This window comes from Thermodesulfovibrionales bacterium, assembly GCA_035622735.1.
Classification (GTDB): Bacteria; Nitrospirota; Thermodesulfovibrionia; order Thermodesulfovibrionales; family UBA9159; genus DASPUT01.
Genome location: DASPUT010000206.1, coordinates 1 through 47,976 on the forward strand (window position 1 = coordinate 1; position 47,976 = coordinate 47,976).

Sequence of the window (47,976 nt, forward strand, 5' to 3'; positions counted from 1 at the left end):
CAAGCAGGGACTGACGCATCCTTCCTGATAGGTCGATGCCGGAGCGAGCTCGTACAACGTGGCATGATCGGCATCCTGCCCGACACCGATTAAACTCAGCGATGAATCATGACTGTACCGGAAATCCGCCAAGTAAGAAACGCCGTCAAATAGTATCGTCGGGCAATGAAGCGTCAGATCGGGAGAGAGCAAGGCAGGACGGCAATCGGCATAGGGTCCCGTATCCGTTATCGCGCCATAGTTTGTCAGTTGAATTTCCTGGGTATTTGGTATGACCTCGAAATCAGCCCAGTAAGACTGGCCTTGAAAGCTCACAATGGGGAGATGGAATTGCAGATCGCTCGATAGCGTCGCGGCGCAATTTCCATTCGAAGGGTCTTGAACGACCGCGAGGGCATCGCATGAGAGAAAGATGGATAGGCAAAAGAAGAGCAGGACAATAATGACGCGAATGAATCTTTTCGACCTCATGATCCTTCTCCTCTATAGGAGATTGTATCTTTTCGGAATGTGGAAATCAATGAGAGGAAGCGGCCTTACGTGGACCCCGATCTCTGCATCGGCTGCGGCATCTGCGAGACGAATTGTCCGATAAGAGATAAGGCTGCGGTCAGCGTCGCATCTATAGGCGAGACCCGTTCGACAACAAATCGGATTCTTCTGAAATCCTGAGACGAAACTTACCCGCGACCAGTGATCTTTCAGGCCGCATTTTGAATAATCGTAGTTTTAGGATTTGTGTATCGATTCAACCCGAGAATGGAACCTAAGCGCCGTAACGAGCAGAGGTGAGGCAACAGCCGGGACTTTGAAGCAATGCCCCTAATTTTCCGGTCTAACTCACTTTAGCTCCATCCCTTTTTTTTCTGCTTGATAATAGCTCTTCATAAACAGTCTCAGCTTTAATGGATAATCGTCTATCAATGCTGAGTGACTCGTCTATAAACTTGGTAGCAAGCTTTATCGCCTCTCTTCTTTTATTGGCCTGCAACAAATTAGAGAGTCGATCATATATACCAGCTGTAGGGCGGTCTTTGGATGAATAACATATAGCCCTCTTCAAGGAGCTTGGTTCAATTTTAAGTACGCCGCTTCGCACATCTCTACTGAGAAGACATCCGGAGCGCCGCTGAAAGCCCCTCTATCCGAATTGTGTCTGAAATGCCATCAGAACAGGAAAAGTCCGAACGAACACAAGGTCGACATTGTTCCCCTCAAACCGATTACCGGATTGCCCTTAAGCAGAGAAGGTAAAATAACCTGCATCACCTGCCATGATCCCCATGGAAAGAGCGGTTACCCGATGCTGCGGGCCGAGCCCTCAGAGCTTTGTCTAAAGTGTAATTTCAAGTAATGCCTATCCGCAGCGATCTGCGTTACCCGCACTCTTCTATAAACCAATCGATAAGCCGGCGGGCTATTGACCCTTTCATGGGTATCGCGGGAAGATCGTCGGCGTCAAACCACCGGGCATCCTTGATTTCGAGATCATCCGGGGTGATCGCGCCGCCCCCATATTCAGCGGTAAATCCGACCATCAACGTATTCGGAAAGGGCCAGTGCTGGCTTCCGAAGTAGCGGATATTCTTGACGTCTATCCCCACTTCCTCCTTGACCTCCCTTTTCACGCACTCTTCAAAAGTCTCGCCGTATTCCACAAATCCCGCCAATACGCTGTAAAAGTCAGAATGAAACCTGTGGGATCGGGCAAGGAGTATCTGCCGGCCCTTTGTGACCGCCACTATCGTGGCAGGAGATACTGTCGGATAATGGACGAGGCCGCATTGCGTGCAGACCCTCGCCCGTTCCTCATCTTTCGGTTCAGTCTGACCCCCGCACCTCCCGCAAAATTGGTGAGTCCTGTCCCAATGGAGGATTTGAAAAGCCCTTGCAGCGACCGAAAAGATCTCCTCTCCGAGAAGTCCGAGGAGCGGTCTCAGTTCCTGAAAGCTGATCCCTTCGAGATTCATGATATCTTCATCGACTTCACCAGAGTAGCAGGGAAGACTGCCGAATGTTCCGAGGTAGCTCGTTCTTGAGAGATTCTGTTTTACGGGGATCAAGTCAGAATATGACGGTATGCGGAGATCAATCGCGGTAGCTTTTACCAATAGTCTGTCGCCGCAAAAGACGAACCACCAGTCTGTATCAGATCGCCCCGATTTCGGCAAGAACGCTGGTTCGAAGGGCACGAGAAATTCCTCACGATGATGCTGCGTTTAGAGAATATTATAGCAGTTTAAGGGAAGCGATTTGGGACCACCTCTTTATTGTCATTGCGGAAAAATTCCGGGAACGAAACCTCACTCCATGGCTATAATAAGAAATAATACAGGTCCAGGCGGGGAAGAAATGATCGAGCCGATTCTATTGGTCGAAGATGACAGGAAGATCGCGAGGGTAGTAAAAATCTATCTCGAGGGCGCGGGATACCGGGTGGTCCACGTCGAAAAGGGCAGGGACGCCATAGATGCCGCGACGAAAGAGAGGCCCCTCCTCGTCCTCCTGGACCTCATGCTGCCAGACATCACGGGTGAGGAGACCTGCCAGGAATTGAAGGAACTCGGCGATTTCCCGATTATCATGATGACTTCCAAATCCGCCGAGGAAGAGAGGGTGGCCGGTTTCGCACTCGGTGCCGACGATTATGTGGTGAAGCCTTTCAGCCCGCGTGAACTGGTATACAGGGTCAAGGCAGTCTTGAAGCGCGCAGGGAAAGGGGAACTCGAATCAGGGCCGATCAGTTACAACGAAGGCAGACTCATAATCGACGGCCAGCGGTACGCGGTCGAAAAAAGGGCTAACCCCGTAGATCTGACGCCGACCGAATTCAAGGTGCTCCATGCGCTCGCATCTCATCCCGGCAAGGTCTTCACCAGAGAAGAATTGGTCGAGAAGGCGCTCGGTTATGAGTTTGAGGGATATGAAAGAAGCATAGACGCGCATATAAAGAATATCAGGCAAAAGCTGGAAGACGACCCGAAAAGGCCCTCATTCATAATCACCATTTACGGTGTCGGATATCGGTTTTCAGGGAAGAGGGATGCTTAAGAGCCTCTGGATAAAATTCCTGCTCTTGCTCTTTGCGGTCTGCCTCATCGCGATCTCTACCGCCTTTCTCCTTCGTGAGTTTATGATATCCGATTTCCGGGAATATCTCGAAGGGGAGAGAGAAGACCGGGCATACTTAATCACGGCATCTCTCGAGAGCGGTTTCGATAAACATTCGGGATGGGACAGAGAGGCTGTGGTTGAGAATACGGTCTGGGCCCTCATGCTCGGCTTCGATATCGAGCTTTACGATGAAAAGGGAACTTTGGTGATGGACACGGATCAGGCGGTGGAAGGCCTCTCTCCGCTCGTCAAAAAAAGAATAGCGGGCATTTTAGAGTCAAGAGCCGATTCCGTGACATCCGATTACGTCACCTACTCCCTCTTCCTGGGTGGCAGGGACATCGGACAGGTGAAGCTCAGGTTTCTTAATCCTCATAAGGAGAAGGTCTTCGTGAGGAGGTCGGACCGGTTTCTTCTCCTCTCCATCATTATCCTGGGCGGGTTTGCGATCCTGGTGAGTATTCTGTTTTCAAAAAGATTGACCGATCCCATAAAAGGGCTCACGAAGGCGGCAGTCGATTTGGGAGAAGGAGATCTGAAGCGGAGGGTCGTGATCTCCGGCGGAGACGAAATAGGCAGGCTCTCCGGAGCGTTCAATCGAATGGCGCAGGCGCTGGAGACGCATGAGTCTCTCAGGAGAAAGCTGACAGCGAATGTCGCTCACGAGCTCAGGACCCCCATCGGCGCGATGAGGGGTGAACTCGAGGCGATGATGGACGGCTATATCCCGGCAGATAGAGAAAACCTGCAGTCTCTCTACGCGGAGATAGGAAGACTTCGCAAACTCCTTGACGGATTAGAGGAACTTTCGCTTGCAGAGGCGAGCAGCCTCACCCTCGAGCGGCAATCGTTCGAACTTGGACCCTTTCTCGCCGGCATCATCGGCAGGCTCTCAGCGACCTCTGAAGAGAGGCGCATCTCCCTCGAACTCTCCTGCGGGGAAGGACTTTACATCCAGGCAGATCCTAACCGGCTGAGCCAGATTGTCATCAACCTCGTCAGCAACGCGATAAAGGCATGCGGGCCGGGAGGCAGGGTAGTGGTCGCAGCCGACCGGCAGGGGAACAGTGTCCGGATTCGTGTCACTGACAATGGCAGCGGCATAAAAGAAAAAGATCTCCCTTTCATCTTCGAGCGCTTTTACAAAACTTCCGGAGACGGGCTTGGGCTCGGTCTTGCCATCGTAAAGGAACTCGTGGAGGCCCACGGGGGGAAGGTCACCGTCTCAAGCGAGTACGGTAAAGGGTCAGAGTTTACTGTCCTTATTCCGTTTGGTTAAATCCACCGGGGTTGCAGCCGATTTTTTCGAATTTAAGAATTAATGCCTTAATATATAGAACGCGGAGCTTCACCCCGCACCCGAGGCGCTTTTCTCTGATGCGAGAGAAAAGTGCCCAAAAGAGCGCACCCCGGAGAAAATTTCACTTCCGTGCCGGCCGGCATCAGCTAAATTTTCGAACTCGGCTCCCGAGGGGAGTCACAGACATGCGAAAATTTTTCACGCTTCTGCCCGACCTAAATTTTCAAAGGGGGCCCTAAAATTCAAAGCCGAAGTCTGAGATGCGTTCCCCTTCGAAAACTCAGGCGAGCACGGTTGCCCGCAGGGTTAAACATTTTCCCATGTCCGAGCACCGATGTTAGGGGCGAGTTGGAAAATGTACCGAGGACAACCGGCGCAGCCGTTAAGAGTTTTCGTCGGGGCGGATTTCTTTGGGTTACCTTTCTTATCCGCTAAGAAAGGTAACTGGAGTCCGGGGCGAAACCCCGGGAATCTCTTTCAGAAAAGTACGTTGGGAGCGGGGCGAAGCACCGGGAAGTTCTTTCAGAAGAGCGGGCGGATAAGGGACGGAGCCCCCTAGGTATTGCTTTCCCATCCTCTTAGAACGGTAAACCGAGGTCCGGGGCGAAGCCCCGCCGAAATTCACAATCTTTCATAAAGCCTTCATTGCCGGCTCATATTCTTTTGTTAGTCTTAATCAAGAAGAGCAAAAGAAGCCTGATATAAGGCAAAGGAGGAGAAAGATGAAGACGATGTTACCGACAGCATTAATCGCGGTCCTCGCCATCGGGTTTCTGATGGCAGCCAGTCCGGGCAAGGCGGAGGCCTGGTACGGAGGGCCGGCCTTCAATTTTTCGGTGGTTGTGCCGCCTTTCGGCTTTTCGGTGGGGACTCCCGCTCCCTATTATGCCCCTGCTCCTGCGTACGCGGCACCGGCCTATCCTGTTTACGGCGGTGCCTATTATTGGCCGTATTACGGGTATTATGGACCGTATTACCGGCATGGCTATTGGGGTCATAGAGGCTACTGGGGAGGCCACGGCCATGTAAGAAGGTACTAAGGGGTAAGAACGACTTTCGATCGGGCGGTCTGAAAGGCCGCCCTCCGCAGGCTGACCCGGCAAAAGGTATAATGTACATGACCATAACGAAAATGTGCACACAACTAAAGAGAACCTTGCCGATAGTCGCTGCTCTAATCGCAGTGCTGCTATTCCTTCTCGATGCAGGTTCCCTTTACGCGTTTAAAGGTCACGGCGGACCTTCCGGTACTCTCTTGGCCTTCAATGGTAACAGCAGCCACCCGGGCAAAGGCGGACCTTCCGGACCTCCCCCCCAGGGGCATGGTCAGGGCCATGATCGCGCTGATCCCGGCCTGAAAAATCCTAAATCCGCCTCCCGCCCCGGGTACTATCGTGGCGACCAAGTCCCGGGGAATGATCAAGGCATGCGCGGCCCGCGGCTTTATCGCGGTCAGCCTTATTCTCCTTACGGCGGACCACCGAAAGGCAACTACGGCGAAAGACGGGCGATACAGTCTAAGGGAGATGCACAGAGAATGCTCAATGATTACTATATGAGAGGAAATATGAGGATCGGTCCGATCAAGGAGAACAGGTTCTATTACGAAGCCGATGTCCTGGACAGGAATAACAGATTCATGGACAGAGTCATCATCGACAAAAGATCGGGAAGGATCCGGTCCATTTACTGATAAAGGGGAGAGAAAGTCTTTATTCTTATCTTGGCGATCGACTTCCAAAATCAGAAATCAGGACGTTCCGTGCTCGACATTGTGCCCCTCAAGCCGATTACCGATTTGCCGTTAAGCAAAGAGGGCAAGATAACCTGTATCACCTGCCATGCTCCCCATGATAAAAGCGGTTTCCCGATGCTGCTGAGAGCCGCTCCCTCCGGTCTCCGCCTGAAGTGTCATTTCAAATAGGGCATATTCGGCTCCATACAAAGTCGAGAAACGAAGTTTCTATATCCGCACTTTCCCTTATCTTCCATCGGCTATAATAGATGCAGGAATCTGCGGACGCCGAATTCAAGTTTAGACGGGCTGCATCGATCTGAGTGTACATGAAACAAACCGAATCGAGCCAGGAACTCCACCACGAGATTTTCGGTTCAATTCTTGACAGAACCGAGATGACGCCCTTTCTCCTGCTGCCGGCGAGAGATTACAGAACAGCCCTTTCCCAGGCGAGCAAGATGATGGGCAATCGCGGTTTCGACATCCTCGATGACGCCGAACTTCAAGAGAGTGAAAAGAAGCGGGCAAGCCGGTATATCGAGTCTGTCTACCGGTACTTTCTCGACTGGCTCTTTCCTTTTGTGAGAAGGCAGTTGGAGGGCCTTGCCGCCCTGCAATCGACTAATGCCCAGTTGTATCGCGACTGTCTGCGCGCCATCGATGACATCGAGTCGGTCCTCATCAGCACTGAGTTCCGGCGCATCGTCAGCGAAGACCCTCGACATCTCTTCCTCCTCGCCTCATCGCGGAGATATCCGTATGTTTTCCATGGCTATGGGAGCAGGGATTTAGACGTCCCGGCCGTGTGGCAGGAGACCGCCTGCTCTCTGCTCAAAATGGGCCATCTCATCAAGTCGGTGGAAGAAGACAGCCAGGATATCAACGATTATGCCCAGCTCGGCTTTTTTCTCGAGGCCCAAGGGCAGAGCCTTGACGACCTGTACCGGTACGGCTGGGACAACCCGAAACATATCCCCGACAACGAGTCTGCCCAGAGGGCCTTCGTCAAAGTTTCGACATTCTTCCTCAAATTGAAGGAATCGGTGACGTTCGATGAAGACAAGGGCTGCCTCGTCTTCAACAGCGGTGACGGGGTATCAGTCGATATTGCCGAGGTCAAGGCCAGGCTCAAGAGCCCCGAGAGCATGTTCACCAAACTCGGTAAGGATGTCGAGGGGGAGGCCTTTGATATCCGGGACATCCTGGCAATCACCTTTATCCTGAAGAGCAGGGACGACACCCTAAAGCTCTTTCATGCGCTCCAGAAAAGAGGCGTGATTCTGCAGGAAAACACCGCCTCTCATTCGATCACCCAGACCCTCTTCGATAACCCCGAGAGCATGCGGGAAGCGGTGAGACTGCTCATGGTCAGCCTTGCGCAGAGCGCAGGCAGCAACGAAACGCCGGCGGAGGAAGAGCTGGTTGCCAACGCCAAAACGTTCTACGAGGCCCTCGGTGCAAACGCTGTTCGAAACCTCCACTCTTCTCTCGGACATCGGAAGTTCCAGTGCAAGATCGCCTTCTCTCTGCCGATCCACTACACAGCGGATACAAACGAAATCATGATCCCCGGCACGGCAGTCCACATAATGCGGGACCGGGTGCTCAAGAAAACCCAGCAGCACACGTTGGGCGTAGAGCTGCGCATCTCCGACGAGCAGAGCTGGCGCGCTTCCGAACTCAAGGGAGACTCCCACCACGATGCTTACAAATTCCGCCAGCTCGTCTCGGTGATGAGCAGGGTCTTTGCCGATAGGTTTCGCTTGCCCAAAGAAAGCCTTCCGCAGTTGAGAAGAGACCAAGGAACTCTCTTCTCTTGAAAGAGGGGACCCCTAAAAGCATCGCTCCTTCATAGGAAAATTTATACTACCAATTTCTCTCGAAATGAAAGACCCGGAAGAGATGGCCGCGGTGCGGTGTCTCAGGTGTACAGACAATCTCAAATCATAATGCTCACTCGAAAGAAAAATATACCGCTCCCGTAAAGTCAATACGCAGACCATTTGTCAGCAGGTTTAACGGGGAGAAGATTCAGGTTGCCATGTAGCGGTTGAAGAACCACTGTTTCACTTGTTCCACGATCAGAAGGTAGAGTAGTACCATGCCTGTCAAAACAAGAAAGAACAAGGCAGGGAGCGGTTCAAAGCCGAGATAGCCGGCCAAGGGGGTAGAGGGAAGAGCGATGGCCAACGCTACCACGATGAGGGACGACGCGGTCAATAATGGATGGGGACGGCTTCTGAAGGGATTCTTATGAGTACGGATGACAAAGATAACAAGCACTTGAGTAGCCAGGGACTCTATGAACCAGCCGGTATGAAAGAGTTTTTCACCAGCGTGAAAGACACCCAGCATCACGAAGAAAGTGAGGAAATCAAAGAGGGAACTGACAGGGCCGATAGTTAACATGAACTTACGGACGAAGCCTATGTCCCACTTGCGGGGACGGATCAGGTATTCCTCATCAACGTTGTCTAAGGGAATAGGAACTTCAGAGAAATCGTAAAGCATATTGTTGAGTAATATCTGGACCGGGAGCATGGGAATGAAGGGAAGGAAGAGAGAGCCTCCCGCCATGCTGAACATGTTTCCGAAATTGGAACTGGTTCCCATCATTATGTATTTCATGACATTGCCGAACGTGCGTCGTCCCTCAATTACCCCTTCATACAAAACTCCCAGGTCGTGTTCCAATAGGATCATCTCGGCCGCATCTTTCGCAACATCTACTGCGCTGTCCACTGAGATGCCGATATCTGCGGAATGAAGTGACGGGGCGTCATTGATACCGTCACCAAGGTAGCCTATCGCGTGCCCCCTCTTCTTCAGGGCGAGAATGACCCGGTTTTTCTGTATCGGGGTGACGCGGCAAAACAGGTTCGCCCTCTCCACCTGTATTGAGAGGGCTTGATCATCCATCTCATGAATCTCTGAGCCTGTGAGAATCCCGCTAATAGGCAATCCCAATTCGTTGCAGATATGCTCCGTAACCAGCTCATTGTCGCCGGTCACGATCTTGACAGAAATGCCGCTGGCGGCAATTTTCTGTAATGCCTCCTTTGCGCTTTCTTTGGGAGGATCAAGGAACGCGGCGAAACCGGCAAACACAAGCCTCTCTTCATCGCCGACAACCGCGTGAGGATGATCCGCTTCCACTTCCCTCCAGGCCACCCCTAATACGCGAAAGCCTTCACGCCCCAGCGTTTCAAAAAGTTCCTGGATTGAGGAGAGCGTTGTGTTATCCAAAGGGGACGGCGACGCACTATCTCTCTCACAGCTGGTGCAGAGACGCACAATATCCTCCGGGGCTCCCTTGACTACGAGGAGCCTTGTTCGGCCATTGTCAACAAGCACGGAAACCCGGCGCCGTTCGAAGTCAAAGGGAACCTCATCGATTTTGCGCCAGCCCGATATGTCAATTTCAACATGCTCGAGAATCGCATCATCCAAGGGACTTTTCAGTCCCGTTTCAAAAAAACTGTTCAGGTAGGCGAGCTCCAGCACGCGCTTACTGTCCCGCCCGCGACAGTCCACATGGCGTTCCAGGCGAATGCGTGCCTCGGTCAGCGTACCTGTCTTGTCGGTGCAGAGGACGTCCATGCTTCCCAGATTCTGAATTGCGGCAAGCCGTTTCACAATCACCTTCTTCGCTGCCATACGCTGGGCACCACGGGCAAGGGTTACCGAGACAACCATAGGGAGAAGTTCGGGAGTGAGGCCCACAGCGAGGGCCACCGCAAAGAGAAACGATTCGAGCCATGGCCTGTGGAAGAATGCATTGACGAGAAGAACAAACAACACAAGAAGCACGGTAAAACGCATGATCAGCAAGCCAAAATTGCGTGTGCCCTGCTCAAACGCAGTCGGAGGGGGCTTGGCAACCAGGGTATCGGCAATATCTCCCAACACAGTATTCGCTCCGGTACGACAAATCAGCACTTTTGCGCTGCCGCTGATTACTGAAGTCCCCAGGAGCACGGTATTGTTCGCAGCAAGGATATCTGACTCCCCTGCCAGGTCACCGGGTGTCTTCTCAACCGGATACGGTTCTCCGGTGAGAAGGGCCTGGTTTACAAAAAAGTCCTTTGACTCAAGGATGCGTCCGTCACCCGGAACCAAATCACCGGCCGCGAGAAGGACGATATCTCCGGGTACCAACTCTGCCACGGGGACCTCGCGGGATTGGCCATCGCGTAATACCTGTACATGTACGGCTACGGATTTGCGCAATCGGTCGGCTGCTTGTCCCGCTCTATGCTCCTGAAAAAAATCGAGCGTCACGCTGATGAGTACAATAACGGTGATAATGAGGAAACTGGTAACGTCGCCGGTTAGGGCTAATACGATACTGGCAACCAGGAGAATAATGACCAGGGGGTTACGAAACTTCTCTAAGAACTGGAAAAGAAGCATCCTCTTTTTCACCGGATGCAGTAGATTAGGACCGAAATCGGCAAGACGTGCAGAGGCTTCACTCCCCGACAGCCCGGCAGGAGTTGAATCAAGTTCTCTCAGGAGGGTGGTTACGTCCTTCTGCCAGAACGCAGATCCTTTGTTTGAAGAATGAGGAAACATTGTTCCGCCTCTTAAGATAACGGCAAAGCCATCACGCCCGCGAGATTTTGTCGGCCATTATGACACAATAATTAATATTGTCCGACCGTTATCTGTCCCATTATATCAGGTTCCTAAGGTGTGAACTGTGTCGCAGGTGAGACCATGCTACGGCACTCTCAAACTTTCTCAGCACATCTTCCCCGAGCGTGTGCCTGCCCTGTCAAGAACCCTCGCCCTGCCATGCGGATCGGATTAATAATCTTTGATGTTCACTTCATAGTGTTCCATGGAAGGCGGTGCAGTAAAAAAGTCTGTGAATCTGGAGACCCATTTCTGATAGAAGCCGCTCCTCTCGGTTGCGGTCATGTCGGCTTCTGTCTCCCAAAGACCTATTGACATGCCTTGTCCCGTATCAGGGTTTGTTAGGAGGAGCCCACCCTTGAAACCCTTTTGCTTGTGGGCCTCGGGGACGACAAAATTCTTGAAGAGGTGTATCGCCTCTTCACGCTTGCCTGACTTGATGTTGAAAACCGCGACTCTTGCATTCATGAGATACCCTCCTTTTCTGTAATAGATTCCCAAAAAGTCGTTAGACTCAAAGGCACGATAAGAACTTAACAGCAAACCCTCAGCTTGTCAATTCTTCCTGTTGATGGGAGGGGGATTAACAGTGTTGAAGGTAGATACTCTGGAAACCGATGCGCGTGGCTGGATGTCAGAACCGATAGTTTATCGGTGGAGAACTGTGAAGGTTATCTTCTCTCCTTTTGATCCTTTCCTGTCTTGCCTCTATCAAGACGTCGATGCACTGAGTGAGTTGGTCTCAGATATGATTCCCCAGCCACGCTGAGGCCGCCATCAAGAAAAGTATTTCCGATATTTCGGTCATCGCACCGAAATTGTCACCGGTGAGCCCACCGAACTTCCTGAGACAAAAATGTCCGGAGAGGAGGCTGAAGATATAGAGGCCGAACAAGATGGTCCCCGCAAACGCCACGCTTTTCGCGCCGTAGGCCGCAAAGAGATATAATCTTCCCACGAGGAGATATAGGGCGACTACTACAAACGTCGAGAGAAACACATGGAGCGGCCTCACATTATCCAGGAAGATCCGGCCGAGCCCATCTTTGCGGGCAGGGATACCGTGACTCATCGCGGGCACCGTCACCCATTTCGAAAATGCAGGCATCAGAAATACCAAGCATAGTGCAGCGTTGAGGGGGACCGAATGAAACAATGCGTTCAGGAGGACATATTTCATGAGCAGCGTCGCTGCCATCGTGATGGCCCCGATCGCGCCAATGGTGCTGCCCTTCATCACCGTCAACCTCTTCTCAACATCTATCGCCTGATCACCGGTGGCTTTGACCGCGAGCGCATCAAAGGTGTCGATGAGCCCGTCCATGTCGAATCCGCCACTTGTGAGGAGCCCGGCGATAATGACGATTCCGCTCACGACGTCAGGCCCGAATATCTGGAGAGCCGCGAGCCCTGTAATTGCGATAAGGAGTCCTTGAATCGCGCCGGCCAACGGGAAGAATATCGTCGCTCCAGCAAGATCCATATCAGAAACCTCGCCCCTCACCTTTACCGGCAGTATCGTGAGAAACTGTAATGCGAGCAGCATCTGCTTCATTTAATGCAGGATCTCATCGGAGACACCGGCCTCAGCAAAGGTCGCCATCTCACGGTATATCTTCAGCCCCGCTTCTATGATCGTCATCGCAAGCGCCGCGCCCGTTCCCTCTCCAAGCCTCAGATCGAGGTCAAGGATCGGCCTCAGTCCCATCTTTGCGAGCATCGCCTTATGCCCTCTCTCTACAGAGTTATGGGCAGCGAACAGGTAGTCCTTCGTCTTCGGTTCGAGACAGTATGCGAGAAGTGCTCCTGCGGTTGATATAAAACCGTCTATCACCACCGGGATGCGGTTCGATGCGGCACCGAGCACCAAACCGGCGATGCCGCCGATCTCGGCGCCCCCCACTTTCGAAAGGACATCAAGGGCATCAGTCGAATCGGGCTTGTTCAACCGAACCGCGCCTTCAATCACCTCGATCTTTCTCCGCAAAGATTCATCGGATATGCCTGTCCCCTTACCCGTAACTTCGGAAACGGGCCTGCCGGTCAGCACAGAGGCGATAGCACTCGAAGGTGTTGTATTTCCTATCCCCATGTCGCCGGTGCCGAAGATCTGATATCCCTCTTTCGCGTAGCTGTCCGCAAGCTCTATCCCGATTTCGAGGCACCGTAACGCCTCCTGTCTCGTCATTGCCGGACCTTTCAGAAAATTCTTCGTCCCCCTCACGGCCTTCATCTTCGTGAGGCCTTCGGCCTCGGCAAAGTCATGATCAACACCGATGTCCACGACGACGATCTCGGCCCCTGCGTGACGGGCAAGGACATTGATGCCGGCTCCGCCCCTGAGGAAGTTGAACACCATCTGAGCGGTAACTTCCTTCGGATAGGCGGATACCCCTTCCTGTACCACCCCGTGGTCTCCGGCGAATGTGAAGACAACCTTCTTTTCGAGGATTGGGTTCCTGTTCCGGGTGATCGCGACGAGCCTCCTTGCAAACTCCTCGAGCCTACCGAGACTTCCCGGCGGCTTGGTGAGATTGTCAAGCCGCTTCTGCGCCTCTTCGTACATCGCCCTGTCCACCGGCCTGATGTTCTTCACTCTTTCGGTTACAACATCCATCGTATTCTCTCCCCGTTATTTATTGACTGATGTTTCATCGCCGTGACGAAACGGCCCTTCTCCGACGCCTTCTACCCCTTATCCGAGCCCGCCATGTCCCTCTCGAACATGCCGCGGAGAATATCGTTGGCACAGAACTTTCCGCACATGGTGCATGAATGTTCATCGCCGTTGCCTCGCCTGTCCTTTATTTCCTTCGCTCTCTCGGCGTCTATTGCAAGCGAGAATTGGGTGGACCACTGCATGTCCCGTCTCGCCTTCGACATCACTTTGTCCTTCTGCATGTTCTTATGCTTTATCATGTCGCCCACGTGCGCGGCAATTCTCGAAGCGATGACCCCTTCACGCACATCTTCGGGGAAAGGCAGGCCGAGGTGCTCGGATGGCGTCACATAGCATATGAAATCAGCACCGTAGGACGAAGAGAGCGCTGCCCCGATGGCAGCCGTAATATGGTCATAACCGGGCGCGATGTCGGTCGTGATCGGCCCGAGCATGTAAAAAGGAGACTCGCCGCTCATCTTTTTCTCCATAATGATATTCGCCTCTATCTCGTTGATCGGGATATGCCCGGGGCCTTCGACCATCGTCTGGCACCCGGTCTCTCTGCCGGTCTCGGCAAGTTCGCAATTTATGAGAAGCTCCTGGATCTGGACCCTGTCGGTCGCATCGTGGATCGCGCCTGCCCGGAAACCGTTGCCGAGGCTCAGGACCGTATCATGCTTTTTCAGTATCGCGGCTACCCTGTCGAAATGCTCATAGAGAGGGTTCTCCCTATTGTTATGCTCCATCCACGCGACCATGTAAGAGCCGCCCTTTGATACGAGCCCGCCGTAACGGTAGTGCTGCTTCCTGAGCATCTCGACAGTCCTTCTGTTAATGCCGCAGTGGATCGCCATGAAGGCCACACCCTCTTCGCACTGTTTCTCAGTGATCTCGAAGAGGAGCTCCGCCGGCATATTGACTGCCGCACCGTATTTCTCTATCGCAATCGCAAAGGCCTCATAGAGGGGGACCGTTCCGACGGGAAGGCTTATCGCCTCCATGACCGCCCTCCTGATGCCGGTAATGTCACCGCCGACACTCAGGTCCATGAGTGTGTCAGCCCCGTATTTTTCGGCCACCAGCGCCTTTTCGACTTCCATCCGGATGTCGGCGATGTCGGTGGATGTGCCTATCGATGCGTTTACCTTTGTCCTGAGCCCCTTGCCGATGCCGACGTTCTTCTGCCTTCTGTTCCTGTTGGCAGGGATGACGATCTTTCCGGACGCCACACGGCTCCTCACCGTTTCCACATCCACCCCCTCGGCCGTTCCAACTGTCCTGATCTCTTCTGTCACTTCTCCCTTTGCAGCTCTTTCGAGTTGTGTCATGTTCTCCTCCTTCCGAAATGTACCCGTCACGCGCGGGTCAAAAGAAAATCCTTCACCGTTTTATTCAGCCTCTATCCCTAACGATAAGGGTTCATACCGATACCGTCTTTACTAACCCGGTGATCTTCCTTCCCGTATCCTGAACGACAGACGCTATCCCAGCCGCGTCCATCCCCTCCCCCGATTCGAGGGTCCGAAGGCTTTCATCAAATATATTCACCAGCAACTGATTTACCTCTCGATACTTTTCCCGCATGCCAGGCGACTCGATGACCTTTCCGTTCCAGATCTCCTCCATGCAGGTAAAAAGAATATTCGTGATCTGTCTCATGATATCGGCAAGCACTGCCACTTCCGGTGATCTGAAATAGGCCGTGCCTTCATAAGGGGAAGCCTGCACTGTCTCAAGACGGTCGTCGCGCCTGAGATTTTGGTAGGCCTCGGTTCCCTCCAGGATAATCTGGTGGTGGTAGAGCACATTCGCGGTGACAGCCAGATTCTTCAGCAGGTCGTTTCTCCTGAGGAATTCAAAATTAGTGCGGATATCTGCCAATGAAGAGTCGGGCTCAAACATAATGAAGCCCACATTCGGCTCGATCCCGTGTCTCCTGAGTATCTTGAGCGCCTGCTCGTTCTGGGCCACGGTCGTCATCTTTCTCATCCTCCTCAGTGACTCGTCCCTGCCGCTCTCAAGACCGATGAGGATATGACGAAGCCCTGCCTCGACCAGCGGTCCGATCACGCCATCATGGATATCGTTCACGCGGGCCTCGATGCCGAAGCGGATATTTCGCGGCCGCAGAAGGGAAGCGATGCGCAAAGCCCTCTCCTGGCCTCTCTGACCGGGACCGAAGAAATTCGGGTCTGTAAAATAGAAATCCCTCGCTCCCTTCTCGGACATTATCGCGTCTATCTCCTTGACAATATTTTCAGGGCTCCTCCAGCGCCAGGGCGCTCCTTGACCATAAAAGGAATTTATATAGCAGAAGGTGCACCTCCCGTAGCATCCCCTGCTCCCAAGGAGGTTCACCTCGTCCAGACGATAAAGGGCCTCCGTCCGAACCGGGAAGGGCAGGAGATCGAGGTCATCAACCGGCCTCCGCTTCAGACACTTGATGCCGCCTGATCCATCCCGGAAGGCGAGTCCCGGAACGGGAGGCACGTGAGCGCCCCGCGACAGATGTTCAGCCAGACCCGCAAAGGGCATCTCGGGCTCACCGGTGATGACCGAATCTACCGCCCGGCATCTTCTCAGAATATCCTCGAATGCGATCGTCGGATAGAACCCAAAGGCGGTTATCGTGAGGGCCGGTCTTTCGCTCTTCACCCGTTCGAGAAAATCGAAGAGCGCCAGGTCGGTTTTCCAGTGGTAAACCATATGCACTCCCAGGATATCCGGCCTGAATGCAGCTGTGATGCTCCTAATCTCTTCATAGGAAAGTCTGTCAAGGTATCCCTCGATTATCTCGACCTCATGCCCCCTGCTGATCAACATCCCCGCGGCATAGCCGGTGAGAAGGCACGAGGACAGAGGCGTGTTTGCGATGTCATTGCACCGCTCTGGCGCAACGCTCCTCGGATGTTCAAGGAAAAGTATCCTCACCGGACCTCCTGCCAGATGAATGTGTTATTGCAGAAATGGAGCGTCTCGAGCCTGTACCGCAGCGTATCGAAGGGCGCCGGGTTGTAATAGGTCGGATAGAGAAGGTCGGTCCCGTTGCCGATGACCCCTTCGCTTCTCGCCCTCTTTTCTATGGCCGTTCCCGGCAAGATGCGTATGTTATTAAGAACGACCGTCCCGAGGTTCTTCCGTACGCGGTGCAGATCATAGAGCCGCTCGATCATACGCGCCCCCTTTTGAGCCGTCGTCTCGGTCTCGCCGGGCACATTCGCCATGAAGTGGTATACACTTATCACATCGGTTTTAGAGGCGATCCTCGCCGCTTTGAATATGTCTTCTTCATCAAGTCTCTTCCCGAGCGCGACGAGGGATTCCTGACAGAGACCGTCCGGAGAAAACGAAAAACACTCGCATCCCGCCTTCTCGAAGAGCGAGGCGTTCCTGTCGTTGAACTGATCCTCTCTCATGAAGCCGTCCCATCTCACCTTCAGCTTCCTGCGAAGGATCTCGCCGCAAATCTCTTCGAGATGGCCCCGCGGGATATTCACCACGGGGTCTGTGAAATGGAAACTCTCTATACCGTACTCTTTGTGAAGGAACTCCATTTCATCCACAACCGATGCAGGGGGCCGGCACCTGACCCTTTTCCCCTGAAGTTTGGGGTAGACACAATAGGAGCATTCATAGGGACATCCGCGTTTTGTTTCAATGCCGACGGCAGGGACGTAGGTGTTTATATTGAGATAGCGGGAAGGATCGAGTACGCTCCTATCGGGGGGGACGTATCGGGACATGTCGAGATCGCGGGAAGGGAGAGCGATGCTTATTCTCCCGTCTTTTCGAGTGCAGAGACCCTTCAACGAAGGCGGATTATCGAGAGAACGAAGAAGGCGTGGGAAAGTCAGCTCCGCTTCTCCGATGAGGCCGTAGCGTATTTCAGGCAGGTCGCGCATCAGCCGCTCCGGGAAAAGAGCAAATCCCGTCCCGCCCGCGACGATACATGCCTTCGGCAGGATTGATGAGACGAGGCGGACGGTCGCGACGAAATGCGGGATAAGGGAGGCCGTTTTATTGCCCAGTGGATCGATGTTTCTCAGGGATAACCCAACGACGTCCGGGCAGAAGGTGAGAAGTCTTTCTTTGAGCAGCGTGAAGGGGTCCTGGTGGAGGTTCATATCGATGATATCCACCTCCCGACCGGAATCGATGAGACGGCTCGCGAGAGATACAATACCGATAGGGTAAACCTTTTCGGATGAAACGCTCTCGACCGAAGGAGTCTGGACCATGAGCACACGCATGTCTTTTACTCCAAGAGGAGAAGACCGTAATATTTCACGAAGTCTCCTCTTCTTTCCAATGTCCTGAGTCTGCCTCCCGCATTCCTGACCGTTTCGAAGACATCTATTCCAGCGGCCTCCATGGAAGGCCTCGCCTCTTTTGTGTTGCGGCATGTCCCGTCCGTAGTGCAGGAACTGCAGAGGGAGCATGGACCCGCCCAAAAGGCAAAGGCCTTATAAAAACCAGCCTTGAATGCCTCTTTTTCCGCCTCCAGTACCCTCAGCTGGAACTCCCTTGTCGGAGGCTCACCTTCCAACAAGATGGCATGACGGTAATCGGCGAGAATCTTTCTCGTCTTTTCAGGAGGAACAGAAAAGGGGGGGCAATGGGGCTTTCCGTAATGTCCACAACCATACCGGCAGCGGGAATCGGTCCAATCGGCAACATGGATGCTTCCGACAGAGATTACCTTCGCACCGCGGAACCCAAGATCCCCGAGCCTCGCGGTGAGACGGGTTTTCGGGTCAAGACGAAGTTCCGTCAGCCTCTCACTGGTTCTCGAAGCTATGATGAGAGCGGTATCTGTGCCGAGCGGTATGAGACCCGTCGTGTAGAGTCTCAGGGCTTCCAACTCTTCTTTCATCGGCAGACATGAAAAGACCCTTCCGTTATAGGTATTAATAAACATGTTCAGGTCGAAGAGGGCCGCCTTTTCAGGGTAATGCTCAAGAAAGAAGTCATGGATCACAAGGAACCCTTGCTGGTTAAGGCAACGTGAGGCAGAGGCTAGTATATGGGGGAGTTCTTTTTCGGAATAGGCATGAATGATGTTCGAGAGTACGACAAGGTCGTATCGCTCCGCATCTTCCGGCCATGGTTCGAGGATATTTGCGGCGGTGAAAGACGACCTCTCGCCCAACCCTCGTTCTTGTATCAACTCCCTTGTATAATCGAGAACCTCCGGAATATCAATAAGGGTGGCCTTCAGGAAAGGCATCTGGCTGAGAAATCCTACTGCTATGGCACCGGACCCGGCCCCGATATCGAGCATCTTTCCGTCAAAGGAAAGGCCTTCAAAGAGGGGAAGAATCTCCTTCACCTTTGTCCGAGCGATACAGTCCATGGCGTTGATGTATCGTCGTATCCCCTCTGCTCTTTCACTGTCATCCGAGGAGTCATTCCCGGCCCGACCGCCCGACCTCAGGCAATCTTTCAGTCCGGTCCACTTCGAAAAGAGCTCCTTGCGCCATAGGATGGAATTGCCCTGATACTTCTCCTTGCCGATTACGAGGTATTCACTCGCTATCTTCGAGTTGTAATACTGTGAACCGTCACGGATCACAAGCTTGAGGGCGCAAAGGGCACCGAGGAATCTCTCCAGTCCTCCGGGATCAAAATCGAAAGCATCAGAAAGTTCGTGAAGGCCGTTGCTTCCCGAATCGAGACGCGTAAAGACCCTGGTTTCGACGGCGGTGAAGAGGACCTCTGAAAACCAATACCCTGTGGCGAGATCTTCAAGATACTGGGGACCTCTGTCCTGAGGGTCCGGATTCAGGTGCGGGAGCCCGTGATCCCTCAATAATGAAAGATCCTTAGAGCTCTTGCCCGGAAGATTGCGTCCTGCGTCTTTCATCCTTTAACCTCCTGTCCTCGGGAAGCACCCTGCAAAGCACAAAAAAAAGCACGGACATAAAACAGTGGTCCATGCTGTTCGTTCTTTCAGGGCTACGGTACAGGCAGGTCTTCTGGCTTCCGGATCTTCCTACTCACCGGCCTTCCCGTCCCGATAGTTCGGGACAGTGACATCTTCGGCTTTCGTACCCGGTTACAGCGGCGGGCCCGCTCCCGATTCGGCCTTTGCAGCCCCACGGGATTCCCTATTACGCACAAAGCACCTGTAACGCTCCTATTGTATATCCATCAATCACCTTTTTGTCAACCTCTATTTTTCTAATTGTGAATATCACCATCAACAGAACGGGCCGTTATTTATTTTCGGAAATCGGTTGTATCACTCAAATGTCAGTGGTGTCGAGAATCAGGTGAAGCACCGCACGGTGCTGAGTAGCTACGGGCCTTGAAGATCCTGAATCGTCACCAAGACGGAAGACCCCTTCAAATAAATCGGATGAGTCTCTTATCAGGGGTCGGCTTCTAAACTTATCAATCGGGCCGTTCCGTGCTCGGCCTGTCTCCGGGGCCCGGCAGGGCCTTCTTCGCACTGCCCCTCGATTCGCCTTCGATGATTGAATCTATGTCCGGATAGGCGTAGATGGTGAGGGCCTTGTTGTCCGGCAGCCCGCCCGTATCGACTGAAGGCCCATACACGCTGTGGACCTGCCTTCCCAGGAGCCTCAGGAGCGTCGTCATCTCTGCCCGGTGATGGGCGGTATGCGCTATCCTCCTCACCATGATCCAGGCCCTTGACCTCTTCACATCGAAGAAAGAGGCCTCGTCTTCCCACCAGGCATCTTCCCTTTCCCTGAGCAAGAGCAGCCGCTTTCCCGAATCCTCTGCGTACCGTTTTATAAATTCGAGGCGAGTCTCCTTCGCCGGCAGGGGAGGGGCGCCGACATCTATGCCGAACATGTTGGAGAACCATTTGTTTTCACTGAGGCACTGATGGACCATATGCTCGAGGGGATTCCTGTCCCTCTTGAGGAGCGGATCGGGACGGACCGCGAGGTCCTCGTCCCTGAACATGCTCCAGACGTTCAGGGTCTTGAGCCGCTCGATGTCATAGGTATCGACGAGAAAATCATACCTCATGTTATTTCTCCTTCCTTATGCTTCATACTCCTGTGTCATACCGGAATAAGGGCGGGGCAGTCCTCGGCATACTCTATTTTTGTCCCTACGTCGCCATTATAAGACCGAGGAAGAGGCCTGTCAACGCAGCCACCTCCATCTAGATTGCTGGTGCCGGCCGAATCCTGAGGTATAATGAGGACAAGGGGGAGTGACTGTGCAGGAGAAGAGTAAGCCATCGGTAGTCGCGATAGCGGGTTTTCTTGTCGCCCTGATGGCGGGCCTCGCTGCCCTCTTAGCCGGCCCCTGCACGAGCTTTGGGCTCTGGAACTTCCGGACCGGCATCACGGTGCTCAAGTGGGCCGCTTACGGAGGGGCCGCGGGGGCTGTCTTGTCGCTCATCGGGCTCATGGCGTCTCTCCGCATCGTCATACTTCGGGGTTTCTTCTGGGCACTCATCGGGGTTGTCATCGGCTCTCTCCTCATGGGTATCATGCTGCACTGGAAAGAGGCGGCAGAGGTCCTGCCGAGGATTCACGACGTCACTACCGACACGAAAAACCCGCCGGAGTTCGTCCAGATCCTGAGGCTCCGGAAGAGCGACGAAAACTCCCCTGTTTATGAAGGCGGGGAAGTGGCGGCCCGGCAGCGGAAGGCATATCCCGAAATCGTGCCCCTCAATCTCCCCCTTCCTCCTGATCAGGCCTTCGAGAAGGCCCTCGCTACGGCAAGGAATCTCGGATGGCAGATCATTGATGCTGACGAGAATGCTGGGCGTATCGAGGCGGTCGCGACTACCCTAATATTCGGATTCAAGGACGACATCGTGATCAGGGTAAGGCCCCGGGATTCGGGCAGTTTGATCGATATCCGGTCTGAATCCCGCGTCGGCGTCAGCGACCTCGGCAAGAACGCGGAGCGGATAGGGAAGTTCCTCAAAGCGATGAGGAAATGATCGCTGCCTATTTTTCTTTCCCTCGAAGGTACCGCACGATATGTCTTACAAGATGCCAGAGAGCAAAGAGAAGGACAAGGGCCAAAAGTATCGCGAGCCAACCCATATGCATGACATCGCCGATGTGCCATTCCATGGAGCCCTTGGCGCAACCGGCCAGAAGCATTACATGAATAACCAATAACACGTAAGCCATCCGCACCCTCCTCAAGAGTTTCTTAATTCTCCTTTGTCCATTTATAGCCATCATTTCCAGACTGATCCTCTATTATCAATGATTTCGGCCTCCCTTGAAGACATCACCATAGGGTTTATCTGTCGGGTCATACTCAACCACAGTATATCACGATCAAAAGATCCGCTGCCCAGAAAGAACGTTTCCTTCTAAAATTTCCTGCGACTCTTCAAAGGAGTTACACAAAAGACGAGATTGGCCCGGCAAGCCATGAGATTTCAACGAAAAAGGAGATTATTTGCGCTTATTTTTCTGAAATCTCGCCCATATGGACCCGGAAGGTATAGATTCGCTATTGCTAATATGCGCAATATGTTATAGCATGAAATCAAGATAGTTAGAAATGTAATGTGAATCATTGCATGTGATGAAAACAGGAGAAAGGCGGTGTAAATCATGTACGGCAAGACAGACATAAGAGTGGTGTTGACGATAGCAGTGGCAGCCCTTTTTGTCTTGGCTTTTGCATACCAGGCATCCACGCTCTGGGCTTTCGAAGATGAGAGGGCCCCGATTACGGGTGGAGGCGGGACACTGTCCTACACCGGAGAGATTGTCGGAATTGATAACAGCTATTTATCGGTGCGGGCAGCCCCGAACGATGAACTCAACTTCAGGTGGGATAAGGACGTTCCGCGTACGATGTGCAATGCGGAGCCTGCCGACCTCCATATCGGAGATCATGTAACCGTATCCTATTTTGAGCTGGGTACAGGCGGCTACATGGCGAGCGATGTAATTTCGTTGCCTTCCGACATGGACCGCTGCTGAACAGATGTTGAAGCCTAAAAAAGGGAGCATAAGCTCCCTTTTTTTTGTGACCGCCCATCTAAATCCGTCCGGCCCGGAGTATAATAAACAATGAGTCAGGAGGATGAACTGAAGGCCTTCTGCCGGTTGAGAGGCGCAGCCCTTGCCGGGATCGCCGACCTGACGCCCGCATCTGCGGTGTATGCGTCCGGGTCTGCTCCCATGGCAAATCAGGAAGGGTATATCGTGATTGATGAGCTCTCACTTTATTGGACCGACCCTGCGGCTCATTGAACGCAAAAGGAAGGGTTGGTCTCTCAGAAGAATTCAGAATACGGGGAGGAGAAGATGACGAAATTCAGTTGCAATCTCTGCGGTGCCGTATGGCAGAAGGAAGGCAAGACAAACTGCTGGAGCGCCGATCCTGCCGAGGCTCCTGCCAAGCCGGCCCATTGCCCTTCGAGAACGCATATGGAGAAGATCAACGAAAGCTTCGATATCTATAAGGGCAATGGCGTGGATGCGAAGATCGCGCGCGTCGCCACCCGCGTCGAAGGCCTCTGCTACGAGCCCGTCCCCGGCAGCAATGCAGTCCATGCCCGCTGGACCCGCGTTGAGGACACGATCGCCTTTGCCAAACTGATGGGGTATCGGAAGATAGGGATCGCCACCTGCATCGGCCTGCTGGATGAGACGAACCGTCTCTCCCTTATCCTGAAGGCTCAGGGGTTCGAGCCGCTCTCTGTCTGCTGCAAAAGCGGCAGCAAAGACAAGCTCGATCTCGGCGTTGAAGAGAAGGACAAGGTGCGGCCCGGGACCTTCGAGCCGGCGTGCAATCCGATCGCCCAGGCGAGGCTCTTGAATGAAGAGGGGACAGACATGAACATCATCGTCGGCCTCTGTGTCGGCCACGACATGCTCTTCAGCAAACACTCTGCCGCTCCGGTCACGACTCTCGTCGTCAAAGACAGGGTGACAGGCCACAACCCGGCGAGCGTGCTCTACGGCCAGAACTTCTACTACCGCCGACTCCAGACCGAACAGGTTGAGACTACCCACAGAAAGAGACGCGCTTAGTTTGATACGTCTCTCAAATCGAGGTGACAACCATGTGCAGGAACATCAAGACGCTCTTCAACTTCGACCCGCCCGTGACGGATGATGAGGTGCGCGCAGCCTCACTGCAATTCGTGAAGAAAATCAGTGGTCTCAGCAGGCCATCGAAAATCAATGAAGCCGCGTTCCTTGCGGCTGTTGATGAGGTAGCAAAAGTATCGAGAGATCTTCTCGCCTCGCTCGAGACGAATGCGCCTCCGAGGAACCGCGAGGAAGAGGCTGCCAAGGCGCGGGCACGCGCTGCCCGGCGGCTCCGGATATAGCGGGACGTGCTTCAAACTCTGTGTCGCCCCGGAAGTATCGCGGTTCTGAATCGTTTGAGGAGCGCCGATAGCCGCTAAATGCAGAGAAGGTAGTTATACAACGACGGGTGTTTTATGGGGTCAAGTTCTTCCTTGAAATGAATTCCGACGAAATAGATATCCTTAATCTGTCTGACGAAACAGGTATTCCCTGATACCGAAACGGTTGCCATCGAACCTTCAAGGGAAACGAAATAGATATCGATCGAAAAGGAGACGCCCTCCTCTATCGGGTTATCGGCATACACCCCCATTCCCGACAGAGAAATATCGGCTATCATCGTCTGAACCGGTTGAACGTCTCTCTTTCCTTTCGGCTTGAGTGTGGCGGTACCCGTTAAGGCAACTCTCCGGTGCCTCCGTTTCTCATGGGCGAGTCCGGAGGCATTGTCATCTTCCCGCACAATTCCGTAGAAATTGGGCGACGGCGGAGTGCCCCTCTTCTCCCGTGAGACTTCTACTTCGCGGTGTTCAGGCTTTTCCCTGCGGTTGTGCGCCACGAGCGACTTTACCACTTCCCATCCGATCTTATTCATTTCAGCCAGCTTCGTGATTTCCTCGATAGCTGTCCTGTTATCGTATGGATCGGGACGGTAAGGTCTCGGAGAGATCAGGGCATCGTACACATCGCATATTACTATTATCTCGACCGCGAGGTCCGTAAGCCGTATACCGCGCGGCACCCCTGAGCCGTCCCTCCTCTCATGATGATCCCTCGCGATGATCGCCGCAAGGTTTCTTGGATCTTTCTGGAAGTAGCTGAGGAGAACATAGCCAGCGACAGAATGGTGATCCATCATGCGCCTCTCGGTCCTCGTGAGCGGGGTGACTTTCTTCAAGACATGCATCGGTACACAGATCTTGCCGATATCGTGAGTGGGCCCGGTTGAAGCTTCATACATCCACCCGAGGGAATCGGGCAGCAGATCCCTGGCGATCAAGGTTGAGAGAGCGAAGACCATGAGAACGTGACAATAGGTGTGGTAATCGTCCTTCTTGAAATAACCGAGTGAGTCTAAGACGGGCGTGACAAGGCGAACCTTCTCAAGCATGCCCATGACCGATTCGATCTTCTCTCGGCCGGAAAAAATAAAATCATACGGGGGCCTCTCCATCTGATGGAGCAAGTCCTTTTTTACGCTCCCGTATTTGAACAGCGGATGGGTTCGATAGGACGTCGCTTTGCTGGAAGATATCAAATCATCCAGGGTCTCCATGGAAAGGATGGCACCGGCAGGCAGCAACAGCCGCTTATCACCCGTGTGAACAGGGTACTGAAGCCTCAGGGTATCCATTGAGCGTCTCTCTTCTTACGCCGCATATCGCACTGCGTGTCACGTCGTCATATAGGCGGAAGATTCCTTCATGCCGAATCTCCAATCGGGCAGGCCTTTCAAGGAAGAGACATCATGACGACAAATGCGATTGTTCGGCCCCCCGACACTTGAAAAATAATAGCAACCTGAAATTGATTAGTCAAGGGACGAAAATGCAGAGAACGAGATCGCCCTCCTTCCTTTTCTTTTTGTACACGAGCAAGAACTGATATGATTTTGCTGCTTCTCTGTGAAAGGGTGAACCTGTTTCGGAAAGTCATGCCCCTGAAATCTGATATAATGGGGCTGCGGGCGACAATAATCACTTCTTTTCTTTAGCCTTGCGGGGAGAGCATCCCGCGCAGGAGAGGAGGAATACCATGAAAAGATCTGCTCTGATTCTCATCGCAGCCTTTCTTCTGACATTCCGGGCCGTGACAGTGCACGGAGCGACAGTAAGCCTCACGAACAATCACAATAACTTCGGTACGGGAGATCCTGTCGTGACTACTATCGAGGTGACCCATTCCGGTAGTCCGGTCGCGGTAGACGCCTATCTGGTTCTCGTGTTTCCTGACCAGACACTGGTATTTTTCGAATACACGAACGGCTTGGTACCCCATGCGGCCACCGCTGATCCCTCGACGTGGACGAGGCTCGCATCAAACGTTACCCTCACGAATGGGTTTGACACGGGTCCCGTTCCTATTTTCACCTATATGGTGACCGGGAACGAGCAGCCGGGAATTTATCAGTGGATATTTGCCGTCGCAACCGCCGGAACTCTGAACGCGCTCGACGAAAAGACCGTATCTTTCTTCGTTGGTCACCGTCCGGTCGGACCCCTGTTGGGGACCTGGAATGTTACAACGTCGATTCCGTCCTTAGGGGCATCAGGGACGGGGTCGTTTCAGATTTTTGACAGCTCTCCGGGCATATTGTCTTTTTCCGCGAACGGTTTTAGCGCGGGGTATACGTCATCCTTCAGCGCGACGGGGGTCCTGACCCCGCAGGGCGGAATCTCCTTTACTATGACCGGAGATATCTTCGGCACGCAGGCGCAGGGGAGCGGCTTTGTGGATCCGAACGGCAATATCAGCGGTACGATAGACGTGACGGTGGTCGGACCTTTTATTCAGGCGATAACCGGTATCGGTGGCACCCTGTCAGACGGTGTTGTCAATACTTCTGAGATTGTGCACTACACCGATGGAACAAGCGGCGTGGAATATCTGACGGCGGTACACCAATAGGAGGAGACGCAGAGTTAATGAGAACTGTACGCGCCCGGCCTTCCGACAGCCCCTGCCGTTACATTCCGGGCAGGTCGCTCAGCCGCTCCTTCTTTCTGTAGACGGTCCCCTGAAAGAGGGAAATGACATCGCCTTTCTCGTCCTGCACCTTGATGAGGTACGTCGCGAGCTTCGGATTTATCGAGACTTCCTCGGCTTCCGCGAATATTACGCCGCTTCTCACCGCCTTGAAAAAAGACACGCTCGCGTTGATAGCGACCGCGAGCGTTCCATGAGAGTTTGAAGCGACGGCAAAGACGGTGTCCGCGAGGGCAAACGTAGCACCGCCATGTAGGATCCCCGCGCTATTGAGATGGTGAGAGGCGATCTCCATCTTTGCGCGCGCCCTCCCTTCCGAGTACTCGACTACCTCTATACCGAGATGTCGCGCAAGCAGATCATTCGCGATAAACTTTTCTATATCCTTCATCCTCTGTGGCCTCCCCGGCATGCTGCTCGCGGATTCGAAACGATCCGCTCCCGACAGAAGTTTAAATCATTCGGGCCTGAGATGTGAAGATGACGGTCCACCGCCCGCCGCGGCCAAACCCGAGATCCCCGATTGTACGGCACGTTGTCATATCCTCCATAGGACATTGGAAGTCTCGAAGAAAATAGCCTCCGCGACTTTCAATCCTTTATAATCTCCTAAGAAGACTCCTGCTTTGCCTTAGATTGATTCAGAGAAAAATTCGAGGTGAACGATGGTCATCAGGAATGAGGACGTCAGGGAATTGGTCGCGGAGATTCCGGAAGGACACAACCATATGCGCGTTACGATAGTCCTTCAGGACGGAACGGAATTTATCCTCCAGGAGGCTACGACGGCGAATTTGGTGAGGGCCTATGTCACGGTCAAGACGCATCCGTTGAAGAACCGGGTAAGGCTCCGGAATTCCCGCCTGCCCGAGAGAAAAGAGGGATACGCCGAATGGCAACTCCTCGAGTCGGATTCATGAACAGCCGCTCTGTCATCATCCTGCTCGGGCCGACCTGCGTCGGGAAGACAGGCGCATCGATCCTCCTCGCCCGGTCCCTCGATACCGAGATAATCAGCGCCGACTCGATGCAGGTCTACCGCCACATGGACATCGGCACGGCCAAGCCTGACCGCCGGGAAAGGGCGCTCGTCCGGCACCACATGATAGATATCGTCGAGCCTTCGGAATCTTTCAGCGCGGGCAGGTATGTCGAGGCGGTCAAGGGGATCATAGACAGCCTTCATGTCAAAAAAAGGATTCCCGTCGTAGTCGGCGGCACCGGTCTCTACATAAAGGCGATGACCCGGGGTATCTTCGGGGGGCCCTCTGCGGACTGGAATCTCCGGGAGGAGCTCCTTTCCCGGGAAGAAAAGAAGAGAGGCTCCCTCTACGCTCATCTTAAGGAAATCGACCCAGCCGCGGCATCGAAAATCATGCCCTCGGATATGAGGAGAATCATCAGGGCCCTGGAGGTCTGTCTCACGGCGCGGGCGAAGATCTCGGAGATCCGGGAAAAAGGCACGATGCCGCTTCCCTATGACTTCATCAAGGTAGGGTTAACGCGGGAAAGGGGAGAGCTCTATGGCCTGATTGAAGAGAGGGTGGATGCGATGCTCGGCCGGGGGCTCGTCGGGGAGGTGAGAAACCTCCTCGCGATGAACCCAGGAAAGACCGCTTTGCAGGCGATAGGGTACAAGGAGATAGGCGCGTATCTCCGCGGTGAATATTCCCTCGATGAAACTGTCGGCCTCATCAAGAAGAGGACGAGGAATTACGCAAAGCGCCAGGTTACCTGGTTCAGGACTGAAGAGGGCATCAGGTGGATCGACGTGACCGGGCTTTCGACCTCGGAAGAGATCTTCCGGGCTATTGCAATATTGCTGAAAATACTTTAACGTAAAGAGAAAAGCGGTATGCCCGACGATGCACCCGGGGTGCCGGGAAGGAGATGACTATGCCGAATAACCTGCAGGACAATTACCTGAATCAGCTCAGGAAGGATAAGACTCCTGTGGTCGTCTATCTCACGAACGGGGTAAGGCTGAAGGGTGTCATCAGGGGATTCGACAGTTTCGTCATCGTGCTGAAAGAGACGACGCAGCAATTAATCTATAAACATGCCATTTCTACGATCGTGCCGGAGAAAGACGTTGACCTGCGGTTTGAAGAGGCCGGTGGCTGACCCTTCCCCATGGCCCGGGAAAACCCCCTTCCGACCGTCGACATCATCATAGAGTTGGATGGCGGCGTTCTTCTGATACGAAGGAAAAATCCTCCCCTCGGCTGGGCGCTCCCCGGCGGTTTTGTCGATTGTGGCGAAAGCCTCGAGGCAGCTGCCCTGCGGGAAGCGAAGGAAGAGACGGGTCTGGATATAGAACTCCTCCGTCAGTTCCATACCTACTCCGACCCGGAGAGGGACAGGAGGCACCATACGATTACTACGGTATACATCGCGAAGGCCGGTGGGAAGCCCCGGGCCGGTGATGACGCGGTCGAGGCGAGGGTCTTCAGGCGGGACAGCCTGCCTGATCCGATAGTCTTTGACCACAGGAAGATACTCGAAGATTATTACCTGAGGAGGTATTAGATGCTCAAGGCGATGCGTAAACACGCAAAATTTTTCTACGTACTCTTCTTTATCGTGATCCTTTCCTTCATCTTCTGGGGCGTCGGAACAGTCGATAAATCTACGAGCGTTCCCGTAGCCTCCGTGGAAAAAGAGAAGATCAGTCTCGAGGATTACTGGAAGGCCTACGACCAGACGAGGCAGATGTACCGTGAACTCCTCAAGGAGAAGTTCACCGAGGAGACGGAAAAACAGATGAACCTGAAACAGAGGGTCCTCGATTCCCTCATCGACGAGAAGGTGCTTCTCCTCGCCGCAAAAAAGGAAGGCATCAAGGTGAGAGATGCGGAGTTGCAGGACGCCATCATGAACGACCCGCTCTTCATGCGGGACGGCAGATTCAACAGAGACATCTATGAAAGGACGCTCCAGCTGAACAGGATGACCCCCGAAATCTACGAGCCGATGAAGCGGAGGGAATTGCTCCTCACGAAGATGCGGCGTCTCATCGGAGAATCCGTGGACGTGACTGACCTAGACACGAAACAGGCGCCCCCGGCCGCCCAGCAGTCGCTTGTCTTTGAAATGAGGGAAAATGCGGTGCGGTCTTACATCGACGGCATGAAGAAGCAGATGAAGATCACGGTGAATCAGCAGCTCATCAGTTAAGGTCTGCCGCCTTCAGCGATGAAGGAGGTCCGAGGAAAGGCGTCTCACCCTAAGGCCTCCCGTACCCTCATAACGAGAGCCGGGACCTCTCCGTTCCCCACGGTTCTCGGGTCGATGATGAGCGAGCCCTCTTTGATCCTCGCGATGACGGGAGGCTCGCCGTTTCGCAGCCTCTCTTCCATTTCATGAACCGGGATATGTTCGGACCTGAGCGAGACCACGTAGGTCTTGAACCCCTTTTCCGGTAAAGAGCCCCCGCCTGCCTGGGATGAATCTTCAAGGATATCTATGACCGCGCCTCTGATCGTCCGCCTGAGGAGTGCGGCGATCTTCTTCGCCCTCCCCTTTATCTCCTCGGGGTCTTCGAGGATCATCTTCAGCGTCGGTATGTACTCTCGCGCGCGCTCCTCATCGGTATACTCCATGAGGGTAGCCTCAAGTGCGGCAAGGGTGAGTTTATCGATCCTCACCGCTCTCGTGAGGGGATTCCTCTGTATCCGTTCGATGAGCTCCCGCCTGCCGACGATCACCCCGGACTGAGGCCCGCCGAGGAGTTTGTCTCCGCTGAAGGTGACGAGATCCGCCCCGCTCTTCACGATCTCCTGGACCGTTGGTTCCGAATGTATCCCGTGGGGTCTGAGGTCTATGAGACAACCGCTGCCAAGGTCATACATGACGGGCAGTCCGCGGCCGCGGCCGAAGGCGACGAGCCTCTCTATCGGTACGTCCTCCGTAAATCCGATGATCCGGTAATTCGACTGATGGACCTTGAGGACGAGGGCCGTAGCGTCCGTCACCGTCTTCTCGTAGTCGTGGAGATGGGTCTTATTCGTCGTTCCGACTTCTCTCAGCATCGCCCCGCTCGATGCCATCACATCGGGGATCCTGAAAGAACCTCCTATCTCGACTAATTCGCCGCGGGAGACGATCACCTCTCTCCCCCTGGCAAGGGTGCTCAGACAGAGGAGGACCGCTGCGGCGTTGTTGTTCACGGCAAAGCCGTCTTCGGCGCCGGTAATCTCCCTCAGGAGTCTCCTGATGTGGGCGTATCGCTTGCCCCTCCTCCCGGCCGCGAGATCGTATTCGAGGTTCGAATAGCCGACAGCCACGTTCTTTACATGTTCCATGACCCGATCGGAGAGAACGGACCGGCCGAGGTTCGTATGGATGACTATTCCCGTCGCATTGATGACGGATCTGAGGCTGTACGCGGTCAGGCTTTTCACCTTCGTCTCGATGTCCGGCACCATGCCTTGAAGGGAAGTCTCCGCGGTCAGGCCTTCGAGGATCTCCCTCCTCCTCAGGTCGAGCACCTCCCTGATCGCCTGAAGTACATACCTTCGCGGATGGGTTTCCAGCCACTCCGCCCCGGACGGGCTCCTGAGGACCTCGTCAACAGAGGGGAGATTTGCCAAGAGCTCCTGCCTACCGGTCATGCCTCTTCGCTCCTACGCCGGGGTTCCCTCATTGAGGATATATTTCACGCTCGCCTTGAGGTCGCTGCGAAGGGAATTATAAACGGAGCAGTATTTCTCCTGAGAGAGGGCGATCGCCCTTTCGACATTCTTCGGCTTGATATTTTCCCCCGATATATGGAGGATCATCTCGACCGCCTTGAAGTACTGGGGCGGCGTCGGGTTTCTCTCGCCCATGATCTCGATCTTGAAATTGGTGATCGTCGCCTTCATCTTCTGGAGGAACATCACCATGTCGATGCCCATGCACCCTGCGAGACTGAGGAGGAGGCTCTCTGTCGGAGCGCACCCCCACTGGATCTCGGCATCGAAATCGATCTCGTACCCCCTCTGCGTCCTGCCCTGAAAGATGAGCTCCCTTTCCCACGTCAGGGTCCCCTTCGTTATCGGCGCCACCTTCTCCTTATACCCTGTCAATGATTCCTTCAGCTCGTCCTTTTCCTTTTCCAAATCCTCGCCTCCCGAAAAAGCATTCTCGTTGTGAAAATCTTATACCAACTCCATCGAAAGTGCAAACCCTCCTCGCCTTGCACCGTTTTCCTCCGTGCGGGTTTCACCGATCGCTTCAATTTTATCTCTCCCCGTGTCTCCCGGTCAATGAGACCTTGATAGACTCTTCGGTTTCGCATACAATACCTCATGCGTTACGTGATACTCGGCACCGCAGGACACATCGATCATGGAAAGAGCTCCCTCGTGAAGGCGCTCACCGGCATCGACCCTGACCGCCTGAAAGAGGAAAAGGAGCGGGGGATCACGATCGACCTCGGATTTGCCGACCTCACCTACCCCGACGGCCTTACCGTCGGGATCGTTGACGTGCCCGGACACGAGAGACTGGTGAGGAACATGCTTGCCGGCGCAGGAGGAATCGACCTCGTGCTCCTCGTCATCGCCGCCGACGAAGGGATCATGCCCCAGAGCCGTGAACACCTCGCCATCTGCAACCTCCTGAAAATCAAATCGGGTCTCATCGCGATCACGAAGGCGGACCTAGTGGAAAAGGACTGGCTCGACCTCGTTGCCGACGAGGTGAGGGATTTTGTGAAGGGCACATTCCTTGACGGAGCGGAGGTCATCCCGGTATCATCGAGAACCGGTATTAACCTCGACCTCCTCAGGGAGAGGATCCATCATGCCGCCCTCACCGTAGAGCCGAAACCGGTGAAAGAGATCTCCCGGCTTCCGATAGACAGGGTCTTCACGATGAAGGGTTTCGGTACGGTCGTGACAGGGACCCTCTTTTCGGGGACCCTTTCCGTTGACGAACCGGTTGAGATACTCCCCTCGGGCCTGACGAGCAAGGTGAGGGGTCTTCATAGCCACGGGAAAGCGATGACGAGCGTTTACGCGGGCCAGCGTGTGGCGATAAACCTCCAGGGCGTAGACAAGGACGCCTTAAAGCGCGGAGACGTTGTCGTCACCCCGAAAAAAGTCAGCCCGACGAGGCTTATCGACGCGCGCATCGAGCTCCTACCGGATTCCCCGGCGGTGAAGAGCAAGGGTCTTGTCCACCTCCATATGGCGACGTCCGAAACGATCGCGCGGGTGGTCCTCTACGACCAGGAGGAGCTGAAACCGGGGGACTCCTCTTACTGCCAGCTCCGCCTCGACGAGCCGGTCGTCACTTTTTCGGGCGACAGGTTTGTTGTCCGGCGTTTTTCCCCGGTCATTACCATAGGAGGCGGAACGGTACTCGATCCTTCCCCGGCAAGGAGAAGAAGGAAGGAAGGGACGGAGGACCTTGAAGTCATCGAGCGCGGGTCCCTCGCCGATAAGATAGCGATGAAGGTAAAGAAGTCGGGGCTCAAGGGTGCCGATGCCGCGACGATCATCGGCTGGATAAAGGCGGAGATACCCGCCATCGAGGGTGCGATAAGCCTCCTGAAAAAGGAGTCGGTACTCGTGAAGCTCGACAGCAAGCTCTTCCATCGCATCATCTATAATGCCCTCTCGGAGAAGATCACCGGCGCACTCTCGGAGTTCCATAAGGCAAATCCCCTCAGTCCCGGGATGCCGAAGGAGGAGCTGCGGGCCCAGGCGAGGGTGAACCAGGATATCTGGAGCAGTCTGCTCGCCTCTCTCGAGACAATAGCCCTCGATAAGGATGTCGTGCGTCTCAGGAACTTCAGGGTTGCATCTTCCGATGCCGATGTCTCATCTCAGAAAGTTCTCAGGATTCTCGAAAAGGACCGTTTCCAGCCATCGGACAAGGAGGAACTGGCAGCGGCCCTTTCCCTTTCCCCGAAGGTGGTTGCCGACGTCCTGAAATTGCTGAGCACGGAAGGAAAACTCGTAAGGATCCATGACTCACTCTATCTCCCGGCGACGCTCTATGCAGAGATGCTCTCGCTGCTCAAGGCATTCTTTTCGAAACAGCCGACGATGACGATCGCGGAATTCAGAGACATCCTCGGCACCACGCGAAAGTACGCCCTGCCTTTCCTTGAATACCTGGACTCTCACAAGATTACTCTCCGGGTGGGGGACGTGAGAAAGCTTCTCCTGAAGTAGGGTGAGATGGTGGGCAGTCGCAGAATCGAACTGCGGACACGAGGCTTTTCAGGCCTCTGCTCTACCGACTGAGCTAACTGCCCGTGCAGATAACTATAATATCTGAGACCCTTCATTGTCAATTCACGCGGGGAGCGGAGCTTGAAATTACCTGGAGTTTGTTTTATCATTCCTTCGTTCCTCATGTTCCTTTTTCCCGTTTCCGACGTTCCTTCTCGCCTTCACGCCGCGCGGAGGGACGGGGTTTGAAGTTCGAGGTGATATGAAAAGGAAGATAGAGCTCTCTGCGCCGGCTGCGCTTTCGGGTCTGCTGCTCATATTCAGTTTTCCCACTTTCGACCTCTACCCCCTCGCCTGGATAGCGCTCGTACCGCTCCTCGTCTCCCTCTGGAATAAGAAACCGTTCGAGGCCTTTGCCTGCGGGGTCGTCACCGGCATCATCTCCTTCTTCGGAACCCTCTATTGGATTTATCACTCCATTACCTATTATGGCTCCGTCCCCCTCCCCGCAAGCCTCAGCATCGTCTTTCTCCTGAGCCTTTACCTCAGCCTATACCCCGGCCTTTTCGCCCTTCTCTTCTCCGTGAAGGTGCGGTCCACAAAGCTCCCGGCCCTCGTGCTTGCACCGGTCTTCTGGGTCTGTCTTGAGTTCATCCGGTCTTATGCCTTTACCGGTTTCCCCTGGTCGAGTATCGGATACTCACAGTATACGTTCCTCTACGGGATCCAGTTTGCGGATATCACGGGGATATACGGGGTTTCTTTCCTCGTCGTTGCGGTGAACGGGGCGATCGCAGACATCTTCCTGTCGCGGAAGCGGATGCAGGAAATGCCCCTCTTCCCTGCGAGACAGGCCCTCGTCAGTTCGGTCATCATATTTGTTGTCATCCTCTCGGTGTTTTCCTATGGTTCCTGGAGAATGCATGAACATCATCCGGGCAGCCTGATTCGGGTCGGTATCGTCCAGGGAAATATCGACCAGAGCATGAAATGGGATCCCGCGTATCAGAACGAGGTAATCGACATCTATAAGAAGCTCTCGAGAGAGGCCGCCGCCTCTTCGCCATCCTTACTCATCTGGCCTGAAACAGCACTTCCCTTCTTCTTTGGCGAAGAGCCCCGTTCTCATGACCTCGTTGTCTTCCAGCGTCAATTGGACACGTACCTCCTCTTCGGAAGCGTCATGGTGAAGGCCCCCCCGTCGGAAAAAGGCCCGCCCCTCTTGACGAACAGTGCCATACTCCTCGACAAGAATGGAACTGTATCGTATATTTATGATAAAATACATTTGGTCCCCTTTGGAGAGTATGTACCTCTGAGGGGCGTTCTTTTTTTCCTGAACAAGCTCGTTGCCGGGATCGGAGATTATGTCCCGGGGGACAGTCTCATAAAGGCTCATACGGTCTTCGGCTCCTTCGGCACGTTTATCTGTTATGAGATAATATTTCCGGGACTCATCAGGAAGTTCTACGCGCGGTCCGGTGATTTTATCGTCACGATCACGAACGACGCCTGGTTCGGAAGGACGGCAGGCCCGTATCAGCACTTCAGCATGGCTGTGTTCAGGGCGATCGAGAACCGAAAGCCGGTTGTGAGGGCTGCGAACACGGGGGTCTCGGGTTTTATCGACAGCAAGGGCAGGATATTGAAGACCTCAGCCGTCTTCACGCGGCAAATTGAAACGATGGATATACGGACAGACGGCACGAGGAGTTTTTATTCGCGGTATGGGGATATCTTTTCCTATCTCTGTATCGTGTCGGCACTAATTTTCTTAATTCTGCTCTAAAGGGAGGGCTTATGTTGCGCATCGATGAGTTGAAACAGGATATTGTAGGGCTCAGGACGAAGACGGAAGCACTCCGAGGTTATCTTTGATGTAGCCGGCCTTAAGAATGAAATTGAAGGTCTTCAGGGAGAACTCGCCTCCGAGTCCTCCTGGACCTCTCCGCAGAAGCTCCACGATCTCCAGAAGAAAAAATCGAAGATCGAGGATATCGTCTTACCCTTCGAAGTCCTCGACAACAAACTTTCTTACATAGAGGCATCCCTCGATATTCTCCTCGAGGAGGAGGGTGAGGTATTCCTTCAGGAGATCGAGCGCGACATAAAGGCGATCTCTCTATCCATAGAGGAGATAGAAATGAGACATCTCCTCTCGGAGGAGTTGGACAGGAACAACGCCATCATCGCCATTCACCCCGGCGCCGGCGGGACAGAGAGTCAGGACTGGGCGCAGATGCTCATGAGGATGTATCTCCGCTGGGCGGAACGGCACGGGTTTGAAACACAGGTAGTCGATACGCAGCCGGGAGAAGAGGCGGGGATAAAGAGCGCAACGATTACGGTGTCGGGCCCTTATGCCTACGGGTATTTGAAGGCCGAGGCCGGGGTTCACCGGCTCGTGAGGATATCCCCTTTTGATGCCAACAAGAGGAGGCACACTTCTTTCTCCGCCATTTTCGTTTATCCCGAGATTGAAGAGGACGTAGACGTCGAAGTTCAGGATGACGATATAAGGATCGATACTTATAGAGCGTCGGGAGCCGGCGGACAGCATGTGAACAAGACTTCATCGGCGATCAGGATAACCCATATCCCGACGGGAATCGTCGTTACGTGTCAGAATGAGAGGTCACAACACAAGAATAAGGCCATGGCCTTCAAAATACTCAAGGCTAAATTGTATGATCTCCGTGTTAGGGACCAGGAAAAAAAGATAGAGGGGATCGTCGGGGATAAGAGGGATATCGCCTGGGGGAGTCAGATACGTTCCTACACGCTGCAGCCGTATCGCCTTGTGAAAGATCACAGGACCGGCGTAGAGGTGGGTAATGTAGATGCTGTTCTTGACGGGGATATCGACATTTTCATAGATGCCTATCTGAGAGAAAAGAGCAAGGTCGCATAGGCCTCTTTCTTCTATATTATATTCTTTTATATAGGTGTAGTAGAAAGGACTGTTGGCAAGTTAGCATGGCGGGGGCAACGGTATGGACAGACCCTTTTACGGCCTTTTTCCCTGTTGGTATTTTGTAAGATTCTGTTAGGGGTGTTGAGAAATTTTCCGCGCCTCATCATGGCCGGGAAATCCCTGACATTCCGCTGTCGCTCACTAACAATTTTCTTGCCATGGCTGTGTGAATAAGGTATAGTATAAGGCCCGCGAAAAGGAAGTTATTAACACGTGTTAGTAATTTGTTAGTAAGAATCCAAGACTATTAGAGAAATCACCGTAACGGCTGGCATATGCCTTTAGAAGAAATCTGGAACAACTGCCTTTCCTTCATCGAAAAGAAGATCGGTGCAAACGTCTTTGAGCTCTGGTTCAAGCCGATGAAACTCGCTCAACTCAAGGAACAGACCGCGGTGCTCGAGATCCCGAACAGATTTTTCAAGGAGTGGATAGAGGATTACTACCCGTTACTTGTCAGCGAAGCGCTCGAGAGTGTGGCAGGCCATCCGGTGACGGTGAAGTTCAGGATAGCCGAAAAGGTCGATGCCGAAATCAAGAAGATGGACGCCCGACTCGAAGGCCGGAAGCAGAGGCTCGCGAGTAAGGGCATCTATCTCAACCCGAAGTACACCTTCGAAAATTTTATTACCGGTGCCAGCAACCAGTTTGCCCACGCAGCTGCGATGGCTATCGCCGAATCGCCCGGCACTTCCTATAATCCCCTTTTCGTTTATGGGGGGGTCGGCCTCGGCAAAACCCACCTCATTACGGCCATCGGTAACAGAATTGCGGACAGGAGGCGAGATTTTAACATTCTCTATGTCTCTTCGGAACAGTTCACGAACGAGGTCGTCGCCGCGGTGAGACACGGGAAGGCCGATGAACTCAAGGGAAAATACCGAAACCTCGACCTCCTGCTCATCGATGACATTCAGTTTATCGAGAACAAGAACGCGACGCAGGAGGAACTGTTCCACACGATTAACGCTCTCTATGAGAAGCAAAGGCAGATAGTGCTGTCAAGCGACAGGCCCCCGAAGGAGATAAAGGCGATAACCGACAGATTGCGCTCGCGGTTCGGTATGGGCCTCATCGCCGACATACAGCCGCCGGAAGTTGAACTGAGGATGGCGATTATCCAGAAGAAGGCCGAGACGGAGCGGATACAACTCGCGGAGAACGTGATAACTTTTCTCGCCGGAAAGATAAAGTCCAACATCAGGGAACTGGAAGGCTGCCTGATCCGGCTCGGTGCCCATGCCTCGCTGACGGGTTCTCCCATCGATGTTGCTATGGCACGGACGGTGCTCAGGGACATCATAATCGAAGACGAGCGGCCGGTCACCGTGGAACAGATACAGAAGGTCGTCGCCGAATGCTTCGGGATCAAGTGCCAGGAAATGAAGTCGAAGAAGAGGACGAAGGAGATAGCGATACCGCGGCAGGTGGCGATGTATATCAGCAAACAGTGTACCGACGCTTCGCTCAGCGACATCGGAAAGAACTTCGGCGGTAAGGACCACGCAACCGTCATCTATTCGTGCAAGCAGATAGAGGAGCGAAGGGGACAGGACGAAGACTTCAACCGCTTGATTGAAAGCCTAATCAACAAGATAAAGTCATAAGGAGGCTCTTACATGAAACTGAGTATTTCGAGGGATGAACTCCAGGATAAACTGTCCGATATCCAGAACATTGTGGAGAAGAGAAATACGATGCCTATTCTCGGACATTTTCTTCTCGACGCCGGGAAAAAGGGCACCTCTATCGTGGCCACGGACCTTCAGGTGGCGATACGAGAGCCGCTCAGCGCAACGGTCCATGCCGAGGGTAAGATCTGCATGCCGGCCAGAAAGCTCTTCGAGATCGTGAAAGAGGCCGACGGGGACGTTACCATAGAGTCTGAGGATGAACAGTGGGCCAAGATCCTCTACGGAAAATCGAGGTTCAGACTCGCCTGCCTTGCCTCAGGAGAATTTCCGGCGTGGCCGGGCATGGAGAGCACGGAGGAGATACGATTCGATACGGCATCCCTTGACGAGATGATTGAAAAGACCCTCTATTCTGCCGGCGAGACCGATACACGGTACACGCTCAACGGTCTCCTGTTTCACATAAAGGCGGGGGAAAAGGCCGTGACGGTCGTGGGTACCGACGGCCATAGGCTCGCCCTGATAACAAAGGATCTCGACAAAGCGGTAAAAGAAGAGAAGAAGGTAATCCTGCCGAGAAAGGCAGCCGCTGAGGTGAGGAAATTTTTCGGAGATGCAGAGAGCGTTTCCGCGGTCTTCGGAAAGAACCATATCCTTTTCAGCGTGGGAGAAGTCCGTTTTCTCGCGAGACTCATCGAGGGCAGCTATCCGGACTACGAAAAAGTGGTACCCCGTTCGAATGAAAAGATAATAAACGTGGACAGGGAACTCTTCCTGAAGGCGCTGAGGAGGGTTTCGGTAATATCAAAGGAGCGGAGCAGCGCGATCAGAATGGATCTTGCCGACGGCTCTCTCACCGTATCGTCTTCGAATCCAGACCTGGGCGAGGCAAAGGACGAGGTCGAAATCTCCTATAACGGTGACCCACTTTCCCTCGGCTTCAACGCCCGGTATCTCATGGACAGTCTGAACGTGATGGCGACGGCGGGCGTTGTTTTTGCGATTCAGGACCCTCTCAGCCCGACGCTCCTGAAGGAAGACGGTAATGATGCATACCGCTGCGTCATCATGCCTATGAGAATATAAGGCCCTTCGGTAAGAATAGAGAAGAGGAGACATGGAAGATAAAGAGAGAGACGAGACGTACGGCGCAGAAGATATAAAGATACTGAAGGGTCTCAGTGCCGTGAGGAAACGGCCGGCCATGTATATCGGCTCGACGGGACCGGAAGGCCTGCAGCACCTCGTATACGAGGCGGTGGACAACAGCGTCGACGAGGCCCTCGCCGGGTTTGCGAAGAACATCGATGTGGTGCTCCATCACGACGGCAGTTGCACGGTCATAGACGACGGCAGGGGCATCCCGACCGCCCCGCACCCCGGAGACCCTGAAGGGAGATCGGCCGCGGAGGTCGTCCTCACGGAGCTCCACGCGGGCGGCAAATTCGAATCGAAGGCATACAAGATATCGGGCGGACTGCACGGGGTTGGCATCTCGGTCGTCAATGCCCTTTCGGAGTGGCTCGAAGTCGAGATAAAACAGAACGGTCAGGTCTTTCAGCAGAGGTTCGAGCGGGGAGCCCCGACAATGCCGCTGACCGTTGTCGGAAAGACGAAAGGGCGAGGCACGAAGGTCACCTTTAAGCCTGACCCTGAAATATTCGAAGAGACGACGGACTTCAGTTACGACGTGCTTTCCCAGAGGCTGAGGGAACTCGCCTTTCTCAACAGCGGACTGAAGATCACGGTCCTTGACGAAAGGGCTGATAAGAAGCAGGAGTTTCTCTATAGGGGCGGCATCGTCTCCTTTGTCGAACATCTCAACAAGAACAAGACCCCGCTCCATCCCAAGCCGATATACATTTCAGGCGAGAAGGACGGCATCCTCGCGGAGGTCGCCCTCCAGTATAACGACAGCTATGCGGAGACGATATTCACCTTTGCCAACAATATCAACACGAAAGAGGGCGGCACTCATCTCATCGGGTTCAAGTCCGCGCTCACGAGGACGGCAAACAATTACGCCTCCTCTGCCGGGATAATCAAGAACGGTAAAGACAGCCTTTCCGGCGATGATATCAGGGAGGGGCTGACCGCTGTCATCAGCGTGAAACTGTCTAACCCCCAGTTTGAGGGCCAGACAAAGATGAAGCTCGGCAACAGTGAGGTGAAGGGCATTGTTGAGTCTATCGTCAATGACACCCTCTCGACCTATTTTGAGGAAAATCCCTCGACGGTGAAGAAGATAATCGAAAAGGCGATACAGGCTGCCCGCGCAAGAGAGGCCGCCCGGAAGGCGAGAGAGCTTACGAGGAGAAAAGGCGCCCTTGAGGACACCGGCCTGCCGGGGAAGCTCGCGGACTGCTCTGAAAAGGACCCTGCGTTGAGTGAATTGTTCATCGTCGAGGGAGACTCTGCCGGTGGTTCGGCCAAGCAGGGCCGAGAGAGGAGGAGCCAGGCGATACTTCCCCTGAGGGGGAAGATCCTCAACGTTGAGAAGGCGAGGTTCGACAAGATGCTCGGCTCGGAAGAGATACGGATCCTCATCACCGCCCTCGGCACGGGGATCGGTGCCGACGACTTCGATATCGCGAAGATCAGATACCATAAGGTCATCCTCATGACCGACGCAGATGTGGACGGAGCGCACATCAGGACGCTCCTGCTCACCTTCTTCTACCGGCAGATGCCGCAGGTGATCGAAAACGGCTATCTCTACATAGCCCAGCCCCCGCTCTTCAAGGTGAAGAAGGGAAGGACCGAGAAATACATCCAGAACGAAGCGGAGATGCAGAACATGCTCCTCGAGCTCGCTGCCGAGGATTTAACGATACCGGTGAAGGGACAGGACCTGAAGGGCAAGGCGCTCATCCCCTTTCTGAAGCGTCTCACGAGTTACGAGAAGCTGATAGAGTGGTTCGAGAGGAGACGTAGGGATACCGGCGTACTCAGGCTCCTGCTCGATGAAGGGCTCAACAAGGCGATCCTGAAAGAGAGGAAGGGACTTGCAGGGCTGCTCGAAAAAATCCGGGTGAAGTTTCCCGATCTTCATTTAGGTGAATTCACCGAGGACGAGGAGCATGAGGGCTTCCGCGTCGAGTTGAAAAGGGGGAATTATAAGCTCCTGCTCGACACGAACCTCCTCTTATCACCCGAGTTCAGGGAACTCGAAACGCTCCACGGGTATATCAGGGAGATGGGGAAGACTCCCTACCGGATAGTCACGAAAGAGGGACCGAAGGAGATGGCTTCGACAGCAGAACTCCACGGTTACGTTTTTGAGGTCGCCCGCAAGGGGCTTTCCATTCAGAGGTATAAGGGGCTCGGGGAGATGAACCCCCAGCAGTTGTGGGAGACGACAATGGATCACGACAAGAGGACCCTTCTCCAGGTGAGTATCGAAGACAGCGTCCAGGCCGACGAGATGTTCACCATCCTCATGGGCGACCAGGTCGAACCGCGGAAAGATTTCATCGTCAAACATGCCCTCGAGGCGAGGAATATAGATATTTAGAATAGATATTATAGAGAGAGAAGCGAGGGAATTCGATGGCAAAGGCACTGATAAACATAGAAGAAGAGATGAAGGTGAGCTACCTCGATTACGCGATGAGCGTAATCATCGGAAGGGCGCTTCCCGAGGTCCGTGACGGGCTCAAGCCTGTCCAGAGAAGGATCCTCTACGCCATGTTCCGCGAGGGACTTCTCCCCAACAGGAAGTATTCAAAGAGCGCCGGTGTCGTGGGCGAGGTCTTGAAGAAGTACCATCCGCACGGTGATTCCGCGGTCTATGACGCGATGGTAAGGCTTGCGCAGGACTTCAATATGCGCCACATGCTCGTGGACGGGCAGGGGAACTTCGGATCCATAGACGGCGATCCTGCTGCTGCCTACCGGTATACCGAGGCGCGGCTCGCAAAAATCGCTGAAGAGCTGCTTGCCGACATAGACAAAGAGACCGTCGACTTTATCCCCAACTTCGATGAGACGACGGAAGAGCCGAAGGTGCTTCCATCGAGGATACCTAATCTCATCATCAACGGTGCTGCCGGCATCGCAGTCGGCATGGCAACGAATATCCCGCCGCACAACCTCGGTGAGGTCGTCGACGGCCTCGTGATGCTGCTCGGAAATCCGGATACGACCGCTGAGGAACTTATGACCGCGATAAAGGGTCCCGATTTTCCGACGGGGGGCATCATACACGGTACCGCTGGAATAAGAGATGCCTACGCGAACGGCAGAGGGCTCATCAAGGTGAGGGCAAAGGCGAGGATCGAGCGTGAACACAGGGGCGGAGAAAACATCATCATCTCGGAACTCCCCTATCAGGTGAACAAGGCGCGGCTCATCGAAAAGATCGCGGAGCTTGTGAGGGAAAAGAAGATAGAGGGCATATCCGACATACGCGATGAGTCGGACAGGGACGGCATCAGGGTAGTCCTCGAACTGAAACGAGGCGAGATGGCAGAGGTTATTCTCAACAACCTCTACAAACATACCCAGATGGAGACGACCTTCGGCATCATCATGCTCTCCCTCGTGAACGGGCAGCCCAACGTCCTCAGCCTGAAGAAGATGCTCAGTTACTTCCTCCAGCACAGGCGCGACGTGGTCCTCAAGAGGACTCGGTTTGAACTGAGGAAGGCAGAGGAAAGAGCCCATATCCTCGAAGGCCTGAAGATAGCCCTTGACCATCTCGACGCGATCATCGCTCTCATAAGGGCGTCAAAGAGCCCTGAAGAGGCGAAAGTGGGATTGATGTCCAATTATCCGCTCTCGGAAATACAGGCCCAGGCCATCCTCGATATGAAACTCCAGAGGCTCACCGGGCTCGAGCGTGAAAAGATTCTCGCAGAATACAGAGAGACCCTTAAGGAGATTGAGAGGCTGCGGTCGATCCTCGGGAGCGAAGCCCTCGTTTCGAAGATTATCAAGGACGAGCTTCTCGAGGTGAAGGCGAAGTACGGGGATGAACGGCGGACAGAGATAACGGAGGAGACGAAGGAGATAACCATCGAGGACCTCATAACGGAAGAGGAGATGGTCATCACCTTCTCCCATCAGGGGTATATCAAGAGAAACCCCCTGAGCGCCTACCGCAGCCAGAGGCGCGGGGGCAAGGGTCTTATGGGTATGGAGACGAAGGAGGAGGACTTTGTCGAGCAGCTCTTCATCGGCTCGACGCACGACTATATGCTCTTCTTCAGCAACCTCGGAAGGCTTTATTGGCTGAAGGTTTATCAGATCCCCGAAGCAGGGCGAGCCGCGAAGGGAAAGGCCCTCATCAACCTCCTTTCCCTTTCGGAGGGCGAGCGCATTGCGACCGCGTTGCCGGTGCGTGATTTCAAAGAGGGCTATCTCGTTACGTTCACGAAGAACGGCATCGTAAAGAAGACACTGCTCGATGAATACAGCAATCCGAGAGGCAAGGGGATTATCGCCGTAACGCTCGAGGAGGGCGATGAACTCATTACGGTAAGAAAGACAGACGGCAAGAGCGATTGTATCATCGGAACGAGGCAGGGTCTCGCGATCAGATTCAATGAGGAAGATGTCAGGCCGATGGGCAGGGCGGCTAAGGGTGTCATCGGCATACGGCTCCAAAAAGGGGACGAGGTCGTTTCGGCAGAGGTGGTGGAGGCGAATACATCCCTCCTTACCGCCACGGAGAAGGGGATCGGCAAGCGGACCCCGTTAGAGGAATATCCCGTGCAGGGGCGGGGAGGGAGAGGCGTTATTTCGATTAAACTGACGGAAAAGGGCGGGAAAGGTGTCGGCCTCATGCAGGTGAGAGACGAAGATGAGGTGGTCATGATAGCCAACACCGGCAAGCTCATCAGGACCGTCGCGGGGAACATATCCGTCCACGGCAGAAATACCCAGGGAGTCAAACTCATGGATGTGGAGGCCGAGGACAGGATCGTCAGCATCGGGAGAGTAGCAGAAAGAGACTGAGTCGTTCACGGACAACGCATTATCTTTTCCGTAGAAGGGGGTACGACAGAGATATGAAGAATAACCTTATCCGGTTCCTCACGGCGTCCGCTCTGGCGGCCATGATCTTCGTCGCGTGCGGTTGTGCCGGGGGAAAGGCTCTCAGGACACAACCGATTCAGGATGATGGTGAGATTGCAGGTCTCTTTACCCTCACCCTTTACAGCGACATGCAATATGCGAGCCTCAGGACCCTGGCCTTTCTCGGCCTGGAAGGATCGGGATATTCCCTATCGCCCTATGTGCCGTCTTTTGACTTAAACGTGCTGAATAATGTCCCTGGTCAGGAAGCCCTCCGGGAGGCGCTTGCTTTTATCAGTAGTAAGAACCCGAATTACGAAAACCCCGCAATCAGCAGGATCCTCGATCCAACGGGAAAGGTCATAGGATACGAGGTCAGGCCGCTCTATAATCCCGTTGCTTATGGTCTCAGCAATGTTCTCTCGACCGGATATTTTCTCTTGCCCAGTGGGACCGTACGGATCATAATCAATCTTAACGAGGAAGTGAAAAACCAATTCGAAGACTCGGCCGGCCGATAACGTAAAGGCGGGAGCATAATCACTTCTACGGCGGACTTCGTCAGAGGGTGCAGGGCGGGTCGCTTCAGTAAAGCAAGAATCTAGAGCTTCTTGTTCACACCTAAGACCTTTCTCACTGCATAGGTCAATTCATCCTCGTTCGGCGGTTTGTTAATGAACGCGGCTGCGCCGAGGTCCAGACATCGCTGACGGATGGCTTTCTGGATGTGTGCGGTAATCACGATGACAGGAATACCTGATTTGAGCTCACGGAGACCCTCGAGGATTTTCAGACCGTCTAAATCGGGTATCACGAGATCAAGGAGAATACAGTCCGGCGTCTCTGTTGTCGCCAGTTGCAACCCCTTAAGGCCGTCTTCGGCTTCCGATACCGTGTACCCTTCCCGTTCCAAAATCTCCCGGATCGACCGGCGCGTATGGAGAGAGTCTTCTATGACCAAGATGGAGGACATAGCATGCCCGTTTACGAAAACCACGGGAAGCTTCTTATAACTTTCCCTTCGTAGTCGGCAGGCCCTTGAAAGCAGGGTCGAGGGAGACGGCCTCGCGCAATGCCTTTCCGAAGGCCTTAAAGATCGCCTCCAGGATGTGATGGAGATCTCTTCCATGGGTGACGATGACATGAAGGTTCATCATCGCATGGTTCGACAAAGACCTGAAGAAATCTTCGAAGAGGGAGACTTCGAGTCCCCTCAACGAACCACGGGGCTGTTTTGCCTTATAGACCATAAAGGGCCGCCCACTGAGATCGATAACGACCTGCGCGAGGCTCTCGTCCATCGGAATTGTCGCATTTCCGTATCGCCTGATTCCCCCTTTGTCACCGAGGGCCTTTTTCAATGCCTCTCCGAAGACGATACCGAGGTCCTCCATGAGATGGTGATAGTCGATCTCGATATCACCCGTTGCCCTGACATCGAGGTCTATCCTGCTGTGGAAGGAAAGCAGGCTGAGCATATGATCGAGAAAGGGAATGGACGTGTTTACCCTGTACACTCCTTTTCCGTCCAGGTTCATGCTCAAGGATATATCGGTCTCTTTTGTCTTTCTCTCAACCTTTGCCTTTCTCATGTAGCGCCTCCTTAACCGCTTTCAGAAAAATGGTGTTCTCCGCAGGCGTTCCCACGGTTACCCTGAGACAGCCTTCGATTGCGTTATTGAGATTTCTGACGAGGACCCCGCGGCGCAACAGTCCATGATAGAGGGCCTCGGGATCCCCGGTCCGAAAGAGGATGAAGTTTGCCTCCGACGGAAAGGGGGTGATGGACTTTATCTTTCCCATCTCATTGCTGAGCCGCCTTCTTTCAGAGACTATCGTGTTGATAGAGGAGTTCAGTATCCTGTTATCCTTCAGCGCCTTCGCGCCAATCGCCTGGGAAAGCGCGTTGACATTAAAGGGGAGCCTCACCTTGTTGACCTCTCCGATTATCTCGGCATCGGCTATCAGGAACCCGAGACGCAGCGCCGCGAGGCCTATCTTGCTCAGCGTCCTCATGATGACGAGATTTCTGTAATCCTTTAGCAGCGGCAGAAAGCCTTTCTTCGACGAAAAGGGCTGGTACGCTTCATCGACGACGACGATGCCCTTTGACGCCTCGACGATCTTCAGCATCTTTTCGGCGGAAAAACAGTTCCCCGTCGGATTGTTCGGAGAACTGAGGAATATGAGCTTCGGTTTTTCTCTCCGCACCGCCTTTACCGTTCGTTCCAAATCGATGTCGAATTCCCTGTCGAGGGGTATCGGAAGGGGTTTCTCTCCGAGCGCCCGGGCGATGATGCCGTACATCGAGAATGTCGGAACCGGATAAAGCACGGGTCCTCCGAAGGTCGCGATGAGATAGTAGATGAGTTCGTCCGAGCCGTTCCCCTGAAGAATGGTATCGGGAGATACGCCGAATCTCTTCCCGATGAGCCTTCTCAGTTCCTTTGCCTCAGGATCAGGATAACGGTTGGTCTTAACCTTCTTGAGGATATTCAAGAGGCCCCTGTCAAAGGCATAGGGGCTTTCATTGGCGTCGAGCTTCACCTTACAGGAGATCTCCTTTGCCTCATAGGCGCGGAGCGTGCGGACAGACGGCTTCACGAGCTTCTGTATATTAATTTCTTTCAAGTCTCTCCCGTATCGTGTTCCCGTGGGCTCCCAGCCCCTCGATCTCGGATAACGTCATGACGGGCCTCGCCAGCTTCATGAATCCCTCCCGCGAAAAACTGAGGAGGCTTGAGCGTTTCACGAAATCATACACCCCGAGCGGAGAGGAAAACCGGGCGGTCCCCCCTGTCGGGAGGGTGTGGTTCGGCCCTGCCACGTAATCTCCAAGTGGTTCGGGAGTCCATGGGCCGAGGAATATCGCTCCGGCATTCTTGATTAAGGGGAGGAGGCCGAAGGGCCTGTCCATCATGACCTCCAGGTGCTCCGGTGCGATCTCATTTGCAAGCCTGACGGCCTCACGGATATTCTTTGTGATGATGATCGCGCCGAACCCGGAAATGGATTTTTTCGCTATTGTCTTCCTCTTTAATCTTGTAAGCTGGGCAATGAGCTCTTTCCGGACAGCCTCTGCGAGGGCAGGTGAATCCGTAATCAGGATCGAAGATGCCAGCTCGTCATGCTCCGCCTGGCTCAGAAGGTCGGCTGCCGCGAAGGCCGGATTTGCCGTCTCATCAGCTATGATGAGGACCTCGCTCGGGCCGGCTATCATGTCGATGTCGACCTCTCCGAAGACCATTCTCTTTGCGGTCGCCACGAACACATTGCCGGGCCCAACAATCTTATCGACCCTCCTTATGGTCCCTGTCCCGTAAGCCATCGCTCCGATCGCCTGAGCGCCGCCGATGCGGTAGACCTCAGTCACTCCCGTCATCTTAATCGCGGCCATGACGTACGGATTGACCGTATTCTTCGGCGTCGGGGCACAGAGGACGATTTCCTTCACCCCCGCAACGAGGGCCGGTATGACATTCATGAGCACCGTGGAAGGATATGAAGCCTTGCCGCCGGGGACATAGACACCGACCCTTTCGAGGGGTCTGATTATCTGGCCGAGGATTGTTTCGCCCTCCGAATAGGACCAGGATTCTTCTCTCTGCATTTCATGGAACGCCCGTATCCTCTCGGCCGCTAAAGCCAGGGACCTGACGACCTTTTTGTCGGCCCTGTCGGCATGTTTCGCTATCTCGGCCGGCTTCATCCTTAGGTCTTTTATCTTCAGGGAATCAAATTTTTCGGTG

The 47,976-nt window shown here is 53.9% G+C and carries 45 protein-coding genes, 1 tRNA gene and 1 riboswitch; of the genes, 24 read left to right on the forward strand and 22 right to left on the reverse strand.

Features of this window, described 5'->3' with window-relative positions:
- On the reverse strand, positions 1-471 hold a 471-nt coding region (locus tag VEI96_10895; GenBank protein ID HXX58498.1), incomplete at its 3' end, for a hypothetical protein.
- Positions 472-1,376: 905 nt separating this feature from the next.
- Positions 1,377-2,192 carry an NAD(+) diphosphatase gene (gene nudC / locus VEI96_10900; protein ID HXX58499.1) on the reverse strand — a complete coding sequence of 272 codons (816 nt, stop codon included), beginning with the start codon at positions 2,190-2,192 and terminating at the stop codon, positions 1,377-1,379.
- A 160-nt stretch (positions 2,193-2,352) separates the two neighbouring features.
- On the opposite strand from nudC, the gene VEI96_10905 reads away from it, so the two are divergent.
- From VEI96_10905 to VEI96_10915, 3 genes are all read left to right on the forward strand, one after another.
- Entirely contained in the window at positions 2,353-3,051 is a 699-nt protein-coding gene (locus VEI96_10905) for a response regulator transcription factor (GenBank protein HXX58500.1), read from the forward strand.
- Positions 3,044-4,393 (forward strand): HAMP domain-containing sensor histidine kinase, encoded by a 1,350-nt coding sequence (locus VEI96_10910; GenBank protein ID HXX58501.1) that lies wholly within the window; start codon positions 3,044-3,046, stop codon positions 4,391-4,393. The genes VEI96_10905 and VEI96_10910 overlap by 8 nt, the downstream gene beginning before the upstream one ends.
- Positions 4,394-5,136: 743 nt before the next feature.
- Positions 5,137-5,454: a hypothetical protein gene (locus tag VEI96_10915; GenBank protein HXX58502.1), complete on the forward strand. Its 318-nt coding sequence runs from the start codon at positions 5,137-5,139 to the stop codon at positions 5,452-5,454.
- Between the two features lie 149 nt (positions 5,455-5,603).
- On the opposite strand, the gene VEI96_10920 is transcribed toward VEI96_10915, so the two are convergent.
- Positions 5,604-5,837, reverse strand: coding sequence for a hypothetical protein (locus VEI96_10920; protein HXX58503.1), 234 nt, complete (start codon positions 5,835-5,837; stop codon positions 5,604-5,606).
- Positions 5,838-5,840: 3 nt separating this feature from the next.
- On the opposite strand from VEI96_10920, the gene VEI96_10925 reads away from it, so the two are divergent.
- Positions 5,841-6,107 (forward strand): hypothetical protein, encoded by a 267-nt coding sequence (locus VEI96_10925; protein ID HXX58504.1) that lies wholly within the window; start codon positions 5,841-5,843, stop codon positions 6,105-6,107.
- 371 nt (positions 6,108-6,478) lie between these two features.
- Positions 6,479-7,972: a hypothetical protein gene (locus tag VEI96_10930; GenBank protein HXX58505.1), complete on the forward strand. Its 1,494-nt coding sequence runs from the start codon at positions 6,479-6,481 to the stop codon at positions 7,970-7,972.
- A gap of 211 nt (positions 7,973-8,183) precedes the next feature.
- Here VEI96_10930 and mgtA read toward each other — a convergent pair whose 3' ends face one another.
- The 9 genes from mgtA to VEI96_10975 form a co-directional block, all read right to left on the reverse strand.
- The gene (mgtA, locus tag VEI96_10935) at positions 8,184-10,727 is read right to left on the reverse strand and encodes a magnesium-translocating P-type ATPase (protein HXX58506.1); all 2,544 of its coding nucleotides are present in this window, start codon (positions 10,725-10,727) and stop codon (positions 8,184-8,186) included.
- Positions 10,728-10,961: 234 nt separating this feature from the next.
- Positions 10,962-11,258 (reverse strand): antibiotic biosynthesis monooxygenase, encoded by a 297-nt coding sequence (locus VEI96_10940; GenBank protein ID HXX58507.1) that lies wholly within the window; start codon positions 11,256-11,258, stop codon positions 10,962-10,964.
- Between the two features lie 274 nt (positions 11,259-11,532).
- Positions 11,533-12,345 (reverse strand): adenosylcobinamide-GDP ribazoletransferase, encoded by an 813-nt coding sequence (locus VEI96_10945; GenBank protein ID HXX58508.1) that lies wholly within the window; start codon positions 12,343-12,345, stop codon positions 11,533-11,535.
- Complete coding sequence (cobT, locus tag VEI96_10950; GenBank protein HXX58509.1) at positions 12,346-13,407, reverse strand: nicotinate-nucleotide--dimethylbenzimidazole phosphoribosyltransferase; 1,062 nt, start codon at positions 13,405-13,407, stop codon at positions 12,346-12,348. It lies immediately after the preceding gene.
- Between the two features lie 71 nt (positions 13,408-13,478).
- Complete coding sequence (gene thiC, locus VEI96_10955) at positions 13,479-14,780, reverse strand: phosphomethylpyrimidine synthase ThiC (protein ID HXX58510.1); 1,302 nt, start codon at positions 14,778-14,780, stop codon at positions 13,479-13,481.
- A gap of 91 nt (positions 14,781-14,871) precedes the next feature.
- The gene (locus VEI96_10960; protein ID HXX58511.1) at positions 14,872-16,383 is read right to left on the reverse strand and encodes a radical SAM protein; all 1,512 of its coding nucleotides are present in this window, start codon (positions 16,381-16,383) and stop codon (positions 14,872-14,874) included.
- A complete protein-coding gene (gene bzaD / locus VEI96_10965; protein ID HXX58512.1) occupies positions 16,380-17,702 on the reverse strand; it encodes a B12 lower ligand biosynthesis radical SAM protein BzaD in 1,323 nt (440 codons plus the stop codon). Before bzaD ends, VEI96_10960 begins: the two co-directional genes overlap by 4 nt.
- 5 nt (positions 17,703-17,707) lie before the next feature.
- Entirely contained in the window at positions 17,708-19,315 is a 1,608-nt protein-coding gene (locus VEI96_10970; protein ID HXX58513.1) for a DUF2284 domain-containing protein, read from the reverse strand.
- Between the two features lie 84 nt (positions 19,316-19,399).
- Positions 19,400-19,596: riboswitch (cobalamin riboswitch) on the reverse strand.
- A 249-nt stretch (positions 19,597-19,845) separates the two neighbouring features.
- Entirely contained in the window at positions 19,846-20,451 is a 606-nt protein-coding gene (locus tag VEI96_10975; protein ID HXX58514.1) for a DinB family protein, read from the reverse strand.
- A 196-nt stretch (positions 20,452-20,647) separates the two neighbouring features.
- Between VEI96_10975 and VEI96_10980 the strand changes: the two genes are divergently transcribed.
- On the forward strand, positions 20,648-21,385 hold the full coding sequence (locus tag VEI96_10980; GenBank protein ID HXX58515.1) for a DUF1499 domain-containing protein: 738 nt from the start codon (positions 20,648-20,650) through the stop codon (positions 21,383-21,385).
- Positions 21,386-21,392: 7 nt separating this feature from the next.
- On the opposite strand, the gene VEI96_10985 is transcribed toward VEI96_10980, so the two are convergent.
- Positions 21,393-21,581 (reverse strand): hypothetical protein, encoded by a 189-nt coding sequence (locus tag VEI96_10985; GenBank protein ID HXX58516.1) that lies wholly within the window; start codon positions 21,579-21,581, stop codon positions 21,393-21,395.
- Between the two features lie 435 nt (positions 21,582-22,016).
- Between VEI96_10985 and VEI96_10990 the strand changes: the two genes are divergently transcribed.
- From VEI96_10990 to VEI96_11005, 4 genes are all read left to right on the forward strand, one after another.
- Positions 22,017-22,391 (forward strand): hypothetical protein, encoded by a 375-nt coding sequence (locus VEI96_10990; protein HXX58517.1) that lies wholly within the window; start codon positions 22,017-22,019, stop codon positions 22,389-22,391.
- 90 nt (positions 22,392-22,481) lie between these two features.
- Positions 22,482-22,664, forward strand: coding sequence for a hypothetical protein (locus tag VEI96_10995; GenBank protein ID HXX58518.1), 183 nt, complete (start codon positions 22,482-22,484; stop codon positions 22,662-22,664).
- Positions 22,665-22,718: 54 nt separating this feature from the next.
- Positions 22,719-23,447 (forward strand): DUF1847 domain-containing protein, encoded by a 729-nt coding sequence (locus tag VEI96_11000; protein ID HXX58519.1) that lies wholly within the window; start codon positions 22,719-22,721, stop codon positions 23,445-23,447.
- 32 nt (positions 23,448-23,479) lie between these two features.
- Positions 23,480-23,749: a DUF2277 domain-containing protein gene (locus tag VEI96_11005; GenBank protein HXX58520.1), complete on the forward strand. Its 270-nt coding sequence runs from the start codon at positions 23,480-23,482 to the stop codon at positions 23,747-23,749.
- Between the two features lie 74 nt (positions 23,750-23,823).
- On the opposite strand, the gene VEI96_11010 is transcribed toward VEI96_11005, so the two are convergent.
- Positions 23,824-25,083, reverse strand: a complete 1,260-nt coding sequence (locus VEI96_11010) for an HD domain-containing phosphohydrolase (protein ID HXX58521.1) — start codon at positions 25,081-25,083, stop codon at positions 23,824-23,826.
- Between the two features lie 401 nt (positions 25,084-25,484).
- Here VEI96_11010 and VEI96_11015 point away from each other — a divergent pair, with 401 nt between their 5' ends.
- Complete coding sequence (locus VEI96_11015; GenBank protein HXX58522.1) at positions 25,485-26,357, forward strand: hypothetical protein; 873 nt, start codon at positions 25,485-25,487, stop codon at positions 26,355-26,357.
- Between the two features lie 58 nt (positions 26,358-26,415).
- Here the strand turns inward: VEI96_11015 and VEI96_11020 are convergent, their stop codons facing one another.
- Positions 26,416-26,826 carry a PaaI family thioesterase gene (locus VEI96_11020; GenBank protein ID HXX58523.1) on the reverse strand — a complete coding sequence of 137 codons (411 nt, stop codon included), beginning with the start codon at positions 26,824-26,826 and terminating at the stop codon, positions 26,416-26,418.
- Between the two features lie 274 nt (positions 26,827-27,100).
- On the opposite strand from VEI96_11020, the gene VEI96_11025 reads away from it, so the two are divergent.
- The 5 genes from VEI96_11025 to VEI96_11045 are packed head-to-tail and all read left to right on the forward strand — an operon-like array spanning position 27,101 to position 29,612.
- A complete protein-coding gene (locus VEI96_11025) occupies positions 27,101-27,355 on the forward strand; it encodes a hypothetical protein (GenBank protein ID HXX58524.1) in 255 nt (84 codons plus the stop codon).
- The gene (gene miaA / locus VEI96_11030; protein ID HXX58525.1) at positions 27,328-28,272 is read left to right on the forward strand and encodes a tRNA (adenosine(37)-N6)-dimethylallyltransferase MiaA; all 945 of its coding nucleotides are present in this window, start codon (positions 27,328-27,330) and stop codon (positions 28,270-28,272) included. Before VEI96_11025 ends, miaA begins: the two co-directional genes overlap by 28 nt.
- A 53-nt stretch (positions 28,273-28,325) precedes the next feature.
- Complete coding sequence (gene hfq / locus VEI96_11035; GenBank protein ID HXX58526.1) at positions 28,326-28,559, forward strand: RNA chaperone Hfq; 234 nt, start codon at positions 28,326-28,328, stop codon at positions 28,557-28,559.
- Between the two features lie 9 nt (positions 28,560-28,568).
- Complete coding sequence (locus VEI96_11040; GenBank protein ID HXX58527.1) at positions 28,569-28,964, forward strand: NUDIX hydrolase; 396 nt, start codon at positions 28,569-28,571, stop codon at positions 28,962-28,964.
- On the forward strand, positions 28,965-29,612 hold the full coding sequence (locus tag VEI96_11045) for a SurA N-terminal domain-containing protein (protein ID HXX58528.1): 648 nt from the start codon (positions 28,965-28,967) through the stop codon (positions 29,610-29,612).
- 44 nt (positions 29,613-29,656) lie between these two features.
- Here VEI96_11045 and selA read toward each other — a convergent pair whose 3' ends face one another.
- Both selA and VEI96_11055 read right to left on the reverse strand, forming a co-directional pair.
- Positions 29,657-31,048, reverse strand: coding sequence for an L-seryl-tRNA(Sec) selenium transferase (gene selA / locus VEI96_11050; GenBank protein ID HXX58529.1), 1,392 nt, complete (start codon positions 31,046-31,048; stop codon positions 29,657-29,659).
- Between the two features lie 12 nt (positions 31,049-31,060).
- Complete coding sequence (locus tag VEI96_11055) at positions 31,061-31,537, reverse strand: OsmC family protein (protein HXX58530.1); 477 nt, start codon at positions 31,535-31,537, stop codon at positions 31,061-31,063.
- 189 nt (positions 31,538-31,726) lie between these two features.
- On the opposite strand from VEI96_11055, the gene selB reads away from it, so the two are divergent.
- Complete coding sequence (gene selB / locus VEI96_11060) at positions 31,727-33,601, forward strand: selenocysteine-specific translation elongation factor (protein ID HXX58531.1); 1,875 nt, start codon at positions 31,727-31,729, stop codon at positions 33,599-33,601.
- Positions 33,602-33,608: 7 nt separating this feature from the next.
- Here the strand turns inward: selB and VEI96_11065 are convergent.
- Positions 33,609-33,684 (reverse strand) — tRNA-Phe (locus tag VEI96_11065).
- 179 nt (positions 33,685-33,863) lie between these two features.
- On the opposite strand from VEI96_11065, the gene lnt reads away from it, so the two are divergent.
- The 7 genes from lnt to VEI96_11100 all read left to right on the forward strand — a co-directional run bounded on the left by lnt (position 33,864) and on the right by VEI96_11100 (position 44,748).
- A complete protein-coding gene (gene lnt / locus VEI96_11070) occupies positions 33,864-35,390 on the forward strand; it encodes an apolipoprotein N-acyltransferase (protein ID HXX58532.1) in 1,527 nt (508 codons plus the stop codon).
- An 11-nt stretch (positions 35,391-35,401) separates the two neighbouring features.
- A protein-coding gene (gene prfB, locus VEI96_11075) for a peptide chain release factor 2 (GenBank protein HXX58533.1) occupies positions 35,402-36,512 on the forward strand; the annotation gives its coding sequence in 2 pieces (ribosomal slippage) (positions 35,402-35,476 and positions 35,478-36,512; 1,110 coding nt in all).
- 338 nt (positions 36,513-36,850) lie between these two features.
- Positions 36,851-38,182, forward strand: a complete 1,332-nt coding sequence (gene dnaA / locus VEI96_11080) for a chromosomal replication initiator protein DnaA (GenBank protein ID HXX58534.1) — start codon at positions 36,851-36,853, stop codon at positions 38,180-38,182.
- Between the two features lie 12 nt (positions 38,183-38,194).
- The gene (gene dnaN / locus VEI96_11085; protein ID HXX58535.1) at positions 38,195-39,295 is read left to right on the forward strand and encodes a DNA polymerase III subunit beta; all 1,101 of its coding nucleotides are present in this window, start codon (positions 38,195-38,197) and stop codon (positions 39,293-39,295) included.
- 31 nt (positions 39,296-39,326) lie between these two features.
- Positions 39,327-41,723 (forward strand): DNA topoisomerase (ATP-hydrolyzing) subunit B, encoded by a 2,397-nt coding sequence (gene gyrB / locus VEI96_11090; GenBank protein ID HXX58536.1) that lies wholly within the window; start codon positions 39,327-39,329, stop codon positions 41,721-41,723.
- Between the two features lie 35 nt (positions 41,724-41,758).
- Positions 41,759-44,167: a DNA gyrase subunit A gene (gyrA, locus tag VEI96_11095; GenBank protein ID HXX58537.1), complete on the forward strand. Its 2,409-nt coding sequence runs from the start codon at positions 41,759-41,761 to the stop codon at positions 44,165-44,167.
- Positions 44,168-44,220: 53 nt separating this feature from the next.
- Complete coding sequence (locus VEI96_11100) at positions 44,221-44,748, forward strand: hypothetical protein (protein HXX58538.1); 528 nt, start codon at positions 44,221-44,223, stop codon at positions 44,746-44,748.
- Between the two features lie 80 nt (positions 44,749-44,828).
- On the opposite strand, the gene VEI96_11105 is transcribed toward VEI96_11100, so the two are convergent.
- The 4 genes from VEI96_11105 to hisD form a co-directional block, all read right to left on the reverse strand.
- Positions 44,829-45,200 carry a response regulator gene (locus VEI96_11105; GenBank protein HXX58539.1) on the reverse strand — a complete coding sequence of 124 codons (372 nt, stop codon included), beginning with the start codon at positions 45,198-45,200 and terminating at the stop codon, positions 44,829-44,831.
- A 34-nt stretch (positions 45,201-45,234) separates the two neighbouring features.
- Positions 45,235-45,819: an imidazoleglycerol-phosphate dehydratase HisB gene (hisB, locus tag VEI96_11110; GenBank protein HXX58540.1), complete on the reverse strand. Its 585-nt coding sequence runs from the start codon at positions 45,817-45,819 to the stop codon at positions 45,235-45,237.
- Complete coding sequence (gene hisC / locus VEI96_11115; protein HXX58541.1) at positions 45,800-46,858, reverse strand: histidinol-phosphate transaminase; 1,059 nt, start codon at positions 46,856-46,858, stop codon at positions 45,800-45,802. The genes hisB and hisC overlap by 20 nt, the downstream gene beginning before the upstream one ends.
- Positions 46,845-47,976, reverse strand: a 1,132-nt coding sequence (hisD, locus tag VEI96_11120) for a histidinol dehydrogenase (protein ID HXX58542.1), incomplete at its 5' end; no start/stop codon positions are given. The genes hisC and hisD, both read right to left, overlap by 14 nt.

Excerpts from the sequence above, each read along its gene's own strand:
- VEI96_11015 (HXX58522.1), top strand. The coding sequence starts at position 25,485 with ATGAAAAGATCTGCTCTGATTCTCATCGCAGCCTTTCTTCTGACATTC.
- hisB (HXX58540.1), bottom strand. The coding sequence starts at position 45,819 with ATGAGAAAGGCAAAGGTTGAGAGAAAGACAAAAGAGACCGATATATCC.
- thiC (HXX58510.1), bottom strand. The coding sequence starts at position 14,780 with ATGACACAACTCGAAAGAGCTGCAAAGGGAGAAGTGACAGAAGAGATC.
- hfq (HXX58526.1), top strand. The coding sequence starts at position 28,326 with ATGACTATGCCGAATAACCTGCAGGACAATTACCTGAATCAGCTCAGG.
- VEI96_10995 (HXX58518.1), top strand. The coding sequence starts at position 22,482 with ATGAGTCAGGAGGATGAACTGAAGGCCTTCTGCCGGTTGAGAGGCGCA.
- VEI96_11020 (HXX58523.1), bottom strand. The coding sequence starts at position 26,826 with ATGAAGGATATAGAAAAGTTTATCGCGAATGATCTGCTTGCGCGACAT.
- VEI96_11010 (HXX58521.1), bottom strand. The coding sequence starts at position 25,083 with ATGGATACCCTGAGGCTTCAGTACCCTGTTCACACGGGTGATAAGCGG.
- VEI96_10945 (HXX58508.1), bottom strand. The coding sequence starts at position 12,345 with ATGAAGCAGATGCTGCTCGCATTACAGTTTCTCACGATACTGCCGGTA.
- VEI96_10905 (HXX58500.1), top strand. The coding sequence starts at position 2,353 with ATGATCGAGCCGATTCTATTGGTCGAAGATGACAGGAAGATCGCGAGG.
- bzaD (HXX58512.1), bottom strand. The coding sequence starts at position 17,702 with ATGCGTGTGCTCATGGTCCAGACTCCTTCGGTCGAGAGCGTTTCATCC.
- VEI96_10910 (HXX58501.1), top strand. The coding sequence starts at position 3,044 with ATGCTTAAGAGCCTCTGGATAAAATTCCTGCTCTTGCTCTTTGCGGTC.
- dnaN (HXX58535.1), top strand. The coding sequence starts at position 38,195 with ATGAAACTGAGTATTTCGAGGGATGAACTCCAGGATAAACTGTCCGAT.
- VEI96_10975 (HXX58514.1), bottom strand. The coding sequence starts at position 20,451 with ATGAGGTATGATTTTCTCGTCGATACCTATGACATCGAGCGGCTCAAG.
- mgtA (HXX58506.1), bottom strand. The coding sequence starts at position 10,727 with ATGTTTCCTCATTCTTCAAACAAAGGATCTGCGTTCTGGCAGAAGGAC.
- VEI96_11005 (HXX58520.1), top strand. The coding sequence starts at position 23,480 with ATGTGCAGGAACATCAAGACGCTCTTCAACTTCGACCCGCCCGTGACG.
- VEI96_11100 (HXX58538.1), top strand. The coding sequence starts at position 44,221 with ATGAAGAATAACCTTATCCGGTTCCTCACGGCGTCCGCTCTGGCGGCC.
- gyrB (HXX58536.1), top strand. The coding sequence starts at position 39,327 with ATGGAAGATAAAGAGAGAGACGAGACGTACGGCGCAGAAGATATAAAG.
- VEI96_11105 (HXX58539.1), bottom strand. The coding sequence starts at position 45,200 with ATGTCCTCCATCTTGGTCATAGAAGACTCTCTCCATACGCGCCGGTCG.
- gyrA (HXX58537.1), top strand. The coding sequence starts at position 41,759 with ATGGCAAAGGCACTGATAAACATAGAAGAAGAGATGAAGGTGAGCTAC.
- VEI96_10940 (HXX58507.1), bottom strand. The coding sequence starts at position 11,258 with ATGAATGCAAGAGTCGCGGTTTTCAACATCAAGTCAGGCAAGCGTGAA.
- VEI96_10915 (HXX58502.1), top strand. The coding sequence starts at position 5,137 with ATGAAGACGATGTTACCGACAGCATTAATCGCGGTCCTCGCCATCGGG.
- VEI96_11040 (HXX58527.1), top strand. The coding sequence starts at position 28,569 with ATGGCCCGGGAAAACCCCCTTCCGACCGTCGACATCATCATAGAGTTG.
- selB (HXX58531.1), top strand. The coding sequence starts at position 31,727 with ATGCGTTACGTGATACTCGGCACCGCAGGACACATCGATCATGGAAAG.
- VEI96_11000 (HXX58519.1), top strand. The coding sequence starts at position 22,719 with ATGACGAAATTCAGTTGCAATCTCTGCGGTGCCGTATGGCAGAAGGAA.
- VEI96_10930 (HXX58505.1), top strand. The coding sequence starts at position 6,479 with ATGAAACAAACCGAATCGAGCCAGGAACTCCACCACGAGATTTTCGGT.
- VEI96_10925 (HXX58504.1), top strand. The coding sequence starts at position 5,841 with ATGCGCGGCCCGCGGCTTTATCGCGGTCAGCCTTATTCTCCTTACGGC.
- cobT (HXX58509.1), bottom strand. The coding sequence starts at position 13,407 with ATGGATGTTGTAACCGAAAGAGTGAAGAACATCAGGCCGGTGGACAGG.
- dnaA (HXX58534.1), top strand. The coding sequence starts at position 36,851 with ATGCCTTTAGAAGAAATCTGGAACAACTGCCTTTCCTTCATCGAAAAG.
- VEI96_10985 (HXX58516.1), bottom strand. The coding sequence starts at position 21,581 with ATGGCTTACGTGTTATTGGTTATTCATGTAATGCTTCTGGCCGGTTGC.
- VEI96_10990 (HXX58517.1), top strand. The coding sequence starts at position 22,017 with ATGTACGGCAAGACAGACATAAGAGTGGTGTTGACGATAGCAGTGGCA.
- VEI96_11025 (HXX58524.1), top strand. The coding sequence starts at position 27,101 with ATGGTCATCAGGAATGAGGACGTCAGGGAATTGGTCGCGGAGATTCCG.
- miaA (HXX58525.1), top strand. The coding sequence starts at position 27,328 with ATGGCAACTCCTCGAGTCGGATTCATGAACAGCCGCTCTGTCATCATC.
- VEI96_10970 (HXX58513.1), bottom strand. The coding sequence starts at position 19,315 with ATGAAAGACGCAGGACGCAATCTTCCGGGCAAGAGCTCTAAGGATCTT.
- selA (HXX58529.1), bottom strand. The coding sequence starts at position 31,048 with ATGACCGGTAGGCAGGAGCTCTTGGCAAATCTCCCCTCTGTTGACGAG.
- lnt (HXX58532.1), top strand. The coding sequence starts at position 33,864 with ATGAAAAGGAAGATAGAGCTCTCTGCGCCGGCTGCGCTTTCGGGTCTG.
- VEI96_11045 (HXX58528.1), top strand. The coding sequence starts at position 28,965 with ATGCTCAAGGCGATGCGTAAACACGCAAAATTTTTCTACGTACTCTTC.